We start from the raw sequence: 53,875 nt of genomic DNA on the forward strand, positions 1-53,875 counted from the left end.
GGCTGGTCGGCTTTGCGATGCAGGTTGAGGCTATCCACGGCACCGCCAAGCTGGGGCAGGACAAGCCCGAAGCGGCGCGAATCGGGGTCGCCGATGCGCTGGATGCCGTGGGCGAAGGCGCGTTGGCGTCGCTGATGCGGGGGACATTGGCATGAGCAATCCGCTTGTCGTCTTCGATTGCGACGGAACGCTGGTCGATAGCCAGCATAGCATCTGCACCGCCATGACCCGCGCGTTCGAGGAGGCCAAGCTCGCGCCGCCCGACCGGCCCGCGATCCTCTCGGTTGTCGGCCTGTCATTGCCGCTCGCCATCGCGCGGCTGTTGCCCGACGCGGAGGCGGATTTTCACGATCATCTGTCCGACCGCTACAAGCTGGCGTTTCAGGCGATGCGACGCGAGGAAGGCGTGTGCGAACCGCTCTATCCCGGTATTGCCGATCTGGTGGTGGAACTGGATGCGGCCGGCTGGCTGCTGGGGGTCGCGACCGGGAAATCCGATCGCGGGCTGGCGCTCTGCCTCACCCATCATGGCCTGATCGACCGTTTCGTGACGCTCCAGACCGCCGACCGCCACCCGTCCAAGCCGCATCCCTCCATGCTGCTGACCGCCATGGCCGAGGCCGGAGCCGCGCCCGACACGACGGTCATGATCGGCGACACCAGTTTCGACATCGACATGGGGGTCGCAGCGGGCGTGCGCAGTATCGGCGTCGCCTGGGGCTATCACCCGCCAGCAGAACTGCTCGCATCGGGCGCGCAGGCCGTGGCGATGGACAGCGCGGCTTTGCGCGGCCATATCGGCGCGCCATGACCGATATGCCCCCGATTCCGCCCGTCGATCGCGAAAAGATCGCGCGTCAGCGCCACTTCGCCATCGGCCTGTTCCGCCTGTCGGGCGCGTTCGTCGTGATGATCGGCTTCCTTGCCATCATGCAGCGCTTTTCCTGGGTGCAGGGGGACAAGGCCAAGGCGTTCGGCGCGATCATGGTCGTGGTCGGCCTGTTCCAGTTCCTGGTGGTGCCGCGCCTGATGCTGGCCCTGTTCAAGCGGACGGGCGCATGAAGCGCTTCTACAAGGATGTGACGATCGTGGCCGAGAGTGATGGCCATGCCATTCGCCTCGATGATCGTCCGGTCCGCACCCCCGCCCGCGCGCTGCTGACGCTGCCGACATTGGCGCTGGCGCAGGCGGTTGCCGAGGAATGGCGGGCGCAGGGGGATACGGTCGATCCAGCGTCCATGCCGTTCACCGGCCTCGCCAATGCGGCGATCGATCATATCGTACCCAATCGCGCGCAATTTGCCGCCGGGATCGCGCGCTATGGCGAAAGCGACCTGCTCTGCTATCGTGCCCATTCGCCCGAAACGCTGGTCGCGCGGCAGGCGGCGGCGTGGGATCCACTGCTCGACTGGGCGCGCGCGCGCTATGATGTGGCCTTCGTGGTGACGCAGGGCATCCTGCCGGTCGCCCAGCCCGAAGCGACACTCGCTCGGCTGCACGCGGCGGTTGCAATGCATGATCCATTCCGATTGGCGGGCCTGTCCACATTGGTAACGCTGAGCGGGTCACTCGTTTGCGGCTTGGCGGTGGTGGAAAATAGCCATAGTGCTGAAGCAATATGGCCGATCGCCGAGATCGACGAGGCCTGGCAGGTCGAACAATGGGGCGAAGATGCGCAAGCGGCAGCCCGCAGCGCCCGGCGCAAAAGCGAATTTTCCATGGCCGGAGCCTTTTGCGCGATGAGCTGAGTTTGGCGGGGTGGGAACTCCATCGTTCCTTCGTTCATTAAAGATGTTGCGGGGCAGCAATGATGCCCAACCGATATTTTTAGACGACGAACAAGGAGACCCTGACGTTGCCAAAGTCCGCACTGATCGCATTTCTGACCCTTTCGACGGCGATGACCGCCCCTGCATTTGCGCAGGAAGCGCCCGCCGCGCCCGCCGCTTCGGCACCCGCCGCCACGACGCCGGCCGATCCCGCCGCGCCCGCAGAGGCCGCGCCTGCAGCAACCGCGATGACGCCGGAACAGATCGCCGCCTTCAACACGGCCGTTACTGATTTCACCGCCGGGCAGAGCGCGCAGCAGAGCGGCGACAACGCGACGGCCATCACCAAATATGAAGCGGCCATCCCCGCCATCAAAACGGCGGTCGAATCCGACCCGTCCAAGATGGACAATGTCAATTTCCTCGCCAACGCGCTGTACGCCAATGCCGCTGCCTATGGCGCGATGGGCCAGTTGGACAAGACGATCGCCCTCTACGGCGAGTCGCTGCCCTATTGGCGCAAGGTCGTGGAAGCCAAGCCTACCGACGCAGCCAGCCGCAACATCCTGGCCGGTATCCTGATCCAGATGGGCAACCAGAAGCTGGGTGCGCAGGACAAGGCTGGATCGGCCCCGCTCTATAGCGAAGCGCTGACACTGGCCCGCAAGTCGGTTGCCGAAAATGCCACCGACAATGTCAGCAAGAATATCCTGCTATCCGCGCTGATCGGTGCCAGCCAGTCGACCAGCGACACGGCGCTTCAGGCCGAAGCCGTCGAAATGTCCAAGAAGATGCTGGCTGACGGCAGCGTCGATGCGACCAACAAGCCTTCGGCGCAGGCGCTGACCGGCGCCCCCCAGGCGGGCTAAGAGGTTGTAGGGTTGAGGGGACGCTAAAAGCCCCTTCAACCCGCTCCGATCTTATCGGCGTAGAGCAGCCGACCCGTGCCCAGTAGCCCCAGCAAGTGCGGCAGCATATGCGGCGCGACCGCGAAACAGCCTTCGCTGCGGCCGCATTTGCCCCATGCGGCGATATGATCCTCGCCCACATAATCCGCACCGTGCAGCACGATGGCGCGCGGCTCCGCATTATTATTCTGCGGGTCCAAGCCCGCGAGCCGCATCGCCTGCCCATGCTGCCCGACATACATCTCACCCGTCCGAAATGCGCCCGACGAACTGGCAAGCGAATTGGGTTCGTTGGAGAAGCTCTGCAGCCAGCCGGAATGGGCGGGGTCGGACCCTCGACCATGGGCGACCAGATAGCTGCTGGACTGGCCGTTCATCAGGTCAACGACGTGAAAGCGCAAATCCTTCGACGGGGCATCGAAATCGGCAATGGCCACCCGGTCACGCAATAGGACGGCTCCGGCATGGCGATCCAGTGCCGCCTTCGCGCGTGCGAGCAGCCCCGCATAGGGGGGCAGCGGCACGGCGCGGGGCACCGCAGGGACGGGGACGGGTTGGGGCGCCGTCGGCAGCGCAGCCTTGCCCATCGTGTCAGGCAGAAATGTCAGGGCGAATCCGCTTAAGGCGAATTTCGTGAAATTGCGGCGATCCATCCGCACCCTATACCAAAAGGAATGCCCCGGTCCAAGACCGGGGCGATGCGCTTCATTCCTCCGTACCGCTCGCCTCGTCCGCTGGCTGCGCATCATCGCGCATATCGGGCAGGCGGGCGGTCATGCCGGTCGCATCGGCGTCGTCGAGGATCTGCTGCTGCTCCGACACCGATGGCGGCGCTGCGGGCGTCGGCGCGACGGTATTGTTCGACGGCATCGGCAGGGCCGTATCCGGCTCTTCGATGATCACATTTTCGACCGGCGGTTCGACCAGATTGTTGACGACTGGCGCCTCCTCTTCCTTCTTGCCGCACGCCGACAAGGCAAGGGCACCGATGAGCGCGGCAAAGGCAATTTTACGCATGGGGGATCAATCCTTCAAAGCTATAATGTCGGCGGGGGCAGCGGTCGGATCGACACGTCGGCTCGACGCTTCGATCTTGCTCGCGAGCAGCTTGTCCCAACCATAGGGGTCGGCGCGAAAGCTCATCGTGCCATTATTGCTAGCAAAAGCGGTCCAGTAGAGCAGATAGACCGCCACATCCTTGGGCAGGGACACGCGCTGGGTCTTGCCTTCGTCGATCAGGCTCTGGATCTGGCCATTCAATGCCGGGTCGCTCGCCACCATCAGTTCGGCCAGCGATACCGGCTTTTCGAGACGGATGCAGCCATGGCTGGCGAGCCGGTCGTAGCTCGAAAATTTACCGCGCGAGGGCGTGTCGTGCAGATACACGGCGAATGGGTTGGCGAAATCGAACTTCAATCGGCCAAGCGCGCTGTTGGGTCCGGCAGGCTGGACGATCCGCTCGCCGCCTTCGGGTGTCTTGACGATCTTGTAGCCCTGCTTGATCAGCGTCGCCCGCCCCTTGGGGAAGAGTTCGCGCCGGGCGATCGACATGGGCACGTTCCACGGCGGATTGACGACGATCGAATGGATGTTCGACATCAGCATCGGTGTCGCATTGTCGGGGCTGCCCGTGACGGCGCGCATCGAACTGATCGGCTGGTCGCCTTCGAACATGGTCAGTACGGCCGCCGCGATATTCACCTGGACCCGGTTGACCGGCAAGTTGCGCGGCATCCAGCGCCACCGCTCCATATTCGCCATGATCGCCGCGATCCGGTCATCCACGCTGACATTGAGCGCCGCCAGCGTGCGGGTGTCGAGCAGGCCGGTGGGGTTGAGGCCATAGCGGCGCTGCGCGCGCTGCAATACGCTGCTCAGTTTCTCGCCTGGCGTCACCGCGCTATCCTCGATCGCGATACGCGCGCGCACCACGTCGGGCGCGGACTGCGCGGTCAGCGTCGGCCAGCCGCCTTGATCGCGAATCGTCTCGTAGCGGACCAGACCCTGGCGCAGTCCTTCATAGCCTGCATAGGGCGGCGTCAGGCTGTTCGCCCATTGCGCAAGCCGGTCCTCGGCCACGGCCCGCGCCAGCGACGGGCGGGGATCGAAGGGCGCGGGGCGCAGCGCCCAGACTTCGAGGAAATCGGCGGTATCGACGCGCCCGGTGGACAGCGCCTTGGCGCGGTCGAGCAGCGCGCGCACCAGCGCCTCACCCGACAGCGGCCCGCTCGCCTTCTGCCGCGCCATCAATCCCTGCGCCGCGCCCTGCTTCAACCAGTCATTGGCCCATGCTTCCTGTGCCGCCGACAAGGGTGGGATCGGTGCGGGCAAGGGCGCGGCCGGAATCGCTTGCACCATGCCAGGCGCGGGCGAAGTCGGCGCGGGCATGGTCGGCACCACCACGGGCGGCGCGGCCAGGCTTTGGGCGGCGACGGACACCGCACTGACGCCAAGCAGCGCCAGCAACGGAAGACGGATCATATCGGGACGGTTCATGCTGGACCAGATAGCGCAAAGCGGCCATCGTTCAAACGACCATAGCGGAAAAGATCATGCTGCACGTTGTTCACCATTCCGCCTATGTCTCTCCAGCAACACCCGGCAGCCGTTTCCGCTTCGACAAATATGGGCTGGTAATGGAGGCGCTGCGCGAATCCGGCGCACCCATCACCGTGCATCAGCCCGATCCGATGCCGCGTGCCTGGATTGAGGCAGTGCATGATCCCGCCTATGTCGAGCAGGTCGTGACCCTGTCCGTCCCGCCCGACAAGGAACGGCGGATCGGCTTTGCCGTCACGGAACGGGTGATGCGCCGATCGCTGCTGTCACCCGGCGGCACCTGGGCATCTGCGCGGCTGGCGCTGACGCATGGCTATGGCGCCAATGCGGCAGGCGGCAGCCATCATGCGCTGGCCGATAGTGGCGCGGGCTATTGCGTGTTCAACGACCTCGCCATCGCTGCGAACCGCCTAATCGCGGAAGGCGATGCGGCGCGCATCCTGATCCTCGACCTCGACGTGCATCAGGGCGACGGCACTGCGTCCCTGTTGGCGGGGCGCGGCGACATCTTCACTTTGTCGATCCATGCCGACAAAAATTTCCCGGTGCGCAAGGCGCGCTCGACACTCGACATCGCCCTGCCCGACGGGGTGGAGGATGCCGCCTATGCGGCCATCCTCGCCGACACGCTGCCGCCCATATTAGACGACTTCGCGCCCGACCTCATTCTCTATCAAGCCGGGGTCGACCCCCATGCCGACGACCGGCTGGGGCGGCTGGCGCTGACCGATGCGGGCCTTGATGCGCGCAATCGCTATGTCATGCGCCAGGCCAAAGCGCGCGGCATCCCGCTCGCCAGCACCATGGGCGGCGGTTATGGCGAGGACCGGATGCTGGTCGCCCGCCGCCACGCCGCCTGCATGATCCGCCTGGCGCAGGAAGCGGCTTAGTGGATGGGATCGGTGCCCACCATGGTCGCCTTCGTCTCCATCAGCTTAGCCGCGATCACACCCGCAATCGCGATGCCGACGAAGTCGCTGAACGCCAGATAGAGGATATAGCCCCAGGGCGCGTGGTTGAACACGGCCTGGCCGACATGCATCCACAGCACGGCGGCCAGCGGGAACAGGATCGCTACGCGCATCCGGTCGCCGAAATTGGTCGCGATGAAGCGCAGGGCCATGGCGATGATCACGCCGACGATCAGCGCCAGGATCAGCCCGCCGATCAGCGCGCCGCTGTCCATCACTGGAAAGCCGCCTTCATTGTAGAAAATCTGCGCGACCGGCCCCTTGCCGTAAAGCACGGTGCCCTGCGCCGAGGAGGGATCGGGAATGGTATAGACGCCGGTGCCGGTCGGCGTCAGCGCCTGGGCCATGGCGGCCTGCAGATTGGCGCTTGCCTGTTCGTCGGTGCGGCTGAGCGCGAGCGCGCTGAGCGGCGTGCCCCAGAAGATGAAGCCGGTAATGAACAAGGCGAACCCGCCGATCAGGCCGCCGATAACAGTACGTACCATGATAATCTCCCCCGTAAGGATAATAAGCTGACGCCCCAACGCCTGGCACGCAACATCTATCCGATGGAAAAGAGTCAGTCTGCGGGGCGCGCGGCCTTTTCAACAATCCCCGACACGCCTTCGCGCCGGTCGAGTTCGTCCATCACCTCGTCCAGGCTGATGTCGAGGTCGGCCAGCAATATGATGAGGTGAAATAACAGGTCGGCACTTTCGCCGATCGCGCCGTCCCGGTCGCCCGCCATCGCGGCGATCACCGTTTCGACCGCCTCCTCGCCGACCTTCTGCGCAATCTTGCCACGGCCTCGCGCCGTCAGCTTGGCGACATAGGAGGTGGAAGGGTCCGCCGTCCGCCGTTGGCGGATGGTCTGTTCAAGGGTGTGAAGGGTCGCGCGCATGCCGCGCATCAAGCGCCGCGCGCGCGACCCGTCAATCTAAATTTACTTGCGCTTGCGGCGCGACACCATGACGCGACCGACCAGCACGGCTGCACCCATGGCGAACAGCGCCATCTGTTCCGGCTCAGGCACGGGGGTCGGCGTGCCGCCCGACGAACCGCCGGTGCTGGTGCCGCCGGTGGAGCTGTTGCCGCCCGTGCTGGTGCCGCCGCACTTGCCGAACCAGCACCATGTCGCCTGCGCCGGTGCGGGCACCGCAACGCCCATGAATGCCGCCGCGCCGACCGCCAAAAGCATCTTGTTCAAAGTCATTTCCTTACCCTCCCTGCGCCAAACCCCCATTGGTTGACGATAGACGGAAAAGGGTAATGCAGAGTGCGTGCCGAATCGCAAAATGCCAGCTTTTCTACCGAAAATGAAGGTTAACGGCGTGATGGCGAATATAGTTACTGTAAAGTAAATCGACGCTTTCGCCGTGATCAGCCGCCGCGCACCGGTACGCCCGCCGCCGCCAGCGCCTGATGCGCCTCGCCGATCGTATGCTGGCCGAAATGGAAGATCGACGCCGCCAGCACCGCGCTGGCATGACCCTGCGTTACGCCTTCCACCAGATGGTCGAGCGTGCCGACGCCCCCGCTGGCGATTACCGGCACCGATACCGCATCGGCAATCGCGCGGGTCAGCGCCAGGTCATAGCCTTTGCGCGTGCCATCGCCATCCATCGAGGTGACGAGCAATTCGCCCGCGCCGAGGTCTGCCAGCCGCAGCGCATGGCCCAGCGCGTCGATTCCGGTCGGCTGACGCCCGCCATGCGTGAAGATTTCCCAGCGGCCCTCCGCAACCTTCCGCGCATCGACCGATCCGACGATGCACTGGCTGCCGAAGCGATCGGCGATGTCGGCCACCAGTTCGGGCCGCACCACCGCCGCGCTGTTGACCGCGACCTTGTCCGCCCCCGCCAGCAGCAGCGCGCGCGCATCCTCGGCACTGCGCACCCCGCCACCCACCGTCACCGGCATGAAGCAGACTTCCGCCGTGCGCCGCACCACGTCCAATATGGTCCCGCGCGCTTCATGCGTAGCGGTGATATCCAGAAAACATAGTTCGTCCGCCCCGGCCGCATCATAGAGCCGCGCCTGTTCGACCGGATCACCCGCATCCTTCAAATCAACGAAATTGACGCCCTTGACCACGCGCCCATTGGCGACGTCGAGACAGGGTATGACCCGCGTGCGGACGGTCACGCCGCCGCCCGCGCCACCGCCATCGCGGCTTTGAGGTCCAGTCGCCCGTCATAAAGCGCGCGGCCCGTGATCACGCCTTCGATCCCGTCGTCGGCATGCAGGCTCAATATGCGGATGTCGGCGATGCCCGCCACGCCGCCGCTGGCAATCACCGGAATGTCGGTGGCGCGCGCCAGTTCGACGGTCGCGTCGATGTTGCAGCCCTTGAGCATCCCGTCGCGGCCGACATCAGTGAAGAGCAGGCTGGCAACGCCCGCATCCTCGAACCGGCGGGCGAGGTCGATCACCGGCATGTCGGACTTTTCCGCCCAGCCATCGGTCGCGACGAAACCGTCGCGCGCATCGACCGCCACGACGATACCACCGGGAAAGTCGCGCGCCGCCATCTTCACGAACGCCGGGTCTTTCAGCGCTGCCGTGCCGATCACAATCCGCGAGATACCCAGATCGAACCAGCGCTCCACCGCCTCGCGATTGCGAATGCCCCCACCCAATTGCACATGGCCCGGAAACGCCTCGACGATCGCTTCGACCGCATCGGCATTGACCGCACGCCCCGCAAAGCTGCCGTCCAGGTCCACGACATGGATATGCTGCGCGCCGGCCTGCGCGAACAGCATCGCTTGCGCGGCGGGATCGTCACCATAGACGGTGGCACGGTCCATATCGCCCTCGGCCAGGCGGACGACCTGGCCATTTTTCAGGTCGATGGCGGGAAAGACGATGAGGCTCAAGGACACCACTCCAGAAAGCGCGAAAGAAAGGAAAGGCCATAGGATTGGCTCTTTTCCGGGTGGAACTGGCAACCGATGATCGTATCGCGCGCCACCGCCGCGACCAGCGGGCCGCCATGGCTGGTGATCGCCGCGACATGGGCCGGGTCGGTCGCTTCGAAATGATAGCTGTGCAAGAAATAGGCCTCGCCCTGCTCCAGCAACGGCGGCGAGCCCTGCAGGATCACATCGTTCCAGCCCATATGCGGCACCTTGATGCCCGGCTCGGCCGGTTCGATCAGCCGCACCGTACCCGGTATCCAGCCCAGCCCCTCATGCCGCCCGAATTCCTCGCCGGCATCCGCCAGCAACTGCATCCCCACGCACACGCCCAGGAACGGCACCGCGCGGCTGCCCACCGCCTCGCCCATCGCTTCGACCATGCCGGGGATCGCCACCAGCGCGTCGCGACACGCCCGAAACGCCCCCACGCCCGGCAGGACGATGCGATCGGCCCGGCGGACCAGATCAGCGTCGGCGGTGATGACGACATCCTGTGCTCCCGCCTTGCGCAGGGCGTTATGCACCGAATGGAGATTGCCCGCGCCATAGTCGATCAGGGCAATGGTCATGCCTTACAACATGCCCTTGGTCGAGGGGATCGCGTCCGCCTTGCGCGGGTCGATTTCGACCGCCTGGCGCAGCGCGCGGGCAAGCCCCTTGAACGCGCTTTCGACGATATGATGGTTGTTCGCGCCATAGAGCAATTCGATATGCAGCGTGATCCCGGCGGCTTGCGCGAAGCTGTGGAAGAAATGCTCCACCATCTCGGCATCCCACTCGCCGATCTTCTGCAGCGTGAAGGGCAGTTTGCACACCAGCCAGGGGCGACCCGAAATATCGAGCGCCACGCGGCTGAGCGTCTCGTCCATCGGCGAATAGACGCTGCCATAGCGGCTGATGCCCCGCTTGTCGCCCAGCGCCCGCGCCACCGCTTCGCCGATGGCGATGCCGGTATCCTCGGTCGTGTGATGCTGGTCGACATGCAGGTCGCCCACCGTCTTGACAGTCATGTCGATCAGCGAATGCCGCGACAATTGTTCGATCATATGGTCGAGGAAACCGATGCCGGTCGACACCGAATAGAGGCCAGTGCCGTCAAGGTTGACGGTCACGTCGATCTGGGTTTCCGCTGTGTTGCGGTGAATCTCGGCCGTGCGCATGGCTGCCCTATAGCGTGTGGTGCGCGCCATGCAATCTGCGCGTGTGGGGGTTGACCGCATGATTCGCGCCGTTAGGACATTGGGCCATGAGCGATGAACTGCCCGACAGCCTGATTCCCTATGACGAAATCGTGCAGGAAGCCCTGCGCGCCGTGGTCGGCCGCGTATTGGGTGAGGTGGAACGCAGCGGCGGCCTGCCCGGCGCCCATCATTTCTACATAACCTTCAAGACGCAGGCACCCGGCGTCGACATCCCCAAGCGGCTGATCGAGCGCTTCCCGGACGAAATGACCATCGTCCTGCAGAATAAATATTGGGATTTGAAGGTCAGCGACCAGCATGTCGAGGTGAGCCTCACCTTCAACCAGGTCGCCGCCCACCTCTACATCCCCTTTGCCGCAATCACGGCGTTCGTGGACCCCGCCGTCAACTTCGCCCTGCAATTCCAGGTGCAGACTGACGCCCTGCCCGAACCGCATGACGAAGCCGAAAATGACGGCCCGGTCGTCACCAGTGAAGACGGCTCCAACGTCGTCAGCGTGGACTTCGGCAAAAAGAAATAGGTCGGGGCGGCTGCATCATTGCAGCAAAACGGCACGTTCCCCTGTCATATATGGACTGGGGCTTTCTGGCCCTGCGCCATCCGAAGGATCATCGGCACGGCCATATGCGGCGCGGTGAGGACCGACAGGGCCATGAAGCTGCTGGCGAAAATGCCTTCGGGCAGGGATTGCCCGCTACCCAAGGCGAAGATCGCAACGGCAATGCCCAGTCCGCCCAGGCTGAGCGGAATGACGGTCCCACCCCATTGGTCGATCCCCCGCAATCCGAGCGCGGTGGCATGAGACCGGAACTGGATGGGTGAGTGGACGAGGCAGAAAAATAGGGCGAATCCCATGACTGGCGGCAGCACCAGCATCGCCAGCAAGGCACAGGCCGCCGACAGCGCCAGTCTGCGGCGGTCGATATGCCACAGCATCGCAAACCCTGCGATGGCGAGCAGCATCATCGTAGGCGCTACCAGAAGCAGGCAGTCAGCGAGGATGGCGGCCGAGGCGCGCCCGGACAATGTCACGAACAGGGTGCCGAGGCTGTCGCCGTGCGACAGGGATGGCGCGGAAATCAAGGCGAGCGCCATTCCACCGGCAATGAACGGCGAGCCGCATCCTTCCCAATCCTCGGCAAAATGGATCACCGACATGAGGAGGAAGGCCGTCAAGGCCGCCACAGGTGCGGCCCGCCATAGGAGATACATGGCGCCCGCACAGGTCAGATAAAGGAGGATCAGCGCGATCCGCGACCCGAACACCCCCCTGCCTGTTGAATGTCTTTGCAACAGCGCCAGATCGAAGCTGCCATGCGGCATGCCAAAAATCAGCAATGTCGCCGACGCCAGGGCGGTCATTATCGACGTGTCTTGCAACACGCCGAAGCAGTACAGGCAGATGGCGGTCGCGGTAATTACCAGCAGACCGGCGGTACGCCAATCGTCCCATCGGGTCGGGCTCTGCTCCATCACCATCTCCTTGGCCGTAAACCGGCAGACCGTGAGAGGCCTGCCGGTTCATAGCCGGTCTCAATGCGTCGCCGTTACGGCGGCGGGCTTGCCCGGCTCACCATATTCGGCCGCCGATTTGCGCACGGCGATCATGTAGACGAGGATGCCCACGCCGGCCTTGGCGATAAGATCGGCAATGGTGTAGCCGATCTGCACGCCGGTTTCGACGGCACCACCGGCCAGGTTGGTGTAGGGGATCATATAGACGATGGGATAGAAGCCCCATGACGCGAAGGTCAGCAATCGTGCTTGCTTGATCAACCCGCGCGCGCTTTCGGGCTGCCGCTCGATCGCATCGCCCAGCCCCTTGAACAATTCCCACACGATGTAGAGGAAGGGAATGGACGACAAGGTGCCCCACAAGGCGCGCGTGCTGTTGTTGTCGGCAATTTCGCCCGGATAGCCCAGGATGATCATCAGCGCCGCGGCCGAACCCAGGCGGACCGACGTAGACACCGTCGCACTTTGCGACAGGCGCATCACCAGCACCAGTTCGATCAGCAGCAACGGGACCGTCAACAGCCAGTCGACATAGCGATAGGCGTCATTGAAGGCGACGCCGCTCGCCGTGATGACGCCATCGGTCAAAGCATAAGCTTCCGACCAGCTCTCGAAAATGCGGTAATAATGATAGGCTGCGATCGCCGTGACCAATCCCGTGATTGTCAATGCCGTCTTATAGGCCGTCCCGACCTGCGATCGCCCAAACCAGAAGAATAATGTGGCCGCAGCCATCGAGGCGAATGTGAACGAAAATGCGTTATAGACCAATAGATATTGGTCTGCCGTAATCATATCCATAATAGACCCCTGAACAAAATCGCGATGAGCGAATGATGAGCATTATATCGATGCATCTTTACTTCGCTGGCCACGTGATCATATGGATTAGGCGGTCATAAAAAAGATACCCATAACACCGTGGGATAGCACGAATCGTCTTGCCTCGATCATGCCGGTATCGAACCAATTTCTTATATCTTCTATACGGCCTTTAGGGCGTATCAGCCCATGACATGATGTGGTCGGACAACCATGGCCACCGGTTAGATATCCGCATAGTGCCACCCTGCGACCACTCTTGGTTTTCTCTCGCCCGGCCCCACATGCTGACCATGTTGATGCGCATGATCATCGACCAGGAGAAGCCCATGCCCGCCACCCGCACCGAAACCGACAGTATCGGCCCGATCGACGTTCCTGCCGCCGCCTATTGGGGCGCGCAAACACAACGGAGCATCGAGAATTTTCCGTTCGGCGACACCGAGCGGATGCCGATCGGCATTGTCCATGCCATGGCGATCGTGAAGCAGGCGGCGGCCAGGGTGAACCGGCATCATGGACTCGACGCCATACAAGCCGATGCGATCGAGGCGGCGGCGGCGGCGGTGGCGGCGGGCGAGTATGACGATCAGTTTCCGCTCGTCATCTGGCAGACCGGCAGCGGCACCCAGACCAATATGAACGTCAATGAAGTGATCGCAGGAATCGCCAATGAAGCGCTGACCGGCACCCGTGGCGGCAAGGTGCCGGTGCATCCCAACGACGGTGTGAACTTCGGGCAATCGTCCAACGACAGCTTCCCCACCGCGCTGCATATCGCGGCGGCCTTGGCGGCGGCGAAGGCGCTGTTTCCTGCGCTCGACCGGCTGCACGCCGCGCTCGATGCCAAGGCGCAGGCTTGGGCGAATATCGTCAAGATCGGCCGCACCCATTTGCAGGATGCGACCCCGCTGACGCTGGGGCAGGAATTTTCGGGCTATGCGCATCAGCTCTATCGCGCCAAAAGCCGCATCGAACCGGCCGTGATGCACGGCATGATGGCGTTGGCGCAGGGCGGCACGGCGGTCGGCACGGGGTTGAATGCGCCCAAGGGCTTTGACGTTGCGGTCGCGGCGGAGATTGCGGCGATCACCGGACTGCCGTTCCGCACCGCCGACAATAAGTTCGAGGCGCTGGCCTCCAATGATCCGCTGGTTCACCTCTCCTCGACTCTCGCCACGCTTGCGGTCGCGCTGACCAAGATCGCCAATGATATCCGCCTGCTCGGCTCCGGCCCGCGCTCCGGCCTTGGCGAGTTGGACCTGCCCGCCAATGAGCCTGGCAGTTCGATCATGCCGGGCAAGGTCAACCCGACCCAGTGCGAGATGTTGACGATGGTCGCCGCGCAGGTGATCGGCAATCATCAGGCGGTGACCGTGGGGGGCATGCAGGGCCATCTGGAACTCAATGTGTTCAAGCCGATGATCGGCGCGGCGGTGCTGCGATCGATCCACCTGCTTGCCGTCGGCATGGACAGTTTCGCCGAACGTTGCGTCGAAGGGCTGGAGGCGAATGAGGCCCGGATCGCCGAACTGGTCGATCGGTCGCTGATGCTGGTCACGGCACTGGCACCTGCGATCGGCTATGACCAGGCGGCGGCGATCGCCAAACAGGCCCACAAGACCGGTCAGACGCTTAAAGAAGCCGGACTGGAACTGGGGCTGGTGGACGAGGCGACCTTCGACGCGCTGGTGCGCCCGGAAAATATGGTGTGATCCATATGGCGCTGGTGGAACCCGTAGGCCTCCGATACATTAACCCTCTATGAAGAAGCTGCGCACCCCCTCCGCCCCACTCGTTACCGTTCGCCCGCCCAAGAAGGCCGGTATATTGCGAAAGGTCGCCCGCGTCGGGGCGACCGTCGTGGCGGCACGGGTTGCCGCCGATACCGGGAAGAAGGGTGTCGTCGGGCTGATTGCCGGGATGGGTGCCAAGCGGCTCATCATGCGGTTCCCGGCGGGCGCTCTGTTCGTCACCGGTGCCTATATGGCGGGCAAGCTCTATGAGGCGAAGCGCGAAGCCGATCGCAAGCGCGCCACCAAATTGCTGCCCGACCTTAGCGCCGAGCCGACCCCAGCCGAGCCGATTCCGATCGATACGGCGCGCAAAGCTCGCGAAGGCTAAAGCGCGGCTTGCCAGTCGCGCACCGCGTCGACCGGCCAGGTCAGCATCAGGATGTTGAGCGTCAGATTGTCGCGGATGACCGCAAGCGCCAATAGCTCGAACCCGACGCCGACCACGACCGTCAACCAGGCCGGTATGCGCGATGCGAACAGGAAGCCCAAGGCCATCATGCCGATGTCGCTCACCGAATTGACGATCGAATCGCCCGAATAGCCAAGCGCGATCGTCGCAGTGCGATACCGGTCGATGATGATCGGCGAATTTTCGAGAATTTCCCAGGCCGACTCGATCGCCACGGCAACGGCCAGCCGCAAGCCGATGGGTCGCCGCCGCAGCACCATCCAGGTGCCGCCGTAAAAGAGAAAGCCATGGATGATATGGCTAAGACTATACCAGTCCGCGATGTGCTGGCTGTTGCCGCTATCGAGCGCGCCATGCCATAATTCCACGGTGCCACAGGCGCAAATTGGCGGTCTTTGCATCAGGAAGAGGATGACGCCGGTCAGCACGACGATCAGCCCCGCAAGGATGAAACCCAGGCGATTGGCGGCGTGCTTGCGGCGCATATCCTGTTCCTTCCGTCATCCGGCCTCTTGCCAAAGCCTGTCCCAAGCGTCACTAGCGGCCATGGCCGAGCATATCCCGATCGAAACGCCCGATTTCCAGCGCCGTGGCGTTCTCTTCGTTCTGTCGTCCCCTTCGGGCGCGGGCAAGTCCACGATCGCGCGCAAGCTGCTCGCCGCCGAACCGGACCTGTCCATGTCTGTCTCCGCCACCACTCGGCCGATGCGGCCGGGCGAGGTCGATGGCAAGGATTATCATTTCGTCGATCTGGAAGCCTTCCGCCAGATGACGGCCGACCATGAATTTCTCGAATGGGCGCATGTCTTTGGCCAGCGCTACGGCACGCCGCGCGCGCCGGTCGAAGCGATGCTCAAGTCCGGCAAGGACGTGCTGTTCGACATCGATTGGCAGGGCGCGCAGCAATTGCACCAGATAGCCGGGGGCGATGTCGTCCGCATCTTCATCCTGCCGCCATCGATGGAGGAGCTGGAACGCCGCCTGCGCGGACGCGGCACCGACAGCAATGCCGTGATCGAAGGCCGGATGGCCCGCGCGGCAGGCGAAATCGCGCATTGGGACGGCTATGATTATGTGCTGTGCAATGTCGATGCCGATGATTGTTTCAGCCGGGTGCAGACCATCCTGCATGCCGAACGCATGAAACGCAGCCGCCAGACCGGCCTCATCGGCTTCATACGTCGCCTGGGCCGCTATCACCAGGACGATTGACGACCGTTTTTAAGGTCAGGCGGTAAAGCCCGCCGGGTCGGCCCAATCGGGGTGCGTCCAGGCCATCACCCGGAACAACGTGCCCATCGCCGCTTCATCGGTCAGCCGCATCCGTGCCGCCTCGATCTCGGCCGCGCGTGCGGGCGCCGCGCGAGCGAGTTGCTCGGCGCGCGGGTCGATCCCCAATTGGCGCAGGAAATTGCCCTGCCCCACCGTGCCATGGACCCGCAGCCCCGCCTGCCGCGCCATATTGCCGATGACGCTGAAATCGACATGGGTGGTCAGGTCCACCTCGCCCGGATCGGTAAAGGGGTCGGCAAACTGGTGCGCCTTGACGGCTTGGAGCGTGTCGCCCAGCAGCGGCCCTTCATAGCCATAATCGATGATGATCGCCGCCCCGCCTTGCTTCGCGATGCGCTGCGCCAGGGCATAGGCGATGCCGGCACCGACGATCGGCGTTTCGATGATCGCGCCATCCTGCGCCTGCGCGGCGATCGGCGGCAGGCCCGATTCGATCCGGCGATAGCCGGGCACGGGCAGAAAGGCAGCGTTTGCCTCGCGCCGGATCACCACCCGCTCGCGCCACTCATCGCCGACGCGGATGCATTGGCGGACGGGTAGCGCATCGAAAAATTCATTGGCGACGACCAGCAGCGGCCCTTCATGCGGCAAGCTGTCGATACTGTCATGATGGGTGACATGGGGGATCAGCCCACGCTGCCGGTCGCGCAGGACAGGGCTGGTCTCGACGCAGTGGACGCGGGGGGCGAGCGCCGCGCGCTCCATCGCCCGCAGCGCATCGGCGGCCAACGTCCCGCGGCCCGGCCCCAGCTCGGCATAGAGCGCGCCGGGCCGCCGCCCCGACCGCATCCAGACATCGGCCAGGCACAAGCCCACCAGCTCGCCGAACATCTGGCTGATTTCGGGCGCGGTGGTGAAGTCGCCCTCCAGCCCCAGCGGGTCGCGGGTCGCATAATAATGCTGGTTCGATTCGGCCATATAATGGGCGACCGAGATCGGCCCGCCCGCCGCAATCTGCCGCGTCAGTCGTTCCGCCAGCGGTAGCGGTTCAGCTGACACTCGCGCTGCCCGCGATCGGCTCCACCCGCACGCGGCGGCCCTTGGCGGTGAAGATGAGGTAGAGCCCGCCCAGGATCATCGGCACGCACAGCCACTGGCCCATATGCAGGCCGGTGCGCGCGGCGAATTCCATCAACTGGGCATCGGCCTCGCGCACATATTCGACGCCGAAGCGGAAGCAGCCATAGCCGAGCAGGAAGATGCCGACCAGCATCCCCGGCTGGTAGCGGGCGCGGGTGCGCCAGAAGGCGAAGGCGAGGATGGCGAACAGCACGGCTCCCTCCAGCGCGGCTTCATAGAGTTGGCTTGGATGGCGCGGGAACGGCCCGCCGGTGGGAAAGATGATGCCCCATGGCACATCGGTTTCCTTGCCCCACAATTCGCCATTCACGAAATTGGCGAGGCGGCCGAAGAACAGGCCGAAGGGCACGCAGCAGGCGACATAATCGTGGATGCGCAGCCAGGACAGCTTCTCCTTGCGCGCCATGTAGAGGATGCCGAGCGACACGCCCGCCGCGCCGCCGTGGAAGGACATGCCGCCATTCCAGAGCTTGAGAATGTCGAGCGGGTTTTGCAGGATTTCGGGCTGATAGAAGATCACATAAGCGAGCCGCCCGCCGATGATGATGCCCAGCGTCGCATAAAAGATCATGTCGTCGGCATGCCGCCGGGCCATCGGCGATCCGGGCTGCGCGATTAGCCGCAGCAGATACCAATAGCCGATCAATATGCCCGCCAGATAGGCAAGGCTATACCATTTCAGCGTGAAGAACCCCAGGTCGAGGGCAACGGGACTGAGCCCCAGATCCTCGAAACGGATGGCGCTCGAAGCGGCGGCGGCAAGGTCCAGGATCAAATCGGCTTCCTTAGTGGCAAGACGTTTGCCGCCATAGAGGAAGCCCCGGTCAAGACCAAGGGGGCAGTCGCCGGGCCGGGACGGTTTAGGTCGTCCCGGCCCGAAGCCTTATTGCGGCAGGCCCAGGGCCTTGACGATATCGGCCCAGGCGACGAGCTTGAAATTCTGCGCCGCCGCGCCATTCTCTCCATCCTGCGCGATGAACAGCCCGCCGGGATAGTCGGGGCCGAAATCGCCCAGCATCAGTTCGATGCCGTCGGTTTCCTCCGACCCGCCGATCGCGCCGGCGACCACGCGGAAGCGGCCGACATAGCTGTCGTCGCTGATGCGATAGACGACATAGGCATTGTCGCCCTGGCTGGAAACGAGGACATAGCCGTCCTTCTCTCCGATCGGGGCGATAGCGACGCCTTCGGCATCGGCGACGATATTCTTGCCGTCTGCAGCGGCGATCTTCGTGGGTGTGGTGCTGCCGCTCGCCCGCGCGTCGAAGCGCCACAGGCCGACATCCTCTTCCGCGACATAGAGCGTGCCGGTGCGGTCATCGACCGCACAGCCTTCCGACTGGGTGCCGAGCTTCATCGTTCGCACGATGCGGCCGGTGGGCGTTGCACCCGACGCATCGAGCGCGACCTGGTTGATCGTCCCGTCCTTGAGCACGATGAAAGCATAGAGACCGGCAGCGTCCGACCCCATGCACAAGCCATAGGCTTCGCCCGCACCGCCATCGATGGTGCCGAGCGCGGTCAGCTTGGCCGTCGCCGGATCAAGCCGGAACAGCGCCAGTTTGGCGCGTGCGACATCGTTGCGGTCGGAGGCGACGACCAGGATGCCCGTGCCGCCGTTGATTGCGACGCCGTCCTTCAGGTCGATATTATTGACCCGGCCCGCGTCGAGAAAGTCGCGCACCTTGCCGTCCAGCCCATAGACATAGACGCCCGCTTTCTTGTCGGTGCCCACGATCAGGCTGGCGGCGGGGTCCGCCGCATTGCGCCAGATCGCCGGATCATCGGCCGCATCGGCATTGGTGGTGCCGACCGGCGTCGTTTCGCCCCGCGCGGTCACCGACACCGCCGGGGTGGCGTTGGCGATGCGCACGGCGATCGGCAATTCGATTTCACCGGCAGCGCAGGCTGACAATGTAATAAAAGTGAAACCCGAAATCATCGAACTGTAATATTTCTTTCGCGATGCGGTCACGAATACCTCCTAGCGGCCCAATTCGACGGGCTAGATACAAGACACGGCCCACTGGTCAATTAAACTATTCTCAATAGGGGGCAGATATGGTCGCGAGTAAGTGGCTGTTGTTTGGTTGCGCATCGATTGCGCTGTTTTCCGTTTCCGCGCAGGCACAGGCACCTGCTGCCGCCGACGAGATCGCCAAGACGGACGGGCCGATTACCCAGGCGGCCGACATCGTCGTCATCGCCGGAATTGGCTATCGCGACCGCACCGACACCCCCGAACCCGTGCTGAAATATGGCACCGACTATTTTCAGCGTTTCGAGCCGCTGACCGCTGGCGATGCGCTCAAGCGCGTGCCCTCCGTCACCTTTCTGTCGGACGTCATCGAAAGCGACGCGCCGCGTCTGCGCGGCCTGCCGCCCGGCTATACCCAGATCCTGATCAATGGTGAGCGCGTCCCCGGCGGCAGCGCCGACCGGAGCTTCTTCCTCGACCGTATCCCCGCCGAACTGATCTCCAGCGTCGAGATCGTCCGCTCTTCCTCCGCGCGTCGCACGGGTGATGCGGTTGCGGGCTCGCTCAACATCAATCTGCGTGACGGCTATGAACTGAATGGCGGTTATGTCCGTGCAGGCGGCCTCTATTATGACGACAAGGAAATCGAACCGAGCCTGGGCCTGGTCTGGGGCGGTCAGGTTGGTCCCGGCCGTCTGCTGCTGGGCGCGAACCTGCAGGGCCGTCATAATCCCAAGCAGAAGAAGAGCCTGCGCTACGGCGATTCGCCCGAAAATAACGCCGACTATGTGACCGACGATTTCGACAATCGCGAGGACCAGAGCGACACCCGCGACGGCAAGGATTACAGCTTCAACGGCAGCTATCAGATCGACGCAGGCGACACGACGTTCAAGCTCAATGGCTTTTATGTGAAGACCGACCGGACCGAGACCGAGCGCAGCTTTGAATATGACGATCCGACCGCCGTCAATGGCCCGGTTCCCGTCGGCAATCTGCTGAGCGACAACGCCAATGTCTCGAAGATCGATCAGGAGAATTTCTCGATCGACGGCAAGCTGAGCCATGAATGGGCGGCGGGTAAGACGTCGCTGCGTTTGAGCTATGCCAAGTTCATCGAGGACCGGGCCGAAACCGAATATGAGATCGGCTTCGACGTGGACGAAGGGGACGATCCAGAATTTGAAGGGACGCTGACGCAGACGGACATCAAGGACAGCGAATTTTCAGCCAAGCTGGAGCATGAGGTTCCGCTCAACGACAGCATGAAATTCGTATTCGGCGGCTTCTATCAGGACAAGAATCGCCGCAGTGGCATTTTCGAATCTGAGCAGGAAGGCACTGGCAGCTTCACCTGGGACCAGTTCAGCCAGAACCCGACCGATCTGGCCACCGCCTTTGACGATGTGGAAGCGATCGACGGCGGCGATAACCGCATCAAGGAAAAGCGTCGCGATGCCTTTGCCTTGATTGAGGGTGACAGCGGCAGCCTGAAGTGGGAAGCGGGCCTGCGCTATGAAAATACCAAGGTCCGTATCACCGACTATACGGTCGCGGCGGCGATCGCTGACCAGGAAAGCAGCTATGATGCTTTCCTGCCATCGGCGTCGTTCAAATATTCGCTGACCAGTAATGACCGCATCATCGGGTCGGTCGCGCGCACGCTGCGTCGCCCCGAATTCAACTATCTGACCCCGGCAGTTCTGGAAGAGGAAGTGGGTGACAGCGACCTGCTCGGCAATCCGCAGCTTGGCCCGGAGACCGCATGGGGCTTCGACATCGGTTATGAACATCGCATGGGAACGGGCGGCATTTTCGGCGTCAATTTCTTCTATCGCGACGTCAAGGATCTGATCGAACTGACCAATACCGGCGAAGAAGGCTCCGAAGGCGAAGGCACGTTCGTGTACCAGCCGATGAATGTCGGCGACGGCAAGGTGTGGGGCGTGGAGTTTGACCTGTCGTCGGATCTTGGCTTCATCGGCCTACCCAACACCGGCATCTTCGGCAATCTCTCTCTGCTCGACAGCAAGATCACCGATGCGCTGGGCGAACGGCGGTTCAACGATCAGTCGAAATATGTCTATAATTTCGGCTTCATCCAGGATCTGCCGCAAGCAGGCGCAGCGTTCGGTGCGACCTATCGCAAACAGGGTAGCGCCTTTGGCCGAGTGATCGCCGAGGAAGTAACCACCACCTATGGCGCGGACCTCGAAATCTTCGTCGAAAAGCGCTTCGGCAAGACCTTCACCATCCGCGCGGTCGGTTCCAACCTGCTGAACGGTGCCAAGGCCGAGAAATTCAACAAGTTCGACAATCTGGCCGACCAGATCGATCGCAACTTCGACGAATATGAGCTGGAAAGCGAAAAGGCCGGCCCTGTGTTCCAGATCATGGCGCGCTACGCCTTCTGATCCGGCATCAGGTCGTAAATGGAGGGGCTGCGCGGTGCGCGGCCCCTTTTTTGTTGTGCCACGATCTCCCCTCAATGAAAGTCGCGCGAGCCGGGCAATATCCGTACCTGGCGCGGGTGGGTGGCGCTGCGCGGTGGGGGGCTGCCGGTGCCGTCGCTGCTGTGGGTCAGGCGGCCCAGCGCGTCGCTGCGGTCATGCACGCGAACAGCCATCAGGTGGACGACGCCTTCCTTGCTGCGCTGGATTTCGCCCTCCACCAGCATCAGCCGGGATGCCATCACCGCGAGCCGCTGCATCTCGAACAGCCGTGCCCACAGCAGGATATTGGCGACGCCGGTTTCATCCTCGATCGTGATGAAGACGGCATTGCCCTTGCCCGGCCGTTGCCGCACCAGCACCACGCCCGCCACCTGCACCCGTGCGCCATTTTTGGCCGCGCTCGCCTGCGCGCAAGTCAGCACGCCCTCGGCGGCGAAGGCCGGGCGCAGAAACTGCATCGGATGGCCTTTCAAGGACAGGCGCGTCACCTGATAATCGGTCGCCACCTGCTCGGCGAGCGGCATGGCGGGCAGCATGGCGTCTGGTTCCTCGCCCAGTTCCCGCGCCGCCCGGTCCTGTCGTCGCGCCGCAGCGAAGAGCGGCAGTTCGTCGGACGGCGTGCGCCGCGCCTCCCACAAGGCGGCGCGCCGGTCCTGCCCCAGCGAGCGGCAGGCATCGGCGTCGGCGAGCAGGCGGAGCGCGCGTGCAGGCAGGCCCGCCCGGCGCGCCAGATCCTCAATGCTGGTAAAGGGGGCGTCGGCCCGCGCCGCCACCATCTGCGCCGCCCAGCTTTCGCGAAACCCATCGACTTGCCGCAACCCCAGCCGCAGCGCCAGGGCTTTCCCCGTCCCCTCCCCCCGATCCGTCCGGCGCGCCCGGTCGATCGGCTCCAGCCCATTGTCCCATTGGCTGGCATTCACATCGACACCGTGCACGGTCACGCCATGGGCGCGCGCATCCCGCACCAGTTGCGCGGGGGCGTAGAAGCCCATCGGCTGAGAATTGAGGAGCGCGCAGGCAAAGACCGCGGGCTGATGGCATTTGAGCCAGGCCGACACATAGACCAGCCGGGCAAAGGAAAGCGCGTGGCTTTCGGGGAAACCGTAGCTGCCAAAGCCTTCGATCTGCTTGAAGCAGCGTTCGGCAAAATCAGCCTGATAGCCGCGCGCGGTCATGCCCTTGACCAGCTTTTCGCGGAAATGGTGGATGGTGCCGACATTGCGGAAGGTCGCCATGGCGCGGCGTAGCTGGTTCGCCTCCGACGGGGTGAAGCCCGCGGCGACGATGGCCAGCTTCATCGCCTGCTCCTGAAACAGAGGCACGCCATAGGTGGCCCCAAGCAATGTTCTCAATTCGTGGGGATTATGCGGTGGCGCGGGATGCGGAAATTCCGGCTCCTCTTCCCCACAGCGCCGCCGCAGATAGGGGTGGACCATATCTCCTTCGATCGGTCCAGGCCGCACGATCGCGACCTGAACCGTCAGATCGTAAAGATTGCGGGGGCGTAGGCGGGGCAGCATGTTGATCTGGGCGCGGCTCTCCACCTGAAATACGCCGACGCTGTCGCCCTTGCACAGCATATCGTAAACGGATGCATCATCGGAATTGATATCGACCGTCAGGTCGTGATCCCCCAGCCCGTGACAGCGCATCAATTCATAAGCCTTGCGGATGCAACTGAGCATCCCAAGCGCCAGCACATCGACCTTCATCAAACCCAGCGCATCAATGTCATCCTTGTCCCACTCGATGAAACTGCGGTCGGGCATGGCGGCATTGTGGATCGGCACGGTTTCGTCCAACCGATTCTGCGTCAGCACGAAACCGCCGACATGCTGCGACAGATGGCGTGGGAAAGGTGCCTTTATCAGTTGCTCGACCAGTCCCCGTAGCCGCACGACCTCCGGATTGTCGAGGGCGAAGCCAGCGTCGATAATCCGCGCTTCGCCCAGATCACCGGAATGGCTGCCCCATATCGTCGCCGACAAGCGCATCGCCACATCTTCGCTGAGGCCCAGCACCTTGGCCACTTCGCGCAGCGCGCTGCGGGACCGATAATGGATGACGGTCGCAGCGATGCCCGCCCGCTCGCGGCCATAGCGGCGATAGATATATTGCATCACTTCCTCGCGCCGCTCATGTTCGAAATCGACGTCGATGTCGGGCGGCTCGTCGCGCTCTTCCGACACGAAGCGGGAAAAGAGCAGGTCATGCTTCATCGGATCGACCGATGTGACGCCCAGCAGGAAGCAGACGATGGAATTGGCCGCCGATCCCCGTCCCTGGCATAATATGGGCGGATTTCGGGTGCGGGCGAACCGGACCAGGTCATGGACAGTCAGGAAATAATAAGCATATTTCTGGATGCGGATCAGCCGCAGTTCCTGGCCGATCAACGCCCTGACTTTTTGCGGCAACGCCCGGCCATAATGCCGTTTCGCTCGCCGCCGCACCATGTCCTCCAACCAATCGTCCGATGACCAGCCGGGAGGAACCGGCTCGTGCGGATATTCATATTGAAGGTCGCTGAGCTTGAAATCGATGCGGGCGATGAACCGGATCGTTTCGGCTATGGCATCGGGGCAGGCGGCAAAGAGCCGCGCCATTTCCGCAGGCGGTTTCAGAAACCGTTCGGCATTGGCGTGCAATAGGCGCCCCGCCGTTCTGAGGGTCGTACCCGTCCTGATGCAGGTCAGGACATCCTGCACGGGACGCGCGGTTTCGGCGGCATAGAGTATGTCGTTCGTCGCGATCAGCGGCACGCCCACGTCACTGGCGGCAGCTTGCATCATCGCCATATGACGGGCATCGCGGCCTTCGTAGCGCATGGACAGACCAAGCCAGACGCGGCCGGGTGCCTTTTCCTGCAATCGTTGCGCTACCTGTTGCCATGTCGGTGGGGAAGAAGGCGGCACCAGGCGTAAATGCCCGGACGGTGCCTCCTCTTCTTCATCCTCGGTGGCATAGGCCGGGGGTGTGCGATGGGCCTGTTGCGCCTGCCCGGTAGAAAAGGGCAGGACGATCAACAGCATATCTTCAAGATGCGCGAGCAAATCGCTGAACCGCAGGATGCAGTCGCCCTTGACTGCCCGGATATTCCCCTTGGTCAGCAATCGGGTCAGCCGCCCCCATCCCAGGCGGGTCGTCGGATAGGCGATGATGTCCGGCGTGCCATCGACGAACACCAGCCGCGCGCCAACGATCAGCCGCAGATCGGTTTCACACGCTGCTTCTTCCTGTGGTGTCAGTAGGGCGGATTCGCCCTTCTCCTCCCGCGCTTTCAACAGCCCGGCGCGTGCCTTGTCCGGTGCCTCACGCAGCGCGACATACGCGCGAACGACACCGGCCACGCTGTTCCTGTCGGCAATACCGATCGCCTTGAGGCGGAGATGGATCGCCTGTCCGACCAGGTCGGCCGGATGCGATGCGCCATGCAGGAAACTATAATGGCTCATCGCCACCAGTTCGGCGAAATCTGGTCCCCCCTTGTCCAGAGGCCGATGCTCCTCCACTCGCCTTCCAGCCGTACGCTTTGCCGCCAACTGGTCCAGCTCGCGCCGGTCGGCCGATTTGGGTTTGGCTGGGTCCGGTCCTTTGCGGCGGCTGCTCATGCGAACAGGCCGTGGAGATACCAGCCGGGGTCAGGCGTCTCCGCGCCATAGAGGCCGTGGCGGAACAGCCAGTAGCGGCGGCCGCGCGCATCCTCGACGCGGTAATAGTCGCGCGTCTTGCCGATACTGTCCCCCTCGATCGCGCCATCCTTCGCACGCCACCATTCGGGCGCGATCCGTTCGGGGCCTTCGAAGCGGACCACGTCATGCAGCGCGCGCCGCCAGCGGAAGCGGTGCGGCGGACCATCGGGCACGCCCGCGACCACGTCGATGGACTGGGGCGGATCGAACAAATGAATGGGGCGCAGCGGCGGGTCGCCCGGTTCGCCGACCGGTCCCCAGTCGGCGGGCGCGCGCACTTCGGCGGCGGGCAAGGCCAGTTGCGCTTGTTCGGGAATGTGGCTGTCGCGCGGCACCAGGCGCTGGATGCGTCCGCGCCCGGCCCGGATCGACAGCCGATCGACCAGCGCCGCCACGCTTTCGCCCTTGCGCGCTTCGCCCCCTTCGAGCGCCAATTGGGTCGCGGCCATCGGCTCGGCCAGCGGCACGGTCAGGCGCAGCATGTCGAAGCCGAAGCCGGGATCTATGGGATCGGACAGGGAGTCGATCCGCTCGCGCATCAGCCGCAGGATGGACGGGGCATCGCGCACGGGCAGGCCGGTTTCGACGCGCAGCGGGAAGGCGAGGCCATCGCTGCGGAAGAAGGTCGCTTCGAACCGACGTCCCCCCTGCCCGCGTTCGGCCAGTTGCTCGCCAGCTTCGGCGGCCATCTCCTCCAGCCGCTTGAGCGCATAGGCGGTGCTGCCGATCGGTTCGGCAAAGCGGCGGTCGATGCGGATGGCGGGGCGGGCGCGGCGGGGCGCGAGCGGGCGATGCCCCAGTCCCAACAGCGCATGGAGCGCATCGACCGCTTCCGCGCCGAAGCGCGCCGCCAGCGTCGCGGCGGGACGAGCCGCAAGATCGCCCACCGTCCGCAGGCCCGCCCGGCGCAGCGCCACTGCGCTTTCCTCCTCCAGCCGCAACGCCTCTACCGGCAAGCGGCGGATCGTCGCCGCTTCGTCGGGTGCGGGGGGCACGGGAAAGCGGGCGAGCGCGTGGGCCGCTTCGGGACTGGCGGCGATCGCATGGCGCACGCGCATGCCATAGCGCTCCAGCCGGTCGGCCGCGTCGCGCGCCAGCGCTTCTTCCCCGCCCCAGAGATGATCGCAGCCGCTAATATCGAGCATCAGCCCATCGGGACCGTCGAGCGCAGCATTGGGGGTGTAGCGCCCGCAGCCATCGCACAGCCGTTCGAGCCAATCCTGATCGGCATGCGGCTGGGCATCGAACACGCGCAGGTCCGGTTCGCGGGCGCTCGCGTCGGCCAGGGTCATGGCCGGCAGCAAGCCGATGGCCAACCCGTCGGCATCGACACTCGCGAGCCGGATCGCCCCGCGCACCGGTTCGACGATGACCGCCGGGCCGTTGCCGCCCGCCGCCCATTGGTCAGGCCGCGCGACCCGCAGCCGGTCCAGCGCCAGGAAGGGAAAATGCAGCGCCAGATAGCGGCGCGTCGCGGATGTCGTCATCGTCATGGCGTTCATCTGCCGCGTCTCCAAATTCGCCCCTGTTGCTGTCCCAATATAGTCGCCACGTCATTCCGTCCGGCCCTGCCCGGCGGCGCAGCAGGGTGATATCGAAGGCGCTTTGGCCCGGTGCCTGGCCCGACAGCGGGGCGGAGGGGGCCGCCGCCACGCGCCAGCGCGTTTCGGCGGCACTGGGCACCGGATCACCGCCGATCCGCAGCAGCAGCGCGGTCACGCCCGATGTTTCCGCCGCCAGCGCCAATCGACGGCTCGCGGTCAGGTCCAGCAAGGGCGCGGGGCCGCGCAGATCGATGAGCAGCGCGCCCAGCGCCGGGCAACGCAAAGCATCCACGGCGGCGCGCAGCAGCATGGCGTCGTCGGCCATCATGCCGATCAGCAACCGTTGCGGGTCCAGTCCCAGCGCCGCCAGCCCCGGACCATAAGGCGCACCCGCCACCCGCACCGCCGTCGCGTTGCGCAGCCACAATAAGGGTGCGTCGCGCCCAGCCTGACGCATCCAGAGCAGGGCGAGGCCAGCGGCGGCGCCTTCCTCTTCGACGCTGGCGAAAATCTCATGCACGCGGCCTTGCGCCAGTCCGCCGCCCAGTGCGGCGTCCATCATCGCCGGGCCACAGCTAAAGCGCGGCGAGGCTTCCGCCGCTGGTGCGCGGTCCAGCGTGGCGATATGCCGCTTGAGCGCGGCGAGACTGTGAATCGACTCGGTCATTCCACTTGTTCCCTTTATGTTCTTTTTCGGGGCAAGCGGGGTCACTGTCAATGCAGGAGCGATGATTGGAGTCGAATGGGGCGGCGACCGGGCCGCCCCATCGGACGATTATTCGGCGTCGACCTGCGTGACGCTGATCGACTGGGCGTTCATCTGGCCCCCGCCGAAGATGGTCATGAAGGCGATGTCGGTGGCGTCGCGGCCGACGGCGATGCGGACCATGGTTTCGACCGGCGCAAGGCCCGTCGAATCGACCAGATGCCAGGCGCCGTCGAGCCAGACTTCGACCACGGCGTGAAAGTCCGGTGGCTCAAGGCCGAGGGCATAGACCGACACCAGTCGCGCGGGAATGTCGCGCGAGCGGATCAGGGCGGCGGTCAGGTGGGCGAAGTCGCGGCAGACGCCTTGCTGGGCGACGAACGTGTCGGCGGCCGTGGTGGTGGCGTCGGAGCTGCCCGACACATAGACCAGATTCTCGTTTACCCATTGGACCAGCGCCTGCACCAAGGCGCCGCCCTCCAGGTCGGGGAAATGGCCGCAGACGAAGCTGACGAACCGGTCGGCTTCGCAATAGCGGCTCGGCCAGATGAAGGGCAGCACATCTTCGGGCAGGCTGGGAAGCGGGCTTTTGTCGAGGGTGGCAAGATCGACGGTCGGCCGCTCCACGTCCACGGTCGCGCGGAACGTGCTGACCATCCGGCCAGTGCCGGTACGGGTCCAGGTGCGGCGGCCAATGCCATTGCCGCCGACCTTGTTGGTCAAAGGCCCGGCATTCTGGATGATGTGGGACTGTTCGACGATGCGTTGGTCGGGCATCGCGGCGGCCTCCACCGCCAGGAGCACGTCGGTTGGCTGGGCGAAATCATAGTCCAGTATCGCTTCGATCGCGACGCGCATGGGATGCCTTTCTGTCAGGGAATATGCGCCAAACGCGCGGATAAGGAGTCCGGGTCCGCATGCTCCAAAAGCAACATTGCGAAGCCGCAGGCACAAGGCAAGGGGGATGGTGGCGGGCGCTTAACTTCGCACTTTTCCCGCACATTTCGACATATTCTTGCGTCCGGCCGATCCTATCGGAAAGCAGACCGCACCCGCCTCGCCGACCATGGTAAAAGGCCCGCCCCACCACGGGACGGGCCTTTTCAGTGCGTGAAGCGAAAGCGCACACGAACCGGGCTGTCTCGTCCGGCTGATCCGACCGGACAAGGCAGTCAGCCCTTATTCGTCATCGTCATCCGCTTCGGGTCCGGTCATTAGGGCTTCGGCTACCTGTTCGGTCTTGCCGCGGATCGCCTTTTCCAGCTTGTCGGCCAGTTCGGGATTGCCCTTGAGGAAAGTCTTCGAATTTTCGCGGCCCTGGCCGATGCGGATCGAGTCGTAGGAGAACCAGGCCCCCGACTTCTCGACGATCCCTGCTTTGACGCCGAGGTCGAGAATTTCGCCGATCTTCGAGATGCCTTCGCCATACATGATGTCGAATTCGACCTGCTTGAAGGGCGGGGCGACCTTGTTCTTGACCACCTTTACCTTGGTTGCGTTGCCGACGATATCGTCGCGATCCTTGATCTGTCCGGTGCGACGAATGTCGAGGCGGACCGAAGCGTAGAATTTGAGCGCGTTGCCGCCGGTCGTGGTTTCCGGGTTGCCGTACATCACGCCGATCTTCATCCGCACCTGGTTGATGAAGATGACCATGCATTTGGACCGCGAGATCGAGCCGGTCAGCTTGCGCAGCGCCTGGCTCATCAGGCGTGCCTGCAAACCGACATGGCTGTCGCCCATCTCGCCCTCGATTTCCGCGCGCGGCACCAGCGCCGCGACCGAATCGATCACCAGGATGTCGATGGCGTTCGAGCGCACCAGCGTATCGACGATTTCGAGCGCCTGCTCGCCCGTATCGGGCTGCGACACGATCAGTTCGTCGATGTTGACGCCCAGTTTCTTGGCATAGCCCGGATCAAGCGCATGTTCGGCGTCAACAAATGCGGCCGTACCGCCGATCTTCTGCGCTTCGGCGATGGCGTGCAGCGCCAGCGTCGTCTTGCCCGAACTTTCCGGGCCGTAAATCTCGATGATCCGCCCCTTGGGCAGGCCGCCAATGCCAAGCGCGATGTCGAGGCCGAGCGAGCCGGTCGAGATCGCTTCGATCTCCAGCTTCTCGCGCGACCCCAGCTTCATCGCGCTGCCCTTGCCAAAGGCGCGGTCGATCTGGGCCAGCGCCGCGTCCAATGCTTTCTGTCTGTCCATAGTCCCGTTCTTCTTGGAATCGATGAGGGATAGCATTGCGGTCATGAGCCAATCTCCTGTCAAGCGGAGCCGCCGACTCGGTCGGCGTCTTGGTCATGATGTATCTCTTTTGTTCTACCAGAACAAGAGGAGAACGGAAATTTCCTATCAGGCGGCGAATATCTTGCCGAGCGCCCGTTCGACCGCGCCGATGGTAAAGGGCTTGGCCAATGTCGGTCGGTCGGCATGGACCGGCGGCAGATCGTCGGCCATGCCCCCGGTGGCGAAGACGAAGGGGATCGACTGTTGCGCCAACAGGTCGGCGACCGGCCAGCTTTTTTCGCCATGAAGATTACAATCGACCAGCGCCGCGTCGAAACCACCGTCGCGCGCATAGGCGCAGGCTTCATCGACGCTCGCCGCGACCGCATGCAGTCGATAGCCCAATGCGTCGAGATAATCTTCCAGCATCATCCCGATCATCGCTTCATCTTCGACGATCAAAATGCTTTTGCCTTCAGTCATGCGTGGCAGTCCCCTGTTTGCGATGCTCGTCCGCTACCGTATCGCCGCAGGCTTGCCCAGCATAATTGCTCTGATCCAACGCAAGCTCAATCGATCGGCGACCTGACTGCCATCGCGTCGCGCGCAGCCTCCGCCAACTGGCTGACGGAAAAGGGTTTGGGCAGGAAGGCGACATTGGCGATGTCGATCGATTTGCGCAATTGCTCCTCGGCATAGCCGGACATGAACAAGACCGGGAGGTCAGGCCGGGCGCGCCGGGCGCGGGCGACCATCGACGGGCCATCCATATTGGGCATGACCACATCCGAAATGAGCAGGTCGATCCTGTCGGTGTTCGCCAGCACTTCGAGCCCCTGTTCGCCGTCATTGGCGGTCAGCACGGTATAGCCCTGCCGGGTCAGCGCGCGTTCGGCGACGGCGCGGACCATGTCTTCGTCCTCCACCAGCAGGATCGTGCCGGTGCCCCATGTCTCGCTGCGCTTGACCGGTGCCTTGACCGGCGCGACCTCCTGCGCATCGGCCCCGGCATAGACCGGCAGATAGATGACGAAGCTCGCCCCGCGCCCCATTTCCGATTCAGCGAAGATATAGCCGCCAGACTGCTTGACGATGCCATAGACGGTGGACAGGCCAAGGCCGGTGCCCTTGCCCAATTCCTTGGTGGTGAAGAAGGGTTCGAAAATCTTGGCCAATATGTCGGGCGGGATGCCAAGCCCAGTGTCCGACACGCGCAGCGCGCTATAGTCGCCGGCGGGCAAGATTTGCTGCCGCATCTCACGCACCTTGATCGCGGGCACGGCATAGGTCTGGATATTGAGGGTGCCGCCTTCGGGCATGGCATCGCGGGCGTTGACCGCCAGGTTGACGATCACCTGCTCCATCTGGCCGGGGTCGGCGCGCACCGCGCCGAGGTTGCGGCCATGATTGACCTCCAGCTTCACATTTTCGCCAAGCAGGCGCTTCAGGAGGTTGGACACGTCGGCGACGATGTCGGGCAATTGCAGGATTTGCGGCCGCAATGTCTGCTGGCGCGAGAAGGCGAGCAACTGGCGGGTCAGGCCCGCCGCCCGGTTGCTGTTCGACTTGATCTGCTGAAGATCGTCATAATCGCTGTCGCCCGGCGCATGGCGCATCAGCATCAGGTCGCAATGGCCGATGATCGCGGTCAGGATATTATTGAAATCATGGGCGACGCCGCCCGCCAGTTGCCCAATCGCCTGCATCTTGGTCGCTTGCGCCACCTGCCGCTTGAGCTTGCTCTCCTCGCTATTGTCCTTGAGGGAGAGCAGCACTGCCGCTTCGCCCAGGCCGCGCACGCCCGCGAGGCTGAGCGCCACAGGTTCGTCGGGCTGATCGCGCATCCGCACCGCGATGTCGCCCGACATTTGCGGGCCGACAGCAAAGCGCCGCACCGCGTCGGCGACCGCCGCCTGGTCCTCCCGCACCACCAGATCGCCGGGATAGCTGGGCGTTTCGCCGGGCTTGAGGCCGACGACCCGCGCAAAGGCATTGTTGACGAACAGCACCCGTCCGTCGCGATCCGCCATGGCGAGGCCGAAGGGCAGCAGCGAGAGCAAAGTTTCGATATAGGACAGCGCCGACGTACCGCCGCCACCGGCCGGTTCGTCGATCAGCAGCAGCAACATCGGGCCGTCCTGCGCCGAACCCTGCGCGCCATTGGCCTGGATCGCGCGCTTCAGCGGCACTTGCAGCAAGCGGAGCGGCAGCCCGCCTTGTTCCTCGCGCGCCAGGAACAGCCGCGACTTGTCGTCGACCCGCATATGCGCGGCAAAGTCGCGGCCGATGATATTGGCGTCGATCCGTCCGGCGGCCCGCAGCAGAAAAGCACCATTGGCGGCGCGGATGCGGCCTTCGCCACCGATCATCACCGCCATCACGCCCGCTTCGCCCAGTTGGCGGCCCGCTTCGCCGGTCAGCAGCCGATGGACATCATCCAGGGCGCTCGGCTGGCGGACCGGCGTGAAGCGCCAAAGCAGATAATCCTCCGCGCGTCCGGTGCGGGCGATATCAACGTCGAGCCGAAGCCCGCCCTGCGCCACCCCCTCGACCCGCGCTTCGCCATCGCGCCAGGCGGCACGCGAGGCCAGCGACAGGCTCTCGGTCAGCGCCGCTTCGCCGGTGACGCCGGGCGGGGTGGGGTAGCCGGGGAACCATTGGCCGAACAGGTCGCTGGCGCAGACTAGCCGCCCGGCCCGATCCGTGACCGCGATCGCCATGCTGGAGGCGTCGGCCGCGGCGCGGGCCACGGTCCAGTCGGGGGTGGCTTCGCCCGCCACGACATGCGCCGGGTAGAGGCGGCGCGCCCAGGCCATCAGTGCGGCAATGACCAGCAGGGTCGCCGCGAACCCGGCGGCCAGCGCGGCGTCACCGATCGCGTAGAAAACCAGCGCGGCCGAAAGCGCGGCCGCCAGCAGCAACAGCGGCAGCGCGAGGCGCGAAGATGGCTGCGTCAGCCATGCTTCTCCATCCTTGTTCAGCCGCGCGGCCATGATCGGCCTTCCCCTTGCACCAGCATTGGTTCCCTATCGCCCCGGTTCAGACCGGCGCGATTTCTTCCCTTGCGCTGCTTTCGTGGACCTTGCCAATCCTCAATTTGCGCGCCTGCCACTTGCGGCCCATGCGATGGCGCCAGAACCAGTCGGCCACGACATAGCCGACGATCGCCGCCACCACTGATATGATCGCCAGCCCCAAGAGCATTGCAGGTGCCGCTTCCGACACCAGCCAAGCGGTCCATTGGCCGATCGTGGCATGGTCATCGACCAGCGCCATGAAGCCCGATGCATCGGCGCTGCGGCCCAGCATCCAGTTGCCGATATAGACCGACAGCCACAGGATGAGCGGCGTCGTCGCGGGGTTGGACAGGAAGGTCATGGCAGCTGCCACCGGGATATTCGCGCGGAATGGCAGCGCCAGCAGTGCGGCCCCGGCAATCTGGATGCCGGGGATCAGCAGGAAGATGCCGACCAGCAATCCCAACGCGACCCCGCGCGGCACAGACCGACGGGTGAAGCGCCACAGCGAGGGTTCCAGCACCCGATGCGCGACCGGAGCCAGAAACTTGTTATGCTCCAGCGACTCGCGGGTCGGGGCGTTGGCGTGCCACCAGCGGCTGAAGCGATTGTCCATCAGCCCTTGTCCCGCATGATGCGCTGCTGGTCGCGCTTCCAGTCGCGGTCCTTGATCGTCTCGCGCTTGTCGTGGGTCTGCTTGCCCTTGGCCAGCGCCAGTTCGATCTTGGCGCGGCCCTGACTGTTGAAATAGACCATCAGCGGGACCAGCGTCATGCCCTTGCGCGACACGGCGCTGTGCATTTTTTCGATCTCGCGTTCGTGCAGCAGCAGCTTGCGGGGCCGCTTGGGTTCGTGATTTTCGCGGTTGCCATGGCTATATTCGGGGATGTTGCTGTTCACCAGAAACACCTGGTTACCCTTCACCTCGGCATAGCTTTCGGCGATATTGCCCTCGCCGCCGCGCAGCGCCTTCACCTCGGTGCCTTGCAGGGCGATGCCCGCCTCGAACACATCCTCGATAAAATAATCGAAGCGGGCGCGCCGGTTTTCGGCGACGATCTTCTTCTTGTCGAAAGTGACGGGACGCGGGCGGGCCATAAATTAATCTAACACCTAATGCTCAACATCCGTTCGGGCTGAGCGAAGTCGAAGCCTTCTACTGAGCGGAGCGAAGTGCCTCGCGTTGCTCGGCCGAGCCCTTCGACTTCGCTCAGGGCGAACGGATAATATGGGGCTTTGTCACTCTTAAACCAGTCCCGCAATCTCCAGCGCGCGATCGACCGCCGACCGGCTCGATTCCGACGGCCAGGTGATCGGCAGGCGGACGTCGCCGGGCATGTCGGGTCGAACGCGCGTGAGCGCATATTTGACCGGGCCAGGTGAAGAATCGCTGAACAGAGCATCATGCAAGGGATAGAGACGATCCTGCAGCGCCAAGGCACCATCCCAATCATGCGCGGCGCAGGCCGCCTGGAAATCGGCGCACAGGCGCGGCGCGACATTGGCGGTGACGGAAATGCACCCCTTGCCGCCCATGGCGTTGAACCCCAGCGCGGTTTCGTCATTGCCCGACAATTGGCAGAAATCCGGGCGGCAGGCGAGCCGCTGCGCGGTGACCCGGCCCAGATTGCCGGTGGCGTCCTTGATACCCACGATCGTCTGAAACTCCTCCGACAGGCGATGGATCACCGGCACGCCGATGTCGGTAATGGTGCGGCTGGGCACATTATAGAGGATGATCGGCAGGGCGCAGCGTTCGGCGAGATAAGCGAAATGCTGATAGACGCCATCCTGGTTGGGCTTGTTATAATAAGGCGCGACCACCAGCGCGGCATCGGCCCCTGCCCCTTGCGCGGCATACATATGTTCCAGCGCGATGCGCGTGTCGTTGGAGCCGCAGCCTGCGATCACCGGCACGCGGCCTGCCGCCTGATCGACGCAGATCGCGATGACGCGATTATGCTCCTCGACCGTCATGGTTGCGCTTTCGCCGGTGGTGCCGCAGGGTACGAGCGCGCTCGATCCTTCCGCGATCTGCCAGTCGACCAGCGCCCGAAACGCCCCCTCATCCACCCGTCCGTCGCGAAACGGGGTCACCAGAGCCGGAATTGAGCCGGAAAACATGATTTAACTCCTTCAATTCTCCGGGCGGCCGGGGCATGATCGGGCAAGCGGCGCGCTATAGCGCGTCATTCAGGGCCTGATAAGGATGCAATTGCGATTATGTCCAGCATGTCGACGCCCCCTCCTGTCGAAAGTACCCTGATTCGCATGCCCCTTATTGCCCTTTTGCTGTTCACCGCCGGCGCCAGCGCCCAGACCGAAGGGCAGCCCCCCGCGCCATCGCCCTTTCCGCCCGGTGCCGTGGTCCAGCCACTGCCCAAGGCCGACAGCGGCCCCAGCCCCTGGAGCCAGGTCGCCGGTCGCATCGGCCAGCCGAGCGACGGCGCCATCACCGCGACGATCAACCAGTGGCGCGCGTTGCAGCAGAGCGATGGCCTGGGCTTTTCCGCCTATGCCAGTTTCATCACCACCAACCCCGGCTGGCCGGGCGAGGACCGGATGCGGCGCTTGGCTGAAACCGGGATCAATCCCGACAGCTATGATCCGCGCCAGGTCACCGCCTTCTTCGCGCGCTTCCCGGCGCGCACGGCGGTCGGCCATGCCCGCAATGCGACCGCCTTGATGCAGGTCGGGCGGATGGACGAAGCGCGCGTCGCGGCGCGCAATGCCTGGATCGGTGGATCGCTGAGTGCGGCCGACGAAGCGCGGTTGCTGTCGTTGTTCGGCACCAGCCTGACCGCGGCTGACCATGATCTGCGCGCCGACAAATTGCTGTGGGGCAATGATGTCAGCGGCGCGGAGCGGATATTGGCCTATGTCAGCCCGGCCCGCCGCCCGGTCTATCAGGCGCGCATCGCCTTTCGCCGCAAGAGCAGCGACGCGGCCATGCTGATGCAGGCAGCCGAGCCGGTCGGGGCCAGCGATGCGGGCTTCGTCGCCGACAAGGCCGCCTGGCTGCGCGACACCGGCAATTGGGTGGCGGCGCGCCAATATCTGGCGAACCGCCCGTCGCTGACCTATCGTCCGACCGACGCCGAGAAATTTTATGAAGTGCTGCTGGGTCAGGCGCGCGCCGCCGCCAATGACAGCCAGTGGAGCTTTGCCTATGGCATCGCCAGCAAGATCGACGATGCGGTGCCGCCCGGCATCGATGTGAGCGACCAGGCGCTGGGCGTGCGCGACGATTATACCAGCTTGGCGTGGCTGGCGGGTACGACGGCCTTCTACAATCTCAATCGCCCGACCGACGCGATGACGATGTTCCGCCGCTATGCCGAGGCGGCCAAATCGCCGCAGACAAAGTCGAAAGGCTATTATTGGGCGGGGCGTGCCGCGCTCCAGGCGGGCGACCCCGCCACCGCCAACAATTATTTCGGCCAAGCGGGCATCTATCCCGATCAATTTTACGGGCAATTGTCGCTCGAACGGCTGGGCCGTCCGATCCCGCCGCCGCCAGCAGCCGAACGGCCGGTGCAGATTTCCGCTGCCGACCGCGCCGCCTTCGAATCCCGCTCGGTGGTCCGCGCGGTCAAGGCGCTAGGGCAGATGGGCTATTGGCAAGATCAGGGCGTCTTTGCCCGCGCCATCGCCAACAGCGCCGACAATGATGTCGATCATATCCTGGCCGGGCAACTGGCGCAGAATATCGGTCGCCCCGACATGAGCGTCATGGTCGGCCGTCGCGCGGTGTCGAGCGGTCTGACGGGCTATGGGTCCACCGCCTTCCCGCGCGTGCCCGTGCCACCGCAAGCGCAGCATAGCTGGACCATGATCCACGCCATCGCCCGGCAGGAAAGCCAGTTCGACAAGCAGATCGTCAGCCATGCGGGTGCACGCGGCCTGATGCAGCTGATGCCGGGCACCGCGCGCGAGCAGGCAGACAAAATGGGCATGGGCTACAACCCGGCGTCGCTCAACGATCCCAGCTATAATATCACGCTGGGATCGGGCTATTTTCAGCGGATGCTCGATTATTATGGCGGGGCCTATCCGCTGGCGGTGGCGGCCTATAATGCCGGGCCGGGCAATGTGAACAAATGGATTCGCGCCAATGGCGACCCGCGTATGCCCGGCGCCGACATGCTGCGCTGGATCGAGCAGATCCCCATTTTCGAGACCCGCAACTATGTGCAGCGGGTGCTGGAAAATGCCGTGGTCTATGAAGCGATGAACCCGGAACGGGCGCGGTTCCGCGGGACCAGCGCGGTATTGAGCCGCTATCTCGGCAAGCAGACGCCAGGGTAATTTTGGTTCACGCGGAGGCGCGGAGAAGAAAGGGGAAGCCCGCCTAATCTTCTCCGCGTCTCCGCGCCTCCGCGTGAACAAAATTGCCTAAAGCCCGTGACACGCGATAGGGCCATCCTATGACCACCCCCTATCCCAATTACATATCCCCCGAAGGCTTTGCGAAATTACGCGCGGAATATGACCATCTGCTGGGCGTCGAGCGCCCGGCGGTGGTCGAAGTGGTGAGCTGGGCGGCGGGCAATGGTGACCGGTCCGAAAATGGCGACTATCTTTATGGCCGCAAGCGGATGCGCGAGATTGATGGGCAGTTGAAGCGCCTGTCGAAGAAAATGAAGGACGCCAAGGTCGTCGATGCGCGGCAGCAGCCCGACCAGAGCCGCGTCTATTTCGGCGCGACCGTCACGATCGCGGATGAGGATGACAATCATCGCACCGTCACGCTGGTCGGCAATGACGAAACCGATGTCGATGCGGGCCGCATAGGCTGGTCCTCCCCCATCGCCCGCGCCCTGCGCGGTGCCGCCATCGGCGATGTGCGCCGCGTCATCCTGCCATCGGGCGAAAAGGAATATGAGGTGATGGCGATCCGCTATCCGGGGTGACGCCGCCATGCCGAAGGCATAAAAAAGGGGCCGATCATTGGCCCCTTTTTCAAATCTCATTTGGCTTTGGCGATTAGTTGCCCGGCATCGGCTGGGGCGCTGCACCCGGCGCGCCACCCTGCTGTTGCTGCATCATCTGCTGCATCTGCATGATTTCGGCGCGGGACTTGAAGTCGTGCAGTTCGACGTCGAACACCAGCACGGACCCTGCCGGGATCGGGCCAGCGGCCTGATCGCCGTAACCCAGTTCTGCCGGGATCCAAAGACGGTATTTACCGCCCTTCTTCATCTTCTGCAGGCCTTCGGAAAAGCCGGGCACGACGCCATCGACTGGCATCGGTGCCTGCGAATTCTCGTCGAACACGGTGCCGTCGAGCAACGTGCCCTTATAGCCCACCAGCGCCACGTCGGCGGTGGTCGGGCTGGGGCCGGTGCCTTCGGTCAGAACCTTATACTGCAGCCCCGATTCGGTCGTCACCACGCCTTCGGCATCGGCATTGTCCGCCAGGAACGCCGAGGGCGTCGATTCGACATGCTGCTGGCCCGCCCAAGCGAGACCGCCTGCCGCCAGCGCTATGGCAGCAACACCGATCCAGAGACGCGTCAGCGACCCCTTGGCAATCGAACGAAGGGGAACAGCTGTCGTGGACATGGCGACAAGTCTCGCAATTAGGGGCGGGATAGCAGCAGGAAAGCGGGACGGCGCATGCCGCCCCGAACGGCGCTTACTTCGCGCCGTCGCGTTCGGCGCGCTTGCGGTCCATCTTGCGCGCGCGACGGACAGCAGCAGCCTTTTCACGGGCACGCTTTTCCGAAGGCTTCTCGTAGTGACGACGCAGCTTCATTTCGCGATACACGCCTTCACGCTGCAGCTTCTTCTTGAGCGCGCGGAGGGCCTGGTCGACATTATTGTCGCGAACGATGATCTGCATAAGTCCGTCTATCTCCAATCGAAAACGAGCGGTTCGCCGGGATTCTATGATCCGTCCCGACAGCCCGACCGAATAGCAAAGCCAATGAGTCGTCGCAGGTCACCCTACGCCGTGTGGAGCGCGCCCTACCAGTAGAGTCGCGGCACATCAACCCTTAAGCATGCAGAGTCTCGACTCCCATGCCGGAAAGGTCGATGGTGTCTGGCAAGACTATAAGAGAGGATCGCCCATGGCCAGCGCCGCAACACGCACCGACATGTCCCCCGCCGAATGGGAAGCGCGCCAGCAGCTTGCCGCCTGCTACCGCATTTTCGAGCATATGGGCTGGTCGGAACTGATCTACAACCACATCACATTGCGCGTGCCGGGGGAGGATAATGCCTTCCTGATCAACCCGTTCGGATTGGGTTATGGCGAGGTTTGCGCATCCAATCTGGTCAAGATCGACATCAATGGCACGGTGCTGGATGGCAGCCCCTATCCAGTCAACCGCGCGGGCTTCACCCAGCATAGCGTGTTCCACCGCTATCTGCCCGACGCCCATTGCATCATTCATACCCATACGACGGCGGGGATGGCGGTCAGCGCGACCCGCGAAGGGTTGCGGCCGATCAGCTTCTACGCCGCCGCCTTCACCGGGCAGATAGCCTATCATGATTTCGAAGGCATCACGATTCGCCCCGAAGAAGGCGAACGGCTGGTCGCCAATCTGGGGGACAAGCGGGTGATGATGCTGCGCAACCATGGCACGCTGGTCATGGCCTCCACCCTGCCCGAAGCCTTTTTGAAACATTGGTCGCTCCAGCGCGCCTGCGAAATTCAGGTGGCGGCGGGCGCAGCGGGCACGCCGATGGAGATCGCGCCGGAGGTGATTGGGGTGCATCAGCGCGACCTGTCGGGGATTCAGTTGCCGGTGGGGCCGGGCGTACCCGATTTTCAGGCGATGGTGCGCGTGATCGACCGGATCGACAAAAGCTGGCGAGAGTGATTCAGCTGCGCTTAGCCTGACCGCTTGAACAGCCAGCCGATGCTTGACCCGCCCGGCAGCGCTTCGCTGGTCACCACCAGCTGGCGCGTCGGGTGTGGGCCACCATCGCCATCGACCCACAGGCTTTCCTCGACGCTCAGCACGCCCGTACCGGTGCGGAATTGCCAGAGCGCGCCCATATCGACGCGCAGCAACGCGCCCTGGCTGTCGGCGGTCAGCGTCGGTTCGACACCGGGCGCGAGGTGGAAGCGCAGCATGACGGGCAGCTTCGATGGCTTGCGCCGCCGTTCGGCCGGGGTCAGCATATCCTCGCCCCGTATTTCCTTGCCGTCGCCACTGACTAGCAGCAGGCGGCGGTGGATATAGCCCAGCCGCCGGACATAGCCGTCATGCGACAGGTCGACCCGGCTGCCATTGTCCAGCTCCTGCCGGTTCAACTCCACTTCGGTCACGCCCTTGCCGAGCGTGCCGTCCGGCAAGAGCGCGGTGCTGTTGCAATCGTCCAGCACCAGCGTGCTGTGCGCGGCGGTGGTGCGCAGTCCTTGGGCGAGGTCTGCGGGAATCCATGCCCCTTCCAGCCCCGCGCCGCCGCAATTGACGACCAGCCGATGCGGGCCGTCGCTGATTTCGATCGCGCCTGTAGACGCGCAACCGGCTTCGGCGAGCCGGGCAACCGGCGGCGGCGCGGCATCGACCTGCACAACGGTCGTGCCTGCCGCAATACGTTGATAGCCCCAGTCGCGCGCCTGCCGCAGCGGGCGGCTGCGCACGCGGCTGGCCTGCACCACGGCGTTGACGGTGACAGGATCGATCGCGCCTGCACCCTGCCAGCTCCCCAACCCGCCATCGCCATGGATCAGGCCCAGCAGCGCCGGAACCGCGCGGCCAAGGCCTTCGTCCAGAAAGGCAGGTATCGTTTCGCGGCGGACGTCATAGACCGCACGCAGCATGGCAAGCGCCATCACCGCCTCGACCTGCGCCAAGGGTGATCGCGACACGATGCCGCCATCGGGGTGGAAGCTGCTCTCGATCGCGCGCTTGAGGCCCGCCTCGCCGAAAATCTTGCGGGACGCGCCGCCGGGGATCAGCATCGAGGCCGCGACGATAGCGCTCCAGGCGACGATGCGCGGCAGGCCCATCGCGGCCTTGTCGGCAATGCGGTCGAGATGCCGGGCGGTGCGGGCAATGCAGTTGAGAACCAGCGAGCGATAGACAAGGTCGCTCGATGACAGGATCAGCGGCGCATGGGCGGTCCAGAACAGCAGCCGCCAGCCCGCATTGTCGGCGCGCCAGGCCGGTTCGCTCGGCGTTTCGGCATGGGCCGCCAGCCAGCGCCGCATTACCCCTTCGGCGATCGGCGCGGCCTGCTCGCGGGTTGCCGTGCTGGCGAGATCGCGCAGCCAGCGGAAGCTGTGGATATGGTCGGCAAAAGCCGGGCCAAGATCGAGCCGGGCGAAATCGACCGTGTCGATGATCTGCTTGCGGCCGCGGAACAGGAAATAGCCAGCGCGGAGTGCCTGCCCCGCCCGCGCATCGCCGGGGATGTCGTCGTCGGGCACGGCCAGCAGCTTGAGCGGATATTTGCCGCGCAGCTTGCGGCCGTGGATCGGCGTCTTCCAGCTGAGCAGGTAGAAATGATTGGCGATCCGCTGCGCCAGCGACAGCCCTTTGTCATCCGCGACGCGGATGAGGCGCTTGCCCTGTTCTATTCCATCGTCCGTGGCCACGGGATCGGCCGCTTGCCCGGTGGAAGCGGGGGAGATGCGCCGCGCGTCGTTCACCCGCCCCGCAGCTTCCGAATATTGTCGGCATAGGCGTCCGGCCCGCCCCGGAAGGTAGCGGTGCCCGCGACCAGCACGTCGGCTCCCGCGGCGATGGCCATGGGCGCGGTGGTGAGGTCAATGCCGCCGTCGACCTGCATGCGGATGTCGCGGCCCGACTTGTCGATCATCTTGCGGATCGCCTCGATCTTGCGCAGCTGGTTCATGATGAAGCTCTGCCCGCCGAAGCCGGGATTGACGCTCATTACAAGGATGAGGTCGACATCGTCGATCAGATAATCGAGCATCTTGGCCGGGGTGCCGGGGTTCAAAACCACACCCGCCTGCACGCCCAGCGACTTGATATGCTGGATCGAGCGGTGGATATGCGGCCCGGCTTCGGGATGAACGGTGATGATGTCCGCGCCGGCCTGCGCGAAGGCGTCGAGATATTGATCCACCGGCGAGATCATCAGATGGACGTCGAATGGCTTGGTGCTGTGCGGGCGCAGTGCCTTCACGACGGCGGGACCGATCGTGATGTTGGGCACGAAATGCCCGTCCATGACGTCGATATGCACCCAATCGCAGCCCGCAGCGTCGATAGCGCGAACCTCCTCGCCCAAGCGGGCGAAGTCGGCGGAGAGGATGGACGGGGAGATGAGAATGGGCGTGGTCATTAACCGTTTGCCTTAGCTACGGCTTGGGCGCAGGGCAACGGCGATTTGGCGATGAAACGATAAGTTTGTGCGGTGGGCCTAAAGCATCACGAAGACGGTCGGGTCGAGGCGGCGCGAGCAAGGGGCGCCGGGCGGCAGCAGTTGCTTGACGCCATGTAGCGCTGTGACGTCGCCGACTTCGTTCAGCAAGGGGGCCGCGATCAGGCGCAGGGCGCATTGGCCCATGCCGTCGGCCTGGTGAATATCGACATCGAGCGTGAAGCCGCGCTTGTGGCGGATGGCATAGCTGCGCAACCGTTCCATCGCTTCCCGCGATTCCGATGCGTACAGCGAGACGGACAAGGTTCGCGGTACGACGCTATGCCGTTCCAGCCCGAACATGTCATAGACGCCCGCCGTCCAGCTGAGCGTTTCGTTCGCCAGATCACAATGCCATAGGCCAAGGCCCCGTTCAGCCAGGGCGACGTCGTTGCGCGCCAGCGACGGATCGAGCGCAACCGGCGCCAGATAGTCATGCAGGTCGAACAGCGGCCAGCTATGATGCAGGGGCAGAGGCTCGATCGGTCTCAAGATGCACCTTTTCTATGAGGGCGGGCTGCAACGTAACTGTTTAATGGTTAAGGCTTAGTTCGCCGCCCTGGCAAGCCGTACAATGAAAAATCCGTCCGCGCCGCCGCGTTCGGCCAGCGTATCGGGCAAGGTGCGCAGCCAGCCGCCCGGCGTCGGGGCAAAGCCGTCGGGCAATTCGCCGGACCGCACCGGGTCGATGGCGAAATCGGGCCGCGCGGCGAGGAAGCGGGTGATCTGGTCTTCCCCCTCCGCCTGTTCCAGCGAGCAGGTGGCGTAGATGATGCGCCCGTCCGGCTTGACCCAATCGGCGGCGCGGGCGAGCAGGTCGCCCTGCAACGTCGCCAACTCCTCTATCTGGCGTGCGCCGATGCGGTGCAGCACGTCGGGGTGGCGGCGATAGATGCCGGTCGCGGTGCAGGGCGCGTCGAGCAGGATCGCATCGACCGGCGCGTCGGGCTGCCATATGCGCAGATCGGCCTGGGCGACCTGGGCGACAAGGCCGGTGCGCGTGAGGTTTTCGGTCAGCCTTTCCAGCCGCTTGGCGGACTGGTCGAGCGCGGTGACATGCCAGCCCGCCGCCGCCAACTGCATCGTCTTGCCGCCCGGTGCGGCGCACAGGTCGAGCGCGCTGCGCCCTGCCCCCTGCCCCAGCAACCGCGCGGCGCAGGAGGCGGCGATGTCCTGCACCCACCAGGCGCCTTCGGCAAAGCCGGGCAATTCGGGAATAGGAACGCCATCGGGCAAGCGGACATGGCCCGGCGCGAGGCTGGTGCCGCCCAATTCTTCGGTCCAGCGCGCGGTTTCCGCTGCGTCGCGCAGGCTGATGTCTACGGGCGGCCGGATGGCATAGACGCTGGCCGCCGCCTCAACCATCGCCGCCCCCCATTGCGCGTCCCAGCGCGCCGCGACTTCGGCGGGCAGCGTGGGCGGCACGGGCAGCGTCGGCGCAGCGCGCGTCACGGTGCCGAACACGCCATGGACCAGCTTGCGCGGGCCACCATCGACCAGCGGCAGCGCGGTGGCGATCGCGGCATGGGGCGGCGTGTCGAGCGCCAGCGTCTGGACGAGCGCGATCCGCAGCACCATCCGCGCCTTGGCATCGGGCGGCAAGACCTGCTGCGTCGCGCCGTCGATCAGCGCGTCGAGATCGGGCAGATGGCGCAGCGTTTCGGCTGCAATGGCATGGACCAGCGCGCGATCGGCGGGCGGCAACCCCTGCGCCGCGCCGTGCAGCGCCAGTTCGAGCGGATCGCCCCGCCGCAGCACCGCATCAAGCAGCCGGAGCGCGGCGCGGCGGGCGGGAAGGCCGGGGACAGTGTCGGGATGGGGTTGTGATTTACGGACCATGGACGGTCCCTAGGCGGAAATGTCCGAAAAGACACGCTTGATTGGTGCGGACTAATTCCGCCCGTGCGGATCGAGGGCGCTGCGGCGGCGCGGGCGCGGGGCGACGGGCGACAGGGCCGAGGCGCGCGGTACGGTGCCGAGCGCCGGAGCGCCCATATGCGCGGCCATATCCTCCAGCGCGGCAATGCGCTTTTCGGTCGCGGGGTGGGTGGAGAAAAGCTCGCTGACATGGGTCGGCACGATATAGAGCTGGGCAGCAGCCGGATTGCGCTGTGCCACCGGATTGGCGATGCGTTCGGCCTGGCCCGCAATCTTGGCGAGGGCGGAGGCGAGCGCACGGGGATTGCCGCTGATTTTAGCGCCGCCCGCGTCCGCGCCATATTCGCGATGGCGGCTGATCGCCATTTGCACGATCATTGCGGCGAAGGGCGCGACGATCACGGCCAGGATGGTGGCGATCATATTGCCATGGCCATTCTGATTGTCGCCGCTGCGGAAAAACAGGCCGAAATTGGCCAGCATCGAAATGGCACCCGCGATCGTCACCACCATCGTCATGATCAAGGTGTCGCGATTTTGCACATGCGCCAGTTCATGCGCCATCACGCCCGCCACTTCGTCGCGGTTCAGCGTCGCGAGCAGGCCGGTGGTTGCGGCGACGGCGGCATGATCGGGATCGCGGCCGGTGGCGAAGGCATTGGGGGCAGGCTGGTCGATCAGATAGACGCGCGGCATCGGCAATCCGGCTCGCTGCGCCAGGTCGCGCACCAGCCCGTAAAATTCGGGCGCGCTATGGGCGTCCACTTCGCGGGCATTGTGCATCGACAGCACGATCTTGTCCGCGTTCCAGAAGGTAACGAGGTTCATGCCCGCCGCAACCAGCAGCGCGATGATCGCGCCGCCGCTGCCGCCCAGCATATAGCCCAGCCCCATGAACAGCGCCGTCAGCGCCGCCAGCAACATGGTGGTCTTCAACCCGTTCACTTGCACTTGCCTCCGTTGCAACCCAGATAGATCATCGCAGATGAATATGGGGTTGCTCCGGCAGCGCCGCAATCGAGAGGCAGCAGGATCATGGGAAGTTTCAACGGCAAGCGCCCCGCGCATGTGCAGGCTCCCGCGCACCTGTCGAAAAGCCCCCCCGTGCCGCAGCCCGACCCGATCGACGCCCCGACGCGCCATACCGAAGAGATGAGCCCGGTGCGCTATGGCGATTGGGAGCGGAAGGGAATTGCGATTGATTTTTGAGGCTTAGCGCCTTTCCTCCGCTCGCCGCCCTTTTTGCACGGCTGCCGCTGGCCCGTGCCCATGATGCGAGCGGACACATGTCCGGCTCTGGCCTTTTGTTCCGCCTCCTGTGCAGGAATTAGACAAAGGAGTGCGGGGCGTGGGGTTACAGTTAGTTTCCGATATGACGATGAAGCCGGTTTCGGATTATGCGCCGCAGGATGCCGCCCTGCTCTGCGCAGTGGGGCGACTGGTCTGGGCCTGGACGATGCTCGAACAAAGCCTGGAGGCCAAGATCGGCTTGCTGCGCGAGGCGATGGGCGACATTCGCACCGTGGGCGCACGCACCCGGCCGAGCATGGCCAAGCTGATGACCGAATTGCGCACGATGGTCGCGATGCGCGACCGGCGCAATGCCAGCGCGCTGACCGAAATCTCCGCAATCGAGCGCGACATGCAGCGGATCGACCGGTTCCGTTCGCTCATCATCAACGGATTTCAGCAACCGGCCGAGGGTGGCTTTACCTGCCGCGACGGGCGCAATACCCAGATTCATGTGTCGCTGGATCAGCTCGAAATCGAGATCGGGTCGCTTGATCATCTCGCTCAAAGGCTTTTGGCGGTTTAAGAGCCGCGCTAAGTGAACATGGCGGCTACGAAGACGTTATGGTCCTGTCGTAAGGCTTGACCTTTGCGACGGGGATGGCGATGCCTTGCTTCATCCCGCGTTGCAGCGAGAATGGAGTAGCATGTCCAACAAACCTATCCGCAAAGCCATTTTCCCGGTCGCGGGACTTGGCACTCGCTTCCTGCCCGCGACCAAGGCGGTGCCCAAGGAATTGCTGCCGGTCGTCGACCGTCCGTTGATCCAGTACGCGGTGGACGAAGCGTTGGAGGCAGGGATCGAGCAGATGATCTTCGTCACCGGGCGCGGCAAGGGCGCGATCGAGGATTATTTCGACATCGCCTATGAGACGGAGGCGACGCAGCGCGAGCGCGGCAAGGATTTGTCGGCGCTAGACGGGACGCGGTTGCTGCCGGGCAATGCGGTGTTCCTGCGCCAGCAGGAGCCGCTGGGTCTGGGCCACGCCATCTGGTGCGCGCGCGACATCATCGGCGACGAACCCTTCGCCATCCTGCTGCCCGACGAGTTCATGAAGGGCGCGCCGGGCCACGGCTGCATGAAGCAGATGGTCGATGCCTATGAACAGGTCGGCGGCAATCTGGTCTGCGCGCTTGAAATTCCGATGGAACAGACGCCGAGCTACGGCGTGATCGATCCGGGTGCGCGCGATGGCGTGCTGACGGAGGTCAAGGGGCTGGTCGAAAAGCCTGCGCTTGGCACCGCGCCCTCCAATCTCATCCTGCCTGGCCGCTATATCCTGCAGCCCGACGTGATGAAAATCCTCGAAACGCAGGAAAAGGGGGCTGGCGGCGAAATCCAGCTGACCGATGCCATGGCCTCGCTGATCGGGCAGCAGCCTTTCCATGGCGTGACCTTTGACGGCCGCCGATTCGATTGCGGGTCGAAGGCGGGCTATGTCGAGGCCAATCTGGTGCTGGCACTGGAGCGTGAGGATATGGGCGACCATATTCGCGCGTTTGCTGCGGCAGAACTGGCGCGGGGCTAAAAAGAGATCCTCCCCCTGTGGGGGAGGTGGCTGGCGAAGCCAGGCGGAGGGGTGTCGCCTTTTCGATAGGGTGACACCCCTCCGTCAGGGCTATACCCTGCCACCTCCCCTTAAAGGGGAGGATTTTTTGCACTGATCAGAACGGGACTTCATCGTCCAAGTCGTTGTCGAAATTGGGGCTGCCCGCGCCGCCGCGGCTGCCGCCTGCTGCGCCACCCGAAGCGCGGCCGCCACCGAAGCCGCCGCCCTGGCCACCGCCAAAGTCGTCGGCATCGCCGCCGCCATAGCCGCTCGATCCGCCGCCCCAGTCGCTCACGCCCTGCTGCGCGCGACCACCGCCGCCACCGCCATAGCCGCCACCCTGACCGCCGCCGCCCGGCGCGCCGTCCAGCATGGTGAGGACCGAGCCCAGACCCTGCAACACGACTTCGGTCGAATAGCGGTCGTTACCCGACTGGTCCTGCCATTTGCGGGTACGCAGCTGACCCTCGATATAGACTTTGCTGCCCTTGCGCAGGAAGCGTTCGGCCACGCCGACCAGACCTTCGGAGAAGATCGCGACCGTGTGCCATTCGGTACGCTCCTTCTTTTCGCCGGTCATCCGGTCCTTCCAGCTTTCGGATGTGGCGATGCGCAGGTTGCACACCTTGCCGCCATTCTGGAAGCTCTTGACCTCCGGGTCCGCGCCCAGATTGCCGACCAGAATGACCTTGTTGACAGACCCTGCCATGATTCCTCCGAATGCCTTGAAAGCGGTCCCTTATAGTCCCGCTGCGGTCGTCGTCCAGTAAGTGACGCCCGCCGCGACATAGGCGAGCGCAAACAAATAGCCGACCATGAACATGGGCCATTTCCAGCCATTGGTTTCCCGCCGCGTGACGGCGATCGTCGAAATACATTGCGGCGCGAAGATGAACCAGGCGAGGAAGGCGAGCGCGGTGGGCAGCGGCCACTGGTCCCTGAGCCGGTCGCCCAGGCTTTTTTCCAGCAGTGCCTCGTCATCGCCCGCGTCGATCGAATAGACGGTGGCGAGGGCCGACACCGCCACTTCGCGCGCCGCCATGGCCGGGATGAGCGCCAGCGAAATGTCGCGGTTGAAGCCGATCGGTTCCAACACGACGGTCAGGCCATTGGCGATACGCCCGGCAACGGAATAATCGACCTGACTGACCGGACTGCCATCGGGGACTTTGGGGAAGGTCAGCAACAGCCAGAGGATCACGGTCGAAGCGAAGATGATCGTGCCTGCGCGCTTGAGGAAGGTCATGGCCCGCTGCCACAGGCCAAGCAGGATATCCTGCGCGCGCGGCCACTGATATTTGGGCATTTCCATCAGGAAGCCGCCGCTTGCGCCCTTGGTCACGGTCATCCGCAGGATCAGCGCCACCAGCATCGCGCCGACGATGCCCGCGACATAGAGGCAGAAGAGCACGAAGCCCTGCAACCCCACGCCCGGCAGCACGTCGCGCGCTGGGATGAAGGCCCCGATGATGACGGCATAGACGGGCAGGCGCGCCGAGCAGGTCATCAGCGGCGCGATGAGGATCGTCGTCAGCCGATCGCGCGGATCGGCGATCGTCCGCGTCGCCATGATGCCGGGAATCGCGCAGGCGAAGGAGGAAAGCAGGGGAATGAACGCCCGGCCCGACAGGCCGACCCTCGCCATGATGCCATCCATCAGGAAGGCAGCGCGGACCATATAGCCGGTCGCTTCCAGCATGAGGATGAAGAAGAAGAGAATCAGGATCTGCGGCAGGAACACGACCACGGAACCGACGCCGTTGATGACGCCATCGACCAGGAAGGAGCGGATGATGCCATCGGGCAGCGTGTCGCGCACGGTGCTAGCGGCGGCTTCGGCCACCCCCTCGATCATCGCGATCGGTGCTTCGGACCAGGCATAGACGGCCTGGAACATCACGAACAGCAAGGCCAGCAGCAGCAGCAGGCCGAAGACGGGATGCAGCGCAACACGATCGACCGCCGCTGTGAGGCGACGCGAGGGGGTTTCGCGCACGATCCCGGCGCGGGCGATGCGCCGCGCTTCGGCGCGCAGGGTATCGAAATCGCGGTCGGGCGCTGCGGCGCGGACTGCGCGGCCCTCGCCCAGCATCTCGCCCAGTGCTTCGCGCAGATGATCGAGGCCACGCTTGCGCACCGCGACGGTGGCAATCACCGGCACGCCCAGTTCGCGCGATAGGGTCGCGGCATCCAGTTCCAGCCCGTCGCGAGTGGCGAGATCGACCATGTTGAGCGCCACGATCGTCGGCAGGCCAAGCGCGATCAGTTCCAACGCGAACCGCAGATGATTGTCGAGATTGGCGGCATCGACCACGATGACCAGCGCGTCGGGGCGTTTTTCGCCCACCTGCTTGCCCATCACGACATCGCGGGTCACCTGTTCGTCGGGGCTGCCGGGATCAAGGCTGTAGGTGCCGGGCAGGTCGACCAGTTCGATCGGGCGGCCATCGCTCAGCGACAGGCGGCCCGCCTTGCGCTCGACGGTGACACCGGGATAATTGCCGAGCTTCTGCCGCGCGCCGGTGAGCGCGTTGAACAGCGCGCTTTTGCCGGCATTGGGATTGCCGACCAGCGCGACCAGGGGCAGCGCGCTCATGCGGCGCGGTCCTGATCGAGACTGTCAGGGCCAGTGCGGACCGTGACGGCGGCGGCATGGCTGCGGCGCATGGCGATGGTCATGCGGCCGACCTTGCAGGCGATCGGGCCGCGTCCGAAAATGCCGCCCCGATGCAGCGCTTCGACGCTCGCGCCTTCGCACAGGCCGAATTCGCGCAAGCGCTGGCCTTCGGAAGGGGACAGAGCGGACCAGTCGATCAGGTCAACATAAGCGGGCTGGCGCAGCGGCAGGTCGGTCAGGCGCACGGTAGGGGATACTCTCAGCATGATTGCTGCGAGTGACTATCAATACCGATTGGGAAAGGCCAGCGCGAATCGCGTCTGCGTCAGATTGCGGGGTAGCGCAGCCGCCCGACGAAGCGCGCGAGGCTGAGCCGTTCGCCGCCGCCGACGCCCTTGATCTTGGCCTTTAGCTTTTCAAAGCGCATGACGCCTTCGATCCGCCGGGCAAGGAAAGCGCGGCTGTCGGCATGGCCTTCGCTGGCGTCATCGACGAACACCAGCAGCGTGGCGGCATAGACGCCAGCCAGCGTCATCCGCTTAGTATAATGGGCCAGGTCCGTGCTGGTGTCGCCCGCCGCACGCCACATGGCATCGGCGGCGCGCCAGCCCAGCCGGGCGGCGCGCGCCGTGTTGGTCGGCATGGCGAGGATCGCCAGCGCGCGGCGCAGCGCTTCCCGATCGGGCGCGACCAGGGCCAGCCGCGCTTCGACCAGCGCGATGATCTTCTTGCGGATCGACAGGGCATCCAGCGTTTCGGGCGGCAGCGTATCGAGCATGGCCGCGTCGATGCTGGCGAACCAGGCGTCGATCATGTCGACCGGCCCATCGGCAAAGGCGAGCGCGGCAATATCGACATCCACGCCTTTTTCTGCCGCCGCCATCATCACGGCTTCCTTGCGCCAGCCGTCGAAGGCGGCGTGGCGCGCCAGTACGGGGGCCAGAAGGTCGCGGATCTCGTCGAGGGTCATGTCCTGGGTCATGGCCCCAATCTAGGCGCGGGTGGGCAGTCGCACAAGCACCAGCGCCGCCGAGACGGCGACAATCCCCAGCATATCGGTCAGGCCCAACCATTCGCCGAACATCAGCCAGCCCAGCACCACCGCCATGGCGGGCTGCAGCAACAGGCTTAGCCCCAATATGAGCGGCGAAAACCAGCCGATCGCATAAGTGAGCAGTCCCTGCCCGATCAACTGGCTCGACACAGCGAGGATCAGTAGCGGCGTCCAATCGCCCGGCATGATCCGTTCGCCCAGCCATAAGGCGCAGAGCAGCAAGGTCGGTGCGCTCGCCACACTCGACACCGCCAGCACCGACCAACTGTCGAGCCGCCCGCGCGCGCGCTGGATGATCAGAATATAGGCGGTGTAGAGAATCCCCGCGAGCAGGCAAAGCAGGTCGCCGCGCAGGTTGATCGGGGCCAGGTCGTAACTGCCCCCCATCAAAACCAGCGCGCCTGCGCCTGCCAGCAGCAGCGCGATCGCCTGCATCCGCGTTGGCCGCTGGCGTAGCACCAGCAGCGCCCAGGCCGGGAGCAGCAGCGCGCTCATATTGCCGAAGAGAGTCGCATTGGCGACCTTGGTATGGATGATGCCCAGATGCCACGCCGCAAGGTCGCCCGCGAACACCACGCCCGCCAGCAGCATCACGCCCCATTCGCGCCGGGTGGGCGGTGTGCGTGTGAGCCGCGGGATCGCCAGCAGCAGCAGGACGGGTAAAGCCAACGTCAACCGCCAGAAGGCCGCCGCAACCGGCCCGACATCGGCCAGCCGCACCAGGACCGGGCCGAGCGACAACATGATATTGGCCAGGATCAGCGCCGGAAAAGCCAGGCGCGGTATGTCCATCGGGGGTGCAGGGGTTGAACTGGGCATCGCGGCTCCCTAGCTGGCTTTGGCACCCAAGTCCCGTTGCAAATTGCAACCTTGAAAGTTCGGGAGATTCCATGACCAGCCTGTTCGACCCTATCCAGATCGGCACGATCGACGCGCCCAACCGCATCCTCATGGCGCCGCTCACCCGTGGCCGCGCGACCCGCGACCATGTGCCCACCCCGATCATGGTGGACTATTATCGCCAGCGCGCGGGCGCGGGCCTCATCATCAGCGAGGCGACCGGCGTTTCGCGCCAGGGGCTTGGCTGGCCCTATGCGCCCGGCCTCTGGTCCGACGAGCAGGTCACCGCCTGGCAACCCGTGACGCAGGCCGTGCATGATGCAGGCGGGCGCATAATCGCCCAGCTATGGCATATGGGGCGGCAGGTTCATTCGAGCGTCACTGGCGAACAGCCGGTATCGTCCAGCGCCACCGCGACGGCGGGCGACGCGCATACATATGAGGGCAAGGCACCCTTCGAGACCGCCCGTCCGCTGGCGATCGAGGAAATCCCCGCGCTGATCGAAACCTATGTCCGGGCGGCGCACAATGCGATTCGCGCCGGGTTCGACGGCGTGCAGATCCATGCCGCCAACGGCTATCTGATCGACCAGTTCCTGCGCGACAATGCCAATTTCCGCGACGATGATTATGGTGGCAGCGTCGAAAACCGCGTTCGCCTGCTGCGCGAAGTCACCCAGGCGGTGGTCGATGCGATCGGCGCGGACAAGGTTTCGGTGCGCCTGTCACCCAATGGCGACAGCCAGGGCGTGGACGATAGCGATCCCGCTACGCTGTTCGCCCATGCCGCCGACGTGCTGAACGCGATCGGCATCGCCTCGCTCGAACTGCGCGAACCGGGTCCGAACGGCACCTTCGGCGCGACCGAGGTGCCGCGTCAGTCGCCCCTGATCCGCCAGCATTTCAAGGGGCCGCTGATCCTGAACAGCGATTATGACAAAGCGCGAGCGCAGGCCGACCTCGACAGCGGCCTTGCCGATGCGATCAGCTTTGGCCGTCCCTTCATGGCCAACCCCGATCTGGTCGAGCGGCTGCGCGACGATGCGCCCCTGAACCCGCCCCAGCCTATGCCGACCTGGTATGGTCCGGGCGAGGCTGGCTATACCGACTACCCGACGCTGGAGGCGGTCGCTCCCACCGCCTGATCGGGTCGATAGTCGGCCGGACCGTCTCCCCCTCCGGCCGACTATCGCATTTTCAGATCGCGAACTTCTGGCGCAGGCCGAGCATGGCGATCGCCGCCTTGGCCGCCTCGCCGCCCTTGTCCTTTTCCGTCATCTTGGCGCGAGTCAGGGCCTGCGCCTCATTTTCGACGGTCAATATGCCGTTGCCGATCGGGATACCGTCCATCGACAAGGCCATCAGGCCGCGTGCGCTTTCGTTCGACACGACTTCGAAATGATAGGTTTCGCCACGGATCACCACGCCGATGGCGATGAAGCCGTCATAGCGCCCGGTTTCCGCCGCCAGCGCCACTGCGCCCGGAATCTCCAGCGCGCCCGGCACGGTCACCACCTCATATTTATGCCCCTCTTCATCGAGCGCGGCGGTCGCCCCCTCGATCAGCAGGTCGTTGAGATGGTCGTAGAAGCGCGCTTCGACGATCAGGAATTTGGCCATGATAAATCCTTTACAGCTCGATCGGACGTTGCCCAACCACGGCCAGGTCATAGCCGTCAAGCGCGATCAGGCTATGATTGCTGTTGGTCAGCAGGATCATGTCATGCACGCCAAGTTCGGCCAATATCTGCGCGCCCGCACCATAGTTGCGCAGTTCGTCCATGTCGCCCTGCGCGATGCCGGAATGATGTTGCAACATGCGGGTCAGCATGTCCGGTTCGTCGCCGCGCAGCACCACGATGATGCCTGCGCCTTCTTCGCCGATGATTTTCATCGAGCGGGCCAGCATTCCCGCGCGTGGCCCCTGCTGTCCGAACGTGTCGGTCAGCGGCGAAAACTGGTGCATCCGTACCAGCGTCGGCTGATCGGGCGTCACATGCCCCTTCTGAAGGGCCAGCTGTTCGGTCTGCGTCGCCTTGTTATAAAAGCTGATCGCCTTCCAGTCGCCGCCCCATTGGCTCTCAAAGCTCGTTTCCGCACGGCGTTCGACGATATGGTCATGGCGGCGGCGATAGGCGATGAGGTCGCGGATCGTGCCGATCTTCATCTTGTGCTTCTGGGCGAAGGGGATGAGGTCGTCCAGGCGCGCCATGGTGCCATCGTCCTTCATCACTTCGCAGATGACGCCCGATGGGTTCAGGCCCGCCAGACGGGCGACGTCCACGGCCGCTTCGGTATGGCCGGTGCGGACCAGCACGCCGCCATCCTTGGCCACCAGCGGAAAGACATGGCCCGGCGTCACGATATCGGCCTTGCCCTTCGACCCGTCGATCGCGACCGATACGGTGCGCGCGCGGTCGGCCGCGCTGATGCCGGTGGTCACGCCTTCGC

General features: G+C 64.4%; 58 protein-coding genes (2 of these 58 cut by a window edge). 18 read left to right on the plus strand and 40 right to left on the minus strand.

What is annotated here, in order from left to right; translation table 11 throughout:
- The 5 genes from ACZ2HM_RS11085 to ACZ2HM_RS11105 all read left to right on the plus strand — a co-directional run.
- Positions 1-155, plus strand: partial view of an FMN-binding negative transcriptional regulator gene (locus ACZ2HM_RS11085; RefSeq protein ID WP_037474392.1) — the end only. Its footprint begins 448 nt before the window's first position; 155 of the gene's 603 nt are visible here — the last part of the coding sequence; its start codon lies off the left edge, out of view; it ends in the stop codon at positions 153-155.
- Positions 152-811 carry an HAD-IA family hydrolase gene (locus ACZ2HM_RS11090; RefSeq protein ID WP_037474391.1) on the plus strand — a complete coding sequence of 220 codons (660 nt, stop codon included), beginning with the start codon at positions 152-154 and terminating at the stop codon, positions 809-811. The genes ACZ2HM_RS11085 and ACZ2HM_RS11090 overlap by 4 nt, the downstream gene beginning before the upstream one ends.
- Positions 808-1,062, plus strand: coding sequence for a hypothetical protein (locus tag ACZ2HM_RS11095; protein ID WP_470425232.1), 255 nt, complete (start codon positions 808-810; stop codon positions 1,060-1,062). The genes ACZ2HM_RS11090 and ACZ2HM_RS11095 overlap by 4 nt, the downstream gene beginning before the upstream one ends.
- Positions 1,059-1,748: an ATP12 family chaperone protein gene (locus ACZ2HM_RS11100; RefSeq protein ID WP_037474377.1), complete on the plus strand. Its 690-nt coding sequence runs from the start codon at positions 1,059-1,061 to the stop codon at positions 1,746-1,748. The genes ACZ2HM_RS11095 and ACZ2HM_RS11100 overlap by 4 nt, the downstream gene beginning before the upstream one ends.
- 152 nt (positions 1,749-1,900) lie before the next feature.
- On the plus strand, positions 1,901-2,638 hold the full coding sequence (locus ACZ2HM_RS11105) for a hypothetical protein (protein ID WP_470426845.1): 738 nt from the start codon (positions 1,901-1,903) through the stop codon (positions 2,636-2,638).
- Positions 2,639-2,673: 35 nt separating this feature from the next.
- Here the strand turns inward: ACZ2HM_RS11105 and ACZ2HM_RS11110 are convergent, their stop codons facing one another.
- From ACZ2HM_RS11110 to ACZ2HM_RS11120, 3 genes are read right to left on the minus strand one after another with little or no spacing between them, the layout of a single operon-like run.
- Entirely contained in the window at positions 2,674-3,330 is a 657-nt protein-coding gene (locus ACZ2HM_RS11110) for a murein L,D-transpeptidase catalytic domain-containing protein (RefSeq protein WP_037472255.1), read from the minus strand.
- Positions 3,331-3,382: 52 nt separating this feature from the next.
- Positions 3,383-3,694 (minus strand): hypothetical protein, encoded by a 312-nt coding sequence (locus tag ACZ2HM_RS11115; protein WP_037472253.1) that lies wholly within the window; start codon positions 3,692-3,694, stop codon positions 3,383-3,385.
- A gap of 6 nt (positions 3,695-3,700) precedes the next feature.
- Positions 3,701-5,173, minus strand: a complete 1,473-nt coding sequence (locus ACZ2HM_RS11120) for a L,D-transpeptidase family protein (RefSeq protein ID WP_470425233.1) — start codon at positions 5,171-5,173, stop codon at positions 3,701-3,703.
- A gap of 56 nt (positions 5,174-5,229) precedes the next feature.
- On the opposite strand from ACZ2HM_RS11120, the gene ACZ2HM_RS11125 reads away from it, so the two are divergent.
- On the plus strand, positions 5,230-6,126 hold the full coding sequence (locus ACZ2HM_RS11125; RefSeq protein ID WP_470425234.1) for a histone deacetylase family protein: 897 nt from the start codon (positions 5,230-5,232) through the stop codon (positions 6,124-6,126).
- Here the strand turns inward: ACZ2HM_RS11125 and ACZ2HM_RS11130 are convergent.
- From ACZ2HM_RS11130 to hisB, 7 genes are all read right to left on the minus strand, one after another.
- Positions 6,123-6,692 carry a hypothetical protein gene (locus tag ACZ2HM_RS11130; protein WP_171899218.1) on the minus strand — a complete coding sequence of 190 codons (570 nt, stop codon included), beginning with the start codon at positions 6,690-6,692 and terminating at the stop codon, positions 6,123-6,125. The genes ACZ2HM_RS11125 and ACZ2HM_RS11130 overlap by 4 nt on opposite strands.
- A gap of 74 nt (positions 6,693-6,766) precedes the next feature.
- Positions 6,767-7,087 carry a phosphoribosyl-ATP diphosphatase gene (locus tag ACZ2HM_RS11135; RefSeq protein WP_037479619.1) on the minus strand — a complete coding sequence of 107 codons (321 nt, stop codon included), beginning with the start codon at positions 7,085-7,087 and terminating at the stop codon, positions 6,767-6,769.
- A 42-nt stretch (positions 7,088-7,129) separates the two neighbouring features.
- Entirely contained in the window at positions 7,130-7,399 is a 270-nt protein-coding gene (locus ACZ2HM_RS11140) for a PEP-CTERM sorting domain-containing protein (protein ID WP_037479611.1), read from the minus strand.
- Between the two features lie 167 nt (positions 7,400-7,566).
- Positions 7,567-8,331, minus strand: coding sequence for an imidazole glycerol phosphate synthase subunit HisF (hisF, locus tag ACZ2HM_RS11145; protein ID WP_470425235.1), 765 nt, complete (start codon positions 8,329-8,331; stop codon positions 7,567-7,569).
- Positions 8,328-9,065, minus strand: coding sequence for a 1-(5-phosphoribosyl)-5-[(5-phosphoribosylamino)methylideneamino]imidazole-4-carboxamide isomerase (hisA, locus tag ACZ2HM_RS11150; protein ID WP_313923156.1), 738 nt, complete (start codon positions 9,063-9,065; stop codon positions 8,328-8,330). Before hisA ends, hisF begins: the two co-directional genes overlap by 4 nt.
- Entirely contained in the window at positions 9,062-9,676 is a 615-nt protein-coding gene (hisH, locus tag ACZ2HM_RS11155; protein WP_470425236.1) for an imidazole glycerol phosphate synthase subunit HisH, read from the minus strand. The genes hisA and hisH overlap by 4 nt, the downstream gene beginning before the upstream one ends.
- A 3-nt stretch (positions 9,677-9,679) precedes the next feature.
- Positions 9,680-10,267: an imidazoleglycerol-phosphate dehydratase HisB gene (gene hisB, locus ACZ2HM_RS11160; RefSeq protein WP_470426846.1), complete on the minus strand. Its 588-nt coding sequence runs from the start codon at positions 10,265-10,267 to the stop codon at positions 9,680-9,682.
- 86 nt (positions 10,268-10,353) lie between these two features.
- On the opposite strand from hisB, the gene ACZ2HM_RS11165 reads away from it, so the two are divergent.
- Positions 10,354-10,830 (plus strand): SspB family protein, encoded by a 477-nt coding sequence (locus tag ACZ2HM_RS11165; protein WP_069065416.1) that lies wholly within the window; start codon positions 10,354-10,356, stop codon positions 10,828-10,830.
- Between the two features lie 44 nt (positions 10,831-10,874).
- Here the strand turns inward: ACZ2HM_RS11165 and ACZ2HM_RS11170 are convergent, their stop codons facing one another.
- Both ACZ2HM_RS11170 and ACZ2HM_RS11175 read right to left on the minus strand, forming a co-directional pair.
- Positions 10,875-11,783: a Brp/Blh family beta-carotene 15,15'-dioxygenase gene (locus ACZ2HM_RS11170; protein ID WP_470425237.1), complete on the minus strand. Its 909-nt coding sequence runs from the start codon at positions 11,781-11,783 to the stop codon at positions 10,875-10,877.
- Between the two features lie 60 nt (positions 11,784-11,843).
- Complete coding sequence (locus tag ACZ2HM_RS11175) at positions 11,844-12,626, minus strand: bacteriorhodopsin-like (RefSeq protein WP_470425238.1); 783 nt, start codon at positions 12,624-12,626, stop codon at positions 11,844-11,846.
- Between the two features lie 350 nt (positions 12,627-12,976).
- On the opposite strand from ACZ2HM_RS11175, the gene fumC reads away from it, so the two are divergent.
- Both fumC and ACZ2HM_RS11185 read left to right on the plus strand, forming a co-directional pair.
- A complete protein-coding gene (gene fumC, locus ACZ2HM_RS11180; protein WP_470425239.1) occupies positions 12,977-14,362 on the plus strand; it encodes a class II fumarate hydratase in 1,386 nt (461 codons plus the stop codon).
- A gap of 49 nt (positions 14,363-14,411) precedes the next feature.
- Positions 14,412-14,771 (plus strand): hypothetical protein, encoded by a 360-nt coding sequence (locus tag ACZ2HM_RS11185; RefSeq protein ID WP_470425240.1) that lies wholly within the window; start codon positions 14,412-14,414, stop codon positions 14,769-14,771.
- Here the strand turns inward: ACZ2HM_RS11185 and ACZ2HM_RS11190 are convergent.
- The gene (locus ACZ2HM_RS11190) at positions 14,768-15,337 is read right to left on the minus strand and encodes a DUF2585 domain-containing protein (RefSeq protein WP_470425241.1); all 570 of its coding nucleotides are present in this window, start codon (positions 15,335-15,337) and stop codon (positions 14,768-14,770) included. The genes ACZ2HM_RS11185 and ACZ2HM_RS11190 overlap by 4 nt on opposite strands.
- A gap of 61 nt (positions 15,338-15,398) precedes the next feature.
- On the opposite strand from ACZ2HM_RS11190, the gene gmk reads away from it, so the two are divergent.
- Positions 15,399-16,064: a guanylate kinase gene (gmk, locus tag ACZ2HM_RS11195; protein WP_069065420.1), complete on the plus strand. Its 666-nt coding sequence runs from the start codon at positions 15,399-15,401 to the stop codon at positions 16,062-16,064.
- 15 nt (positions 16,065-16,079) lie between these two features.
- Here the strand turns inward: gmk and ACZ2HM_RS11200 are convergent, their stop codons facing one another.
- The 3 genes from ACZ2HM_RS11200 to ACZ2HM_RS11210 form a co-directional block, all read right to left on the minus strand.
- Positions 16,080-17,144, minus strand: coding sequence for a class I SAM-dependent methyltransferase (locus tag ACZ2HM_RS11200; RefSeq protein ID WP_470425242.1), 1,065 nt, complete (start codon positions 17,142-17,144; stop codon positions 16,080-16,082).
- Positions 17,134-18,000: a prolipoprotein diacylglyceryl transferase gene (lgt, locus tag ACZ2HM_RS11205; protein ID WP_037473071.1), complete on the minus strand. Its 867-nt coding sequence runs from the start codon at positions 17,998-18,000 to the stop codon at positions 17,134-17,136. Before lgt ends, ACZ2HM_RS11200 begins: the two co-directional genes overlap by 11 nt.
- A gap of 108 nt (positions 18,001-18,108) precedes the next feature.
- On the minus strand, positions 18,109-19,167 hold the full coding sequence (locus tag ACZ2HM_RS11210; RefSeq protein ID WP_037473070.1) for a phytase: 1,059 nt from the start codon (positions 19,165-19,167) through the stop codon (positions 18,109-18,111).
- 119 nt (positions 19,168-19,286) lie between these two features.
- On the opposite strand from ACZ2HM_RS11210, the gene ACZ2HM_RS11215 reads away from it, so the two are divergent.
- Positions 19,287-21,617 (plus strand): TonB-dependent receptor plug domain-containing protein, encoded by a 2,331-nt coding sequence (locus tag ACZ2HM_RS11215; RefSeq protein ID WP_052027528.1) that lies wholly within the window; start codon positions 19,287-19,289, stop codon positions 21,615-21,617.
- A gap of 71 nt (positions 21,618-21,688) precedes the next feature.
- Here ACZ2HM_RS11215 and ACZ2HM_RS11220 read toward each other — a convergent pair whose 3' ends face one another.
- The 10 genes from ACZ2HM_RS11220 to dapA all read right to left on the minus strand — a co-directional run bounded on the left by ACZ2HM_RS11220 (position 21,689) and on the right by dapA (position 34,968).
- Positions 21,689-25,267 carry an error-prone DNA polymerase gene (locus tag ACZ2HM_RS11220; RefSeq protein WP_470425243.1) on the minus strand — a complete coding sequence of 1,193 codons (3,579 nt, stop codon included), beginning with the start codon at positions 25,265-25,267 and terminating at the stop codon, positions 21,689-21,691.
- Positions 25,264-26,841, minus strand: a complete 1,578-nt coding sequence (locus ACZ2HM_RS11225; protein ID WP_470426847.1) for a Y-family DNA polymerase — start codon at positions 26,839-26,841, stop codon at positions 25,264-25,266. Before ACZ2HM_RS11225 ends, ACZ2HM_RS11220 begins: the two co-directional genes overlap by 4 nt.
- Positions 26,753-27,559 carry an ImuA family protein gene (locus ACZ2HM_RS11230; RefSeq protein WP_037477624.1) on the minus strand — a complete coding sequence of 269 codons (807 nt, stop codon included), beginning with the start codon at positions 27,557-27,559 and terminating at the stop codon, positions 26,753-26,755. The genes ACZ2HM_RS11225 and ACZ2HM_RS11230 overlap by 89 nt, the downstream gene beginning before the upstream one ends.
- A gap of 108 nt (positions 27,560-27,667) precedes the next feature.
- Positions 27,668-28,456: a transglutaminase-like domain-containing protein gene (locus tag ACZ2HM_RS11235; RefSeq protein ID WP_037477626.1), complete on the minus strand. Its 789-nt coding sequence runs from the start codon at positions 28,454-28,456 to the stop codon at positions 27,668-27,670.
- Between the two features lie 321 nt (positions 28,457-28,777).
- Positions 28,778-29,851, minus strand: a complete 1,074-nt coding sequence (recA, locus tag ACZ2HM_RS11240) for a recombinase RecA (protein ID WP_037477628.1) — start codon at positions 29,849-29,851, stop codon at positions 28,778-28,780.
- 102 nt (positions 29,852-29,953) lie between these two features.
- On the minus strand, positions 29,954-30,310 hold the full coding sequence (locus ACZ2HM_RS11245) for a response regulator (protein ID WP_069065430.1): 357 nt from the start codon (positions 30,308-30,310) through the stop codon (positions 29,954-29,956).
- Positions 30,311-30,396: 86 nt separating this feature from the next.
- Positions 30,397-32,820: a response regulator gene (locus tag ACZ2HM_RS11250; protein ID WP_096061653.1), complete on the minus strand. Its 2,424-nt coding sequence runs from the start codon at positions 32,818-32,820 to the stop codon at positions 30,397-30,399.
- 46 nt (positions 32,821-32,866) lie between these two features.
- Positions 32,867-33,460, minus strand: coding sequence for a DUF2062 domain-containing protein (locus ACZ2HM_RS11255; RefSeq protein WP_470425244.1), 594 nt, complete (start codon positions 33,458-33,460; stop codon positions 32,867-32,869).
- Positions 33,460-33,942 (minus strand): SsrA-binding protein SmpB, encoded by a 483-nt coding sequence (gene smpB, locus ACZ2HM_RS11260; RefSeq protein WP_037477634.1) that lies wholly within the window; start codon positions 33,940-33,942, stop codon positions 33,460-33,462. The genes ACZ2HM_RS11255 and smpB overlap by 1 nt, the downstream gene beginning before the upstream one ends.
- 147 nt (positions 33,943-34,089) lie before the next feature.
- The gene (gene dapA / locus ACZ2HM_RS11265) at positions 34,090-34,968 is read right to left on the minus strand and encodes a 4-hydroxy-tetrahydrodipicolinate synthase (RefSeq protein WP_310224305.1); all 879 of its coding nucleotides are present in this window, start codon (positions 34,966-34,968) and stop codon (positions 34,090-34,092) included.
- Positions 34,969-35,067: 99 nt separating this feature from the next.
- Here dapA and ACZ2HM_RS11270 point away from each other — a divergent pair, with 99 nt between their 5' ends.
- Together ACZ2HM_RS11270 and greB are read left to right on the plus strand one after the other, a co-directional pair.
- Positions 35,068-37,152: a lytic transglycosylase domain-containing protein gene (locus ACZ2HM_RS11270; protein WP_470425245.1), complete on the plus strand. Its 2,085-nt coding sequence runs from the start codon at positions 35,068-35,070 to the stop codon at positions 37,150-37,152.
- Between the two features lie 119 nt (positions 37,153-37,271).
- Entirely contained in the window at positions 37,272-37,757 is a 486-nt protein-coding gene (gene greB / locus ACZ2HM_RS11275) for a transcription elongation factor GreB (RefSeq protein ID WP_470425246.1), read from the plus strand.
- A gap of 73 nt (positions 37,758-37,830) precedes the next feature.
- Here greB and ACZ2HM_RS11280 read toward each other — a convergent pair whose 3' ends face one another.
- Entirely contained in the window at positions 37,831-38,409 is a 579-nt protein-coding gene (locus tag ACZ2HM_RS11280; protein ID WP_470425247.1) for an FKBP-type peptidyl-prolyl cis-trans isomerase, read from the minus strand.
- A 73-nt stretch (positions 38,410-38,482) separates the two neighbouring features.
- Complete coding sequence (gene rpsU, locus ACZ2HM_RS11285; protein ID WP_006957190.1) at positions 38,483-38,689, minus strand: 30S ribosomal protein S21; 207 nt, start codon at positions 38,687-38,689, stop codon at positions 38,483-38,485.
- Positions 38,690-38,918: 229 nt separating this feature from the next.
- Between rpsU and ACZ2HM_RS11290 the strand changes: the two genes are divergently transcribed.
- Entirely contained in the window at positions 38,919-39,677 is a 759-nt protein-coding gene (locus ACZ2HM_RS11290; protein ID WP_470425248.1) for a class II aldolase/adducin family protein, read from the plus strand.
- Between the two features lie 11 nt (positions 39,678-39,688).
- On the opposite strand, the gene ACZ2HM_RS11295 is transcribed toward ACZ2HM_RS11290, so the two are convergent.
- From ACZ2HM_RS11295 to htpX, 5 genes are all read right to left on the minus strand, one after another.
- Complete coding sequence (locus ACZ2HM_RS11295; RefSeq protein ID WP_470425249.1) at positions 39,689-41,458, minus strand: heparinase II/III family protein; 1,770 nt, start codon at positions 41,456-41,458, stop codon at positions 39,689-39,691.
- Positions 41,455-42,117, minus strand: coding sequence for a ribulose-phosphate 3-epimerase (gene rpe, locus ACZ2HM_RS11300; RefSeq protein ID WP_470425250.1), 663 nt, complete (start codon positions 42,115-42,117; stop codon positions 41,455-41,457). The genes ACZ2HM_RS11295 and rpe overlap by 4 nt, the downstream gene beginning before the upstream one ends.
- A gap of 78 nt (positions 42,118-42,195) precedes the next feature.
- Positions 42,196-42,687 carry a hypothetical protein gene (locus ACZ2HM_RS11305; RefSeq protein ID WP_037477652.1) on the minus strand — a complete coding sequence of 164 codons (492 nt, stop codon included), beginning with the start codon at positions 42,685-42,687 and terminating at the stop codon, positions 42,196-42,198.
- Positions 42,688-42,741: 54 nt separating this feature from the next.
- The gene (locus tag ACZ2HM_RS11310; RefSeq protein ID WP_470425251.1) at positions 42,742-44,034 is read right to left on the minus strand and encodes an RsmB/NOP family class I SAM-dependent RNA methyltransferase; all 1,293 of its coding nucleotides are present in this window, start codon (positions 44,032-44,034) and stop codon (positions 42,742-42,744) included.
- A 51-nt stretch (positions 44,035-44,085) separates the two neighbouring features.
- Positions 44,086-45,018 (minus strand): zinc metalloprotease HtpX, encoded by a 933-nt coding sequence (gene htpX, locus ACZ2HM_RS11315; RefSeq protein ID WP_470425252.1) that lies wholly within the window; start codon positions 45,016-45,018, stop codon positions 44,086-44,088.
- Positions 45,019-45,108: 90 nt separating this feature from the next.
- Between htpX and ACZ2HM_RS11320 the strand changes: the two genes are divergently transcribed.
- The 3 genes from ACZ2HM_RS11320 (at position 45,109) to ACZ2HM_RS11330 (ending at position 46,892) form a co-directional block, all read left to right on the plus strand.
- Positions 45,109-45,282 carry a DUF1674 domain-containing protein gene (locus ACZ2HM_RS11320; RefSeq protein WP_069065441.1) on the plus strand — a complete coding sequence of 58 codons (174 nt, stop codon included), beginning with the start codon at positions 45,109-45,111 and terminating at the stop codon, positions 45,280-45,282.
- 169 nt (positions 45,283-45,451) lie between these two features.
- Complete coding sequence (locus tag ACZ2HM_RS11325; protein ID WP_470425253.1) at positions 45,452-45,889, plus strand: hypothetical protein; 438 nt, start codon at positions 45,452-45,454, stop codon at positions 45,887-45,889.
- A 121-nt stretch (positions 45,890-46,010) separates the two neighbouring features.
- Positions 46,011-46,892, plus strand: coding sequence for a UTP--glucose-1-phosphate uridylyltransferase (locus ACZ2HM_RS11330; protein ID WP_037477158.1), 882 nt, complete (start codon positions 46,011-46,013; stop codon positions 46,890-46,892).
- 136 nt (positions 46,893-47,028) lie between these two features.
- Here ACZ2HM_RS11330 and ssb read toward each other — a convergent pair whose 3' ends face one another.
- The 5 genes from ssb to ACZ2HM_RS11355 all read right to left on the minus strand — a co-directional run bounded on the left by ssb (position 47,029) and on the right by ACZ2HM_RS11355 (position 51,403).
- Complete coding sequence (gene ssb / locus ACZ2HM_RS11335) at positions 47,029-47,622, minus strand: single-stranded DNA-binding protein (protein WP_470425254.1); 594 nt, start codon at positions 47,620-47,622, stop codon at positions 47,029-47,031.
- 30 nt (positions 47,623-47,652) lie between these two features.
- Positions 47,653-49,509: a ferrous iron transporter B gene (gene feoB / locus ACZ2HM_RS11340; protein WP_470425255.1), complete on the minus strand. Its 1,857-nt coding sequence runs from the start codon at positions 49,507-49,509 to the stop codon at positions 47,653-47,655.
- Positions 49,506-49,775, minus strand: coding sequence for a FeoA family protein (locus ACZ2HM_RS11345; protein ID WP_037477164.1), 270 nt, complete (start codon positions 49,773-49,775; stop codon positions 49,506-49,508). The genes feoB and ACZ2HM_RS11345 overlap by 4 nt, the downstream gene beginning before the upstream one ends.
- Positions 49,776-49,855: 80 nt before the next feature.
- Complete coding sequence (locus ACZ2HM_RS11350) at positions 49,856-50,512, minus strand: COQ9 family protein (RefSeq protein WP_470425256.1); 657 nt, start codon at positions 50,510-50,512, stop codon at positions 49,856-49,858.
- Between the two features lie 9 nt (positions 50,513-50,521).
- Positions 50,522-51,403 (minus strand): DMT family transporter, encoded by an 882-nt coding sequence (locus tag ACZ2HM_RS11355; RefSeq protein ID WP_470425257.1) that lies wholly within the window; start codon positions 51,401-51,403, stop codon positions 50,522-50,524.
- A 71-nt stretch (positions 51,404-51,474) separates the two neighbouring features.
- Here ACZ2HM_RS11355 and ACZ2HM_RS11360 point away from each other — a divergent pair, with 71 nt between their 5' ends.
- Complete coding sequence (locus ACZ2HM_RS11360; protein ID WP_470425258.1) at positions 51,475-52,569, plus strand: alkene reductase; 1,095 nt, start codon at positions 51,475-51,477, stop codon at positions 52,567-52,569.
- Positions 52,570-52,621: 52 nt separating this feature from the next.
- On the opposite strand, the gene ribH is transcribed toward ACZ2HM_RS11360, so the two are convergent.
- Both ribH and ribB read right to left on the minus strand, forming a co-directional pair.
- Complete coding sequence (gene ribH / locus ACZ2HM_RS11365; RefSeq protein ID WP_096060930.1) at positions 52,622-53,044, minus strand: 6,7-dimethyl-8-ribityllumazine synthase; 423 nt, start codon at positions 53,042-53,044, stop codon at positions 52,622-52,624.
- A gap of 10 nt (positions 53,045-53,054) precedes the next feature.
- Positions 53,055-53,875, minus strand: the 3' portion of a protein-coding gene (gene ribB, locus ACZ2HM_RS11370; RefSeq protein WP_470425259.1) for a 3,4-dihydroxy-2-butanone-4-phosphate synthase. The gene runs 460 nt beyond the window's last position; only the last 821 of its 1,281 coding nucleotides appear in the window; the start codon falls outside the window, past its right edge; the stop codon is at positions 53,055-53,057.

Source organism: Sphingobium sp. KKT206 (assembly GCF_055640555.1).

What these genes read in the sequence shown, in the direction of transcription:
- ACZ2HM_RS11230 (WP_037477624.1), bottom strand. Translation starts at nt 27,559, where the DNA reads ATGACCGAGTCGATTCACAGTCTCGCCGCGCTCAAGCGGCATATCGCC.
- ACZ2HM_RS11320 (WP_069065441.1), top strand. Translation starts at nt 45,109, where the DNA reads ATGGGAAGTTTCAACGGCAAGCGCCCCGCGCATGTGCAGGCTCCCGCG.
- dapA (WP_310224305.1), bottom strand. Translation starts at nt 34,968, where the DNA reads ATGTTTTCCGGCTCAATTCCGGCTCTGGTGACCCCGTTTCGCGACGGA.
- recA (WP_037477628.1), bottom strand. Translation starts at nt 29,851, where the DNA reads ATGACCGCAATGCTATCCCTCATCGATTCCAAGAAGAACGGGACTATG.
- rpsU (WP_006957190.1), bottom strand. Translation starts at nt 38,689, where the DNA reads ATGCAGATCATCGTTCGCGACAATAATGTCGACCAGGCCCTCCGCGCG.
- ACZ2HM_RS11220 (WP_470425243.1), bottom strand. Translation starts at nt 25,267, where the DNA reads ATGAGCAGCCGCCGCAAAGGACCGGACCCAGCCAAACCCAAATCGGCC.
- ACZ2HM_RS11190 (WP_470425241.1), bottom strand. Translation starts at nt 15,337, where the DNA reads ATGCGCCGCAAGCACGCCGCCAATCGCCTGGGTTTCATCCTTGCGGGG.
- ACZ2HM_RS11245 (WP_069065430.1), bottom strand. Translation starts at nt 30,310, where the DNA reads ATGACTGAAGGCAAAAGCATTTTGATCGTCGAAGATGAAGCGATGATC.
- ACZ2HM_RS11250 (WP_096061653.1), bottom strand. Translation starts at nt 32,820, where the DNA reads ATGGCCGCGCGGCTGAACAAGGATGGAGAAGCATGGCTGACGCAGCCA.
- ACZ2HM_RS11165 (WP_069065416.1), top strand. Translation starts at nt 10,354, where the DNA reads ATGAGCGATGAACTGCCCGACAGCCTGATTCCCTATGACGAAATCGTG.
- ACZ2HM_RS11355 (WP_470425257.1), bottom strand. Translation starts at nt 51,403, where the DNA reads ATGCCCAGTTCAACCCCTGCACCCCCGATGGACATACCGCGCCTGGCT.
- ACZ2HM_RS11135 (WP_037479619.1), bottom strand. Translation starts at nt 7,087, where the DNA reads ATGCGCGCGACCCTTCACACCCTTGAACAGACCATCCGCCAACGGCGG.
- feoB (WP_470425255.1), bottom strand. Translation starts at nt 49,509, where the DNA reads ATGAGCGCGCTGCCCCTGGTCGCGCTGGTCGGCAATCCCAATGCCGGC.
- ACZ2HM_RS11215 (WP_052027528.1), top strand. Translation starts at nt 19,287, where the DNA reads ATGGTCGCGAGTAAGTGGCTGTTGTTTGGTTGCGCATCGATTGCGCTG.
- ACZ2HM_RS11360 (WP_470425258.1), top strand. Translation starts at nt 51,475, where the DNA reads ATGACCAGCCTGTTCGACCCTATCCAGATCGGCACGATCGACGCGCCC.
- ACZ2HM_RS11210 (WP_037473070.1), bottom strand. Translation starts at nt 19,167, where the DNA reads ATGATTTCGGGTTTCACTTTTATTACATTGTCAGCCTGCGCTGCCGGT.
- ACZ2HM_RS11325 (WP_470425253.1), top strand. Translation starts at nt 45,452, where the DNA reads ATGAAGCCGGTTTCGGATTATGCGCCGCAGGATGCCGCCCTGCTCTGC.
- ACZ2HM_RS11330 (WP_037477158.1), top strand. Translation starts at nt 46,011, where the DNA reads ATGTCCAACAAACCTATCCGCAAAGCCATTTTCCCGGTCGCGGGACTT.
- gmk (WP_069065420.1), top strand. Translation starts at nt 15,399, where the DNA reads ATGGCCGAGCATATCCCGATCGAAACGCCCGATTTCCAGCGCCGTGGC.
- fumC (WP_470425239.1), top strand. Translation starts at nt 12,977, where the DNA reads ATGCCCGCCACCCGCACCGAAACCGACAGTATCGGCCCGATCGACGTT.
- ACZ2HM_RS11270 (WP_470425245.1), top strand. Translation starts at nt 35,068, where the DNA reads ATGTCCAGCATGTCGACGCCCCCTCCTGTCGAAAGTACCCTGATTCGC.
- smpB (WP_037477634.1), bottom strand. Translation starts at nt 33,942, where the DNA reads ATGGCCCGCCCGCGTCCCGTCACTTTCGACAAGAAGAAGATCGTCGCC.
- ACZ2HM_RS11255 (WP_470425244.1), bottom strand. Translation starts at nt 33,460, where the DNA reads ATGGACAATCGCTTCAGCCGCTGGTGGCACGCCAACGCCCCGACCCGC.
- ACZ2HM_RS11120 (WP_470425233.1), bottom strand. Translation starts at nt 5,173, where the DNA reads ATGAACCGTCCCGATATGATCCGTCTTCCGTTGCTGGCGCTGCTTGGC.
- ACZ2HM_RS11310 (WP_470425251.1), bottom strand. Translation starts at nt 44,034, where the DNA reads ATGGTCCGTAAATCACAACCCCATCCCGACACTGTCCCCGGCCTTCCC.
- ACZ2HM_RS11105 (WP_470426845.1), top strand. Translation starts at nt 1,901, where the DNA reads ATGACCGCCCCTGCATTTGCGCAGGAAGCGCCCGCCGCGCCCGCCGCT.
- ACZ2HM_RS11100 (WP_037474377.1), top strand. Translation starts at nt 1,059, where the DNA reads ATGAAGCGCTTCTACAAGGATGTGACGATCGTGGCCGAGAGTGATGGC.
- ssb (WP_470425254.1), bottom strand. Translation starts at nt 47,622, where the DNA reads ATGGCAGGGTCTGTCAACAAGGTCATTCTGGTCGGCAATCTGGGCGCG.
- hisH (WP_470425236.1), bottom strand. Translation starts at nt 9,676, where the DNA reads ATGACCATTGCCCTGATCGACTATGGCGCGGGCAATCTCCATTCGGTG.
- ACZ2HM_RS11090 (WP_037474391.1), top strand. Translation starts at nt 152, where the DNA reads ATGAGCAATCCGCTTGTCGTCTTCGATTGCGACGGAACGCTGGTCGAT.
- ACZ2HM_RS11115 (WP_037472253.1), bottom strand. Translation starts at nt 3,694, where the DNA reads ATGCGTAAAATTGCCTTTGCCGCGCTCATCGGTGCCCTTGCCTTGTCG.
- ACZ2HM_RS11170 (WP_470425237.1), bottom strand. Translation starts at nt 11,783, where the DNA reads ATGGAGCAGAGCCCGACCCGATGGGACGATTGGCGTACCGCCGGTCTG.
- ACZ2HM_RS11185 (WP_470425240.1), top strand. Translation starts at nt 14,412, where the DNA reads ATGAAGAAGCTGCGCACCCCCTCCGCCCCACTCGTTACCGTTCGCCCG.
- ACZ2HM_RS11095 (WP_470425232.1), top strand. Translation starts at nt 808, where the DNA reads ATGACCGATATGCCCCCGATTCCGCCCGTCGATCGCGAAAAGATCGCG.
- ribH (WP_096060930.1), bottom strand. Translation starts at nt 53,044, where the DNA reads ATGGCCAAATTCCTGATCGTCGAAGCGCGCTTCTACGACCATCTCAAC.
- ACZ2HM_RS11140 (WP_037479611.1), bottom strand. Translation starts at nt 7,399, where the DNA reads ATGACTTTGAACAAGATGCTTTTGGCGGTCGGCGCGGCGGCATTCATG.
- rpe (WP_470425250.1), bottom strand. Translation starts at nt 42,117, where the DNA reads ATGACCACGCCCATTCTCATCTCCCCGTCCATCCTCTCCGCCGACTTC.
- ACZ2HM_RS11235 (WP_037477626.1), bottom strand. Translation starts at nt 28,456, where the DNA reads ATGCGCGTCGCGATCGAAGCGATACTGGACTATGATTTCGCCCAGCCA.
- hisB (WP_470426846.1), bottom strand. Translation starts at nt 10,267, where the DNA reads ATGCGCACGGCCGAGATTCACCGCAACACAGCGGAAACCCAGATCGAC.
- ACZ2HM_RS11280 (WP_470425247.1), bottom strand. Translation starts at nt 38,409, where the DNA reads ATGTCCACGACAGCTGTTCCCCTTCGTTCGATTGCCAAGGGGTCGCTG.
- greB (WP_470425246.1), top strand. Translation starts at nt 37,272, where the DNA reads ATGACCACCCCCTATCCCAATTACATATCCCCCGAAGGCTTTGCGAAA.
- ACZ2HM_RS11225 (WP_470426847.1), bottom strand. Translation starts at nt 26,841, where the DNA reads ATGACGATGACGACATCCGCGACGCGCCGCTATCTGGCGCTGCATTTT.
- ACZ2HM_RS11175 (WP_470425238.1), bottom strand. Translation starts at nt 12,626, where the DNA reads ATGGATATGATTACGGCAGACCAATATCTATTGGTCTATAACGCATTT.
- ACZ2HM_RS11130 (WP_171899218.1), bottom strand. Translation starts at nt 6,692, where the DNA reads ATGGTACGTACTGTTATCGGCGGCCTGATCGGCGGGTTCGCCTTGTTC.
- ACZ2HM_RS11350 (WP_470425256.1), bottom strand. Translation starts at nt 50,512, where the DNA reads ATGACCCAGGACATGACCCTCGACGAGATCCGCGACCTTCTGGCCCCC.
- ACZ2HM_RS11110 (WP_037472255.1), bottom strand. Translation starts at nt 3,330, where the DNA reads ATGGATCGCCGCAATTTCACGAAATTCGCCTTAAGCGGATTCGCCCTG.
- ACZ2HM_RS11290 (WP_470425248.1), top strand. Translation starts at nt 38,919, where the DNA reads ATGGCCAGCGCCGCAACACGCACCGACATGTCCCCCGCCGAATGGGAA.
- ACZ2HM_RS11125 (WP_470425234.1), top strand. Translation starts at nt 5,230, where the DNA reads ATGCTGCACGTTGTTCACCATTCCGCCTATGTCTCTCCAGCAACACCC.